This is a genomic window from Demequina litoralis (assembly GCF_030418455.1).
GTDB lineage: Bacteria > Actinomycetota > Actinomycetes > Actinomycetales > Demequinaceae > Demequina > Demequina litoralis.
In genome coordinates this window covers 1-55294 of sequence record NZ_JAUHPW010000012.1, presented here as the reverse complement: position 1 = coordinate 55294, position 55294 = coordinate 1, and the positions used below count along the sequence as shown (strand labels likewise).

The 55294-nt window shown below is 72.9% G+C and carries 56 protein-coding genes and 1 tRNA gene (1 of these 57 cut by a window edge); 29 read left to right on the top strand and 28 right to left on the bottom strand.

The genetic code is table 11. The features are described 5' to 3' along the window. The 6 genes from QQX09_RS13425 to QQX09_RS13400 all read right to left on the bottom strand — a co-directional run. Positions 1-13, bottom strand: the start of a protein-coding gene (locus tag QQX09_RS13425) for a nitroreductase family protein (protein ID WP_301135647.1). It extends 1010 nt beyond the left edge of the window; only the first 13 of its 1023 coding nucleotides appear in the window; its start codon is at positions 11-13; its stop codon lies off the left edge, out of view. Between the two features lie 103 nt (positions 14-116). After that, positions 117-461 carry a type II toxin-antitoxin system PemK/MazF family toxin gene (locus QQX09_RS13420; RefSeq protein ID WP_301135645.1) on the bottom strand — a complete coding sequence of 115 codons (345 nt, stop codon included), beginning with the start codon at positions 459-461 and terminating at the stop codon, positions 117-119. After that, positions 458-703 (bottom strand): CopG family transcriptional regulator, encoded by a 246-nt coding sequence (locus QQX09_RS13415; protein ID WP_301135643.1) that lies wholly within the window; start codon positions 701-703, stop codon positions 458-460. Before QQX09_RS13415 ends, QQX09_RS13420 begins: the two co-directional genes overlap by 4 nt. Before the next feature lie 145 nt (positions 704-848). Continuing rightward, positions 849-1715, bottom strand: a complete 867-nt coding sequence (locus QQX09_RS13410; RefSeq protein ID WP_301135641.1) for a histidine phosphatase family protein — start codon at positions 1713-1715, stop codon at positions 849-851. Next, complete coding sequence (locus QQX09_RS13405) at positions 1712-2449, bottom strand: zinc ribbon domain-containing protein (RefSeq protein ID WP_301135639.1); 738 nt, start codon at positions 2447-2449, stop codon at positions 1712-1714. The genes QQX09_RS13410 and QQX09_RS13405 overlap by 4 nt, the downstream gene beginning before the upstream one ends. 18 nt (positions 2450-2467) lie before the next feature. Further along, positions 2468-3280 carry a Nif3-like dinuclear metal center hexameric protein gene (locus QQX09_RS13400; protein WP_301135637.1) on the bottom strand — a complete coding sequence of 271 codons (813 nt, stop codon included), beginning with the start codon at positions 3278-3280 and terminating at the stop codon, positions 2468-2470. Positions 3281-3342: 62 nt separating this feature from the next. On the opposite strand from QQX09_RS13400, the gene QQX09_RS13395 reads away from it, so the two are divergent. After that, complete coding sequence (locus tag QQX09_RS13395; RefSeq protein ID WP_301135634.1) at positions 3343-4374, top strand: lysylphosphatidylglycerol synthase domain-containing protein; 1032 nt, start codon at positions 3343-3345, stop codon at positions 4372-4374. 9 nt (positions 4375-4383) lie between these two features. Here the strand turns inward: QQX09_RS13395 and QQX09_RS13390 are convergent, their stop codons facing one another. After that, on the bottom strand, positions 4384-5226 hold the full coding sequence (locus QQX09_RS13390; protein WP_301135632.1) for a potassium channel family protein: 843 nt from the start codon (positions 5224-5226) through the stop codon (positions 4384-4386). A 189-nt stretch (positions 5227-5415) separates the two neighbouring features. Here QQX09_RS13390 and QQX09_RS13385 point away from each other — a divergent pair, with 189 nt between their 5' ends. Continuing rightward, positions 5416-6267: a hypothetical protein gene (locus QQX09_RS13385; protein ID WP_301135630.1), complete on the top strand. Its 852-nt coding sequence runs from the start codon at positions 5416-5418 to the stop codon at positions 6265-6267. Then, positions 6264-6770 carry a MarR family transcriptional regulator gene (locus QQX09_RS14280; RefSeq protein WP_367307568.1) on the top strand — a complete coding sequence of 169 codons (507 nt, stop codon included), beginning with the start codon at positions 6264-6266 and terminating at the stop codon, positions 6768-6770. Before QQX09_RS13385 ends, QQX09_RS14280 begins: the two co-directional genes overlap by 4 nt. On the opposite strand, the gene QQX09_RS13380 is transcribed toward QQX09_RS14280, so the two are convergent. Next, positions 6727-6803, bottom strand: a tRNA-Val gene (locus QQX09_RS13380). The two genes, QQX09_RS14280 and QQX09_RS13380, sit on opposite strands and share 44 nt — an antisense overlap. Before the next feature lie 231 nt (positions 6804-7034). Here QQX09_RS13380 and QQX09_RS13375 point away from each other — a divergent pair. Continuing rightward, complete coding sequence (locus QQX09_RS13375) at positions 7035-7442, top strand: hypothetical protein (RefSeq protein ID WP_301135628.1); 408 nt, start codon at positions 7035-7037, stop codon at positions 7440-7442. A gap of 4 nt (positions 7443-7446) precedes the next feature. On the opposite strand, the gene QQX09_RS13370 is transcribed toward QQX09_RS13375, so the two are convergent. The 3 genes from QQX09_RS13370 to QQX09_RS13360 form a co-directional block, all read right to left on the bottom strand. Next, positions 7447-8067, bottom strand: a complete 621-nt coding sequence (locus tag QQX09_RS13370) for a SatD family protein (RefSeq protein ID WP_301135626.1) — start codon at positions 8065-8067, stop codon at positions 7447-7449. Positions 8068-8129: 62 nt separating this feature from the next. Then, positions 8130-8594 (bottom strand): redoxin domain-containing protein, encoded by a 465-nt coding sequence (locus QQX09_RS13365; protein WP_301135624.1) that lies wholly within the window; start codon positions 8592-8594, stop codon positions 8130-8132. Beyond that, on the bottom strand, positions 8591-9019 hold the full coding sequence (locus QQX09_RS13360) for a DUF3052 domain-containing protein (RefSeq protein ID WP_301135622.1): 429 nt from the start codon (positions 9017-9019) through the stop codon (positions 8591-8593). The genes QQX09_RS13365 and QQX09_RS13360 overlap by 4 nt, the downstream gene beginning before the upstream one ends. A gap of 139 nt (positions 9020-9158) precedes the next feature. On the opposite strand from QQX09_RS13360, the gene aceE reads away from it, so the two are divergent. Next, positions 9159-11954 (top strand): pyruvate dehydrogenase (acetyl-transferring), homodimeric type, encoded by a 2796-nt coding sequence (gene aceE, locus QQX09_RS13355; RefSeq protein WP_496111650.1) that lies wholly within the window; start codon positions 9159-9161, stop codon positions 11952-11954. Positions 11955-11963: 9 nt separating this feature from the next. On the opposite strand, the gene QQX09_RS13350 is transcribed toward aceE, so the two are convergent. Beyond that, on the bottom strand, positions 11964-13388 hold the full coding sequence (locus tag QQX09_RS13350; protein WP_301135618.1) for a hypothetical protein: 1425 nt from the start codon (positions 13386-13388) through the stop codon (positions 11964-11966). A 332-nt stretch (positions 13389-13720) separates the two neighbouring features. Between QQX09_RS13350 and QQX09_RS13345 the strand changes: the two genes are divergently transcribed. The 6 genes from QQX09_RS13345 (at position 13721) to QQX09_RS13320 (ending at position 19809) form a co-directional block, all read left to right on the top strand. Then, positions 13721-14890, top strand: a complete 1170-nt coding sequence (locus QQX09_RS13345) for a PucR family transcriptional regulator (RefSeq protein WP_301135616.1) — start codon at positions 13721-13723, stop codon at positions 14888-14890. Positions 14891-14968: 78 nt separating this feature from the next. Next, positions 14969-15883: an ACP S-malonyltransferase gene (locus tag QQX09_RS13340; protein WP_301135614.1), complete on the top strand. Its 915-nt coding sequence runs from the start codon at positions 14969-14971 to the stop codon at positions 15881-15883. After that, the gene (locus tag QQX09_RS13335; RefSeq protein ID WP_301135612.1) at positions 15880-16881 is read left to right on the top strand and encodes a beta-ketoacyl-ACP synthase III; all 1002 of its coding nucleotides are present in this window, start codon (positions 15880-15882) and stop codon (positions 16879-16881) included. The genes QQX09_RS13340 and QQX09_RS13335 overlap by 4 nt, the downstream gene beginning before the upstream one ends. A 76-nt stretch (positions 16882-16957) precedes the next feature. Continuing rightward, positions 16958-17200, top strand: a complete 243-nt coding sequence (locus tag QQX09_RS13330) for an acyl carrier protein (protein WP_062289298.1) — start codon at positions 16958-16960, stop codon at positions 17198-17200. A gap of 52 nt (positions 17201-17252) precedes the next feature. Next, positions 17253-18488 carry a beta-ketoacyl-ACP synthase II gene (gene fabF / locus QQX09_RS13325; protein ID WP_301135609.1) on the top strand — a complete coding sequence of 412 codons (1236 nt, stop codon included), beginning with the start codon at positions 17253-17255 and terminating at the stop codon, positions 18486-18488. 58 nt (positions 18489-18546) lie between these two features. Beyond that, positions 18547-19809, top strand: coding sequence for an arylsulfotransferase family protein (locus tag QQX09_RS13320; RefSeq protein ID WP_301135607.1), 1263 nt, complete (start codon positions 18547-18549; stop codon positions 19807-19809). Positions 19810-19840: 31 nt separating this feature from the next. Here QQX09_RS13320 and QQX09_RS13315 read toward each other — a convergent pair whose 3' ends face one another. Beyond that, entirely contained in the window at positions 19841-20422 is a 582-nt protein-coding gene (locus QQX09_RS13315) for a TetR/AcrR family transcriptional regulator (RefSeq protein WP_301135605.1), read from the bottom strand. A 37-nt stretch (positions 20423-20459) separates the two neighbouring features. Then, a complete protein-coding gene (locus QQX09_RS13310) occupies positions 20460-20957 on the bottom strand; it encodes a DUF3145 domain-containing protein (protein ID WP_301135603.1) in 498 nt (165 codons plus the stop codon). Between the two features lie 149 nt (positions 20958-21106). Between QQX09_RS13310 and QQX09_RS13305 the strand changes: the two genes are divergently transcribed. After that, on the top strand, positions 21107-21796 hold the full coding sequence (locus tag QQX09_RS13305) for an NAD(P)H-hydrate epimerase (RefSeq protein ID WP_301135601.1): 690 nt from the start codon (positions 21107-21109) through the stop codon (positions 21794-21796). On the opposite strand, the gene def is transcribed toward QQX09_RS13305, so the two are convergent. Then, positions 21797-22297 carry a peptide deformylase gene (def, locus tag QQX09_RS13300; protein ID WP_301135599.1) on the bottom strand — a complete coding sequence of 167 codons (501 nt, stop codon included), beginning with the start codon at positions 22295-22297 and terminating at the stop codon, positions 21797-21799. A gap of 44 nt (positions 22298-22341) precedes the next feature. Between def and QQX09_RS13295 the strand changes: the two genes are divergently transcribed. Together QQX09_RS13295 and QQX09_RS13290 are read left to right on the top strand one after the other, a co-directional pair. Next, complete coding sequence (locus tag QQX09_RS13295) at positions 22342-22899, top strand: GNAT family N-acetyltransferase (RefSeq protein ID WP_301135598.1); 558 nt, start codon at positions 22342-22344, stop codon at positions 22897-22899. Continuing rightward, a complete protein-coding gene (locus QQX09_RS13290) occupies positions 22896-23750 on the top strand; it encodes an NAD(P)H-hydrate dehydratase (RefSeq protein WP_301135596.1) in 855 nt (284 codons plus the stop codon). The genes QQX09_RS13295 and QQX09_RS13290 overlap by 4 nt, the downstream gene beginning before the upstream one ends. A gap of 19 nt (positions 23751-23769) precedes the next feature. Here the strand turns inward: QQX09_RS13290 and QQX09_RS13285 are convergent, their stop codons facing one another. From QQX09_RS13285 to QQX09_RS13270, 4 genes are all read right to left on the bottom strand, one after another. Continuing rightward, positions 23770-24345 (bottom strand): hypothetical protein, encoded by a 576-nt coding sequence (locus tag QQX09_RS13285; RefSeq protein WP_301135594.1) that lies wholly within the window; start codon positions 24343-24345, stop codon positions 23770-23772. Positions 24346-24410: 65 nt separating this feature from the next. Next, positions 24411-24998 (bottom strand): hypothetical protein, encoded by a 588-nt coding sequence (locus tag QQX09_RS13280; RefSeq protein WP_301135592.1) that lies wholly within the window; start codon positions 24996-24998, stop codon positions 24411-24413. A 27-nt stretch (positions 24999-25025) separates the two neighbouring features. Next, positions 25026-25325, bottom strand: a complete 300-nt coding sequence (locus QQX09_RS13275; RefSeq protein ID WP_301135590.1) for a DUF1905 domain-containing protein — start codon at positions 25323-25325, stop codon at positions 25026-25028. Beyond that, complete coding sequence (locus tag QQX09_RS13270; protein WP_301135588.1) at positions 25322-25825, bottom strand: gluconokinase; 504 nt, start codon at positions 25823-25825, stop codon at positions 25322-25324. Before QQX09_RS13270 ends, QQX09_RS13275 begins: the two co-directional genes overlap by 4 nt. A gap of 171 nt (positions 25826-25996) precedes the next feature. On the opposite strand from QQX09_RS13270, the gene QQX09_RS13265 reads away from it, so the two are divergent. The 5 genes from QQX09_RS13265 (at position 25997) to QQX09_RS13245 (ending at position 32249) form a co-directional block, all read left to right on the top strand. Beyond that, positions 25997-27676, top strand: a complete 1680-nt coding sequence (locus QQX09_RS13265; RefSeq protein ID WP_301135587.1) for a hypothetical protein — start codon at positions 25997-25999, stop codon at positions 27674-27676. 116 nt (positions 27677-27792) lie between these two features. Next, positions 27793-28386, top strand: a complete 594-nt coding sequence (locus QQX09_RS13260) for a 2-oxoacid:acceptor oxidoreductase family protein (RefSeq protein ID WP_301135585.1) — start codon at positions 27793-27795, stop codon at positions 28384-28386. A 1-nt stretch (position 28387) separates the two neighbouring features. After that, complete coding sequence (locus QQX09_RS13255; RefSeq protein ID WP_301135583.1) at positions 28388-29617, top strand: hypothetical protein; 1230 nt, start codon at positions 28388-28390, stop codon at positions 29615-29617. Further along, positions 29614-30609 (top strand): thiamine pyrophosphate-dependent enzyme, encoded by a 996-nt coding sequence (locus QQX09_RS13250; RefSeq protein ID WP_301135582.1) that lies wholly within the window; start codon positions 29614-29616, stop codon positions 30607-30609. Before QQX09_RS13255 ends, QQX09_RS13250 begins: the two co-directional genes overlap by 4 nt. Continuing rightward, positions 30606-32249 carry an NAD(P)-binding protein gene (locus QQX09_RS13245; protein WP_301135581.1) on the top strand — a complete coding sequence of 548 codons (1644 nt, stop codon included), beginning with the start codon at positions 30606-30608 and terminating at the stop codon, positions 32247-32249. Before QQX09_RS13250 ends, QQX09_RS13245 begins: the two co-directional genes overlap by 4 nt. A gap of 263 nt (positions 32250-32512) precedes the next feature. On the opposite strand, the gene QQX09_RS13240 is transcribed toward QQX09_RS13245, so the two are convergent. Both QQX09_RS13240 and QQX09_RS13235 read right to left on the bottom strand, forming a co-directional pair. Then, positions 32513-32716 (bottom strand): cold-shock protein, encoded by a 204-nt coding sequence (locus QQX09_RS13240; protein WP_062289254.1) that lies wholly within the window; start codon positions 32714-32716, stop codon positions 32513-32515. 293 nt (positions 32717-33009) lie between these two features. Beyond that, positions 33010-33465: a MarR family winged helix-turn-helix transcriptional regulator gene (locus tag QQX09_RS13235; RefSeq protein WP_301135580.1), complete on the bottom strand. Its 456-nt coding sequence runs from the start codon at positions 33463-33465 to the stop codon at positions 33010-33012. 92 nt (positions 33466-33557) lie between these two features. Between QQX09_RS13235 and QQX09_RS13230 the strand changes: the two genes are divergently transcribed. The 4 genes from QQX09_RS13230 (at position 33558) to QQX09_RS13215 (ending at position 37515) form a co-directional block, all read left to right on the top strand. Then, positions 33558-34502 carry an SDR family NAD(P)-dependent oxidoreductase gene (locus QQX09_RS13230; protein WP_301135579.1) on the top strand — a complete coding sequence of 315 codons (945 nt, stop codon included), beginning with the start codon at positions 33558-33560 and terminating at the stop codon, positions 34500-34502. 11 nt (positions 34503-34513) lie between these two features. Then, positions 34514-35398, top strand: coding sequence for an amidohydrolase family protein (locus tag QQX09_RS13225; protein WP_301135578.1), 885 nt, complete (start codon positions 34514-34516; stop codon positions 35396-35398). Positions 35399-35470: 72 nt separating this feature from the next. Further along, a complete protein-coding gene (locus QQX09_RS13220) occupies positions 35471-35926 on the top strand; it encodes a MaoC family dehydratase (RefSeq protein ID WP_301135577.1) in 456 nt (151 codons plus the stop codon). A 41-nt stretch (positions 35927-35967) separates the two neighbouring features. Next, positions 35968-37515 (top strand): acyl-CoA synthetase, encoded by a 1548-nt coding sequence (locus QQX09_RS13215; RefSeq protein ID WP_301135575.1) that lies wholly within the window; start codon positions 35968-35970, stop codon positions 37513-37515. A gap of 90 nt (positions 37516-37605) precedes the next feature. On the opposite strand, the gene QQX09_RS13210 is transcribed toward QQX09_RS13215, so the two are convergent. From QQX09_RS13210 to QQX09_RS13200, 3 genes are all read right to left on the bottom strand, one after another. Next, positions 37606-38460, bottom strand: coding sequence for an aldo/keto reductase (locus QQX09_RS13210; protein ID WP_301135574.1), 855 nt, complete (start codon positions 38458-38460; stop codon positions 37606-37608). Positions 38461-38677: 217 nt separating this feature from the next. Then, positions 38678-39727 carry an NAD(P)-dependent alcohol dehydrogenase gene (locus QQX09_RS13205; protein WP_301135573.1) on the bottom strand — a complete coding sequence of 350 codons (1050 nt, stop codon included), beginning with the start codon at positions 39725-39727 and terminating at the stop codon, positions 38678-38680. Between the two features lie 65 nt (positions 39728-39792). Continuing rightward, positions 39793-40809 carry a LacI family DNA-binding transcriptional regulator gene (locus tag QQX09_RS13200; RefSeq protein ID WP_301135571.1) on the bottom strand — a complete coding sequence of 339 codons (1017 nt, stop codon included), beginning with the start codon at positions 40807-40809 and terminating at the stop codon, positions 39793-39795. Positions 40810-40947: 138 nt separating this feature from the next. On the opposite strand from QQX09_RS13200, the gene QQX09_RS13195 reads away from it, so the two are divergent. Genes QQX09_RS13195 through QQX09_RS13175 form a run of 5 tightly spaced genes read left to right on the top strand, consistent with a single transcriptional unit; the run spans position 40948 to position 47038 of the window. Beyond that, entirely contained in the window at positions 40948-42252 is a 1305-nt protein-coding gene (locus QQX09_RS13195) for an MFS transporter (RefSeq protein WP_301135570.1), read from the top strand. 4 nt (positions 42253-42256) lie between these two features. Continuing rightward, positions 42257-45037 (top strand): alpha-L-rhamnosidase, encoded by a 2781-nt coding sequence (locus tag QQX09_RS13190; RefSeq protein ID WP_301135568.1) that lies wholly within the window; start codon positions 42257-42259, stop codon positions 45035-45037. An 8-nt stretch (positions 45038-45045) separates the two neighbouring features. Continuing rightward, positions 45046-45882: an alpha/beta hydrolase fold domain-containing protein gene (locus tag QQX09_RS13185; RefSeq protein WP_301135565.1), complete on the top strand. Its 837-nt coding sequence runs from the start codon at positions 45046-45048 to the stop codon at positions 45880-45882. Positions 45883-45909: 27 nt separating this feature from the next. After that, on the top strand, positions 45910-46404 hold the full coding sequence (locus QQX09_RS13180; RefSeq protein ID WP_301135562.1) for a phenolic acid decarboxylase: 495 nt from the start codon (positions 45910-45912) through the stop codon (positions 46402-46404). 28 nt (positions 46405-46432) lie between these two features. Further along, entirely contained in the window at positions 46433-47038 is a 606-nt protein-coding gene (locus tag QQX09_RS13175) for a sugar O-acetyltransferase (RefSeq protein WP_301135560.1), read from the top strand. A 7-nt stretch (positions 47039-47045) separates the two neighbouring features. On the opposite strand, the gene QQX09_RS13170 is transcribed toward QQX09_RS13175, so the two are convergent. From QQX09_RS13170 to QQX09_RS13155, 4 genes are all read right to left on the bottom strand, one after another. Beyond that, a complete protein-coding gene (locus QQX09_RS13170; RefSeq protein ID WP_301135558.1) occupies positions 47046-48188 on the bottom strand; it encodes a serine hydrolase domain-containing protein in 1143 nt (380 codons plus the stop codon). Then, complete coding sequence (locus QQX09_RS13165; RefSeq protein WP_301135557.1) at positions 48185-49414, bottom strand: glycoside hydrolase family 1 protein; 1230 nt, start codon at positions 49412-49414, stop codon at positions 48185-48187. The genes QQX09_RS13170 and QQX09_RS13165 overlap by 4 nt, the downstream gene beginning before the upstream one ends. Beyond that, entirely contained in the window at positions 49411-52008 is a 2598-nt protein-coding gene (locus QQX09_RS13160; RefSeq protein ID WP_301135554.1) for an alpha-L-rhamnosidase, read from the bottom strand. Before QQX09_RS13160 ends, QQX09_RS13165 begins: the two co-directional genes overlap by 4 nt. A gap of 87 nt (positions 52009-52095) precedes the next feature. Continuing rightward, entirely contained in the window at positions 52096-52671 is a 576-nt protein-coding gene (locus tag QQX09_RS13155) for a TetR/AcrR family transcriptional regulator (RefSeq protein WP_301135552.1), read from the bottom strand. 82 nt (positions 52672-52753) lie between these two features. On the opposite strand from QQX09_RS13155, the gene QQX09_RS13150 reads away from it, so the two are divergent. Continuing rightward, positions 52754-55210 carry a beta-glucosidase gene (locus QQX09_RS13150; protein ID WP_301135549.1) on the top strand — a complete coding sequence of 819 codons (2457 nt, stop codon included), beginning with the start codon at positions 52754-52756 and terminating at the stop codon, positions 55208-55210. Positions 55211-55294: the final 84 nt, after the last annotated feature.

Here is a 55294-nt window from a genome sequence, read left to right as displayed (position 1 = left end):
ACGATGCGGTCATGGGCGTGAGCGTAGGGGGCGGCACCGCCGACGGGTAGCCCCCATGTGGGGGCTTCACAGAGGGCGTCGGGCCTGGTAGGAGAGGAACGCCAGCGTCTCGGCCGTCACACGTCGAGGGTCAGACGAACCCCTTCGCCAAGCTCGCGCATCAGGTGGATCGGCACATGGCCGACGGGGAACGGGTCGATGAGCTCGCGACCCACGGGGCCGACCTGCGACACCACCGCGACGGCATCGCGGTCGAGACCGCTCGCCTCCTGCGGCACCCGCACGTTGCCCGGGAAGGCCTCGAGCCCGATGTTCGACGTCAGCGGGACCACCAGCACGGTGGCGGCCGCGGTCGCCAGCAGCCAGTCGGCCTGCACGACCACGGCCGGGCGGCGCTTCGCAGGCTCGGAGCCGCGCGGCACCCCGAAGTCGACCCACACGACATCGCCGCGAGCGATCACCAGTCGGAGCCTTCCAGCACGATGCGCTCGGACTCGCTCAGCAAGGGGGTCTCGAGCGCCCTGACGCCCTCACGCTCGAGCACCGAGTTGGCGACGGCCGTCAGCTCCGACCCGCCCTCGAGCTCGTCGGCCAGACGGCCGGCGGCGAGCCGATAGAACTGCGAGCGGCTCATCCCGTGGCGCGCGGCGATGCGCTCGAAACGCTCGAAGTCGCCGTCGGGTAGGGAGATCGCGGTCTTCACACCCAGAAGTATCACTCGTTATACCGACGCCGCGCTGTTCTCGGAATTCCTGAAACAGCGCGGAGCGATCATCGCGTCCGCCGCGACACGCCGCCCGTCCCACCCGGCGCGCCCCGCACGCGCGGCGCCCCGCACATCGTCCCGCCTACTCGACCGGCACGCCCACCGCGAGCACGTGCTGCTCGGCGATCGACCCGTCCTTGCGGGCCCGCACCTGGAGGATCGAGGTCGACGCCGGCGACGGCCAGATCGATCCCCAGTGCGCCGCGGGCATCCCCAGCGCAACGCCCACGATCGACTTGATCGCCACGGCGTGGGACACCAGCGCGACGCCGCGCGGCAGGTCGCGGCCGGACATGCAGCGATGCGCGTGCTCGCGCGCGAGCTCCTCGACGACCGCGTAGCCGCGCGCGCCGACCTCGGCGATGGACTCGCCGCCGGGGGCGGACGTCTCGGCGCGGCGCCACGCATGGATCGCGTCGCCGTCGCGCTCGATGATCTCCGCGACGGTGAGGCCCTCCCACGCGCCGAAGTCGACCTCCTTGATGCGCGCCTCGGTCTCCACGTGCGCGCCGATGCGGCGACCCACCGACGCGGCCGTCTCCTGCGTGCGGACCATCGGCGACGCGAGAAGGCGCGTGACATGCGGCAGGTGCATCCAGGTGCGCCGGCCCATGCCATAGACGAGGTCCGCGGCCTTCGCCGCCTGGATGCGGCCCTGACCGCTGAGCGCGGGCCCGGGCACGCCCGAGCCGGACATCCGCCGCGAGGTGGTCATCTCGGTGACGCCGTGGCGGACCAGGACGAGCGTGAGCGGCGCGACCAGGTCCTCCTCGTCCGGGGAGAAGGGCGACTGGACGCGCGGCGCGGGGGACGATGCGGCGGGCACGTCGGACGGCGCCTCGCCGCCGAGGTCGGTGCCGTCGTCGAAGCGGCGGGCGTGGTGAGGGACGGCGGGCTCGACCTGGGTCTCGCCCGGCTCGCCCTCCCCGCGCATCGTCCCCTCGCTCACTTGGCGGCGCCGCGCACGAGGATGCGGCTGCACTCCTCGCAGCGGACGATCGCGTCCGCGGGCCTCGCCTCGATGTCGCGCAGGTCGCCGGGGTTGAGCACCGTGCGGCAGCCGAGGCACTGGCCCTGCGCGAGCGCGGCCGCGCCGATGCCGCCGTGGCTGGCCCGCAGCTTCTCGTACAGCGCGACCAGCCCGGCGTCGAGCCCGACCGCGGCTGCGGTCCGCTCGTCGGCGAGCGTCGCAAGCTCGGCGTCGAGGTCCTTCCACGCGGCGTCGCGCTCCGCGGCGAGGGTCGCGATCTGCGCCTCGATCGCCTCGACCTGCTCCTTGGCGGAGGCGTGCTCCTTCTCGGCGGCGTCGAGCGCCTCCATGGCCTCGAGCTCGACGTCCTCGAGGGCCTCCTGGCGGCGGCCCAGCACGGCGAGCTCGGCCTGGAGCGCCTGCAGGTCCTTGGGGGTGCCCTGGCCCGCCTCGAGGCGCGCGTTGTCGCGCGCCGCGCGGTCGCGGACCACCTGGACGTCGTCCTCGGCCTTCTGCACGGCGCGGCGCAGGTCGGAGGCCTTGGTCGCGGTCGCGACGCGGGCCTCGTCGAGGTCCGTCACACGGGCCGTGAGCTCGTCGATCTGAGCGAGCACCGGAAGGTGGTCGCGACGGTGGCGGGCCTGCTGGACACGCAGGTCGATGTCCTGCACGTCGAGGAGGCGGATCTGGTCGGCGGCGGGGGCGTTGGGCACGGGTGGTTCTCCTTCGCGCTAGAAGCGCGCGGTCCAGGGGTCGGTGGTGAGGGTCGAGACGAGGGTGTCGATGCCGGTGGCGTCGCCGAGGTACTCGGCGGCCGCCTCCAGCCAGGTCCACTCGGACGCGTAGTGGGCGACATCGACGAGGTAGGGGCGGCCGTCGCCGAGCAGCGCGGCCTCGCGGGCGTCGGACGCCGGGTGGTGGCGCAGGTCCGCGGTGAGGTAGACGTCCGCGCCCGCCTCGCGCGCGGCGGCGAGGAACGAGTCCCCCGAGCCGCCGACGACGGCGATGGTCTGCACGGTGCCGTCGAGGTCGCCCGCGACGCGCACGCCGTGCGAGGTCTCGGGCAGCACGGTCGCGGCACGCTCGGCGAAGGCGCGCAGGGTGATGGGCGTGTCGAGGCGGCCGATGCGCCCGGTCCCCTGCTCCGCATCGTCCCGCAGAGGGATCAGCGGCAGCGCGCCCGAGACGCCGAGCACCTCGGCGAGGGCCTCGGCGACGCCGGTGCCGGCGTGGTCGGCATTCGTGTGGGCGTTGTACAGCGCGATGCCGCTCTCGATGAGCGCGTGGATGACCGCGCCCTTCGGGGTGCCCGCGTGGACCGTCGTGACGCCGCGCAGCAGCAGCGGGTGGTGGGTGACGATGATGTCGCAGCCGGCCTCGACGGCCTCCTGCACCACGGCCATGGTCGGGTCGACCGCGAACAGCGCGCGCGTGGCCTCGGCGTCGGGCCGGCCGACGCACAGACCGTTGACGTCCCAGTCCTCCGCGAGGTCGAGGGGGAAGCGCTTCTCGAGTGCGTCCATCACATCGGCCACGGAGGTCATGGGGCAAGGCTACTCGGCGCACGTCCCGGCCGCGGCGCGCGGCCCGTCGATAGCATGACGAGGTGCCCGCGCCTGCAGACCGCCCCGCGAACGGCCGTGCCCACGTGTGGCGGCGGGTCGTCACGACCGTCGTGGTGGCGGCGGTGCTGTGGGCGCTCTACTCGCTCGGCTCCCAGGTCGACTGGACGGCGGTGGGCGAGGCGCTCGGCACCCTGCCGTGGTGGAGCCCGCCGCTGCTGGTCGCCCTGCTCCTGCTCCGCCAGCTGCTGAGCTCCGCGCCGCTCGCGCGCGTCGTCGAGGGCCTCGGCTGGCGGCGCGCCCTCCACAACGAGATGGCCGCCAACCTCGTGGCGACCCTCGCGCCGCCGCCCTCGGACCTCGTGCTGCGGGTGGGCATGTTCCGCTCGTGGCGCATCGACCCCGTCGACGGGATGGCGGGCGTCACGCTCACGACGGTCGTGTTCTGGGGCGTGCGCTTCCTCGCGCCCGTGCTCGGGCTCGGCGTGCTCGCGATCCGCGGCATCGAGCTCCACGAGTGGTGGTTCGCGATCGCCTCGCTGGGCATCGCGGCCGCGATCCTGGTCGCCCTGACGCTGGTGGTCCGGTCGGAGCGGTGGGCGCACACGCTGGGCCGCCTGGGCGCGCGCATCGTCACGCGCTTCGGCAGGCCGGCGGACGGTGCCGAGTGGGCGGCGGCGGTCGGCGGCTTCCGCGAGCGCGTCTCCGAGTCCTACCGGCGTCACCTCATGCCGTCGATCGCGCTCGGGCTCGGCGGCGTGGTCGCGGAGGGCCTCATCCTGCTGGCGAGCCTCCGGCTCGTGGGCGTCGGGGCGAGCCTGTCCACGGTGGAGATCCTCGGCGTCTTCCTGCTGCTGTACCCGCTGACGATCCTGCCGTTCCTGGGGTTCGGCGTGCTCGACGCGGCGCTCATCGCGGCGTGGCTCACCGACACCCCGGCCGTTCCCGAGGCCACCCTCGTCGCCGGCACGCTCGTGTGGCGGGCCGTCTCGCTCGGCGGCACGCTCGTCATCGGCGCGCTGTCGCTCGCGTGGTGGCGCTGGTCGATGCGGCGCGCGGCCGCGGCGACGGGCTGAGGCCCGCGCTCAGCTCGAGCGCGGGCCCGCGTCGCCGGGCGGCTTGGGCGTGAGGTGCGGCAGACCGGACGCGCCGGGCCCGCCGCGACCCGCGATCTCGTCGAGCTTCGCCTCGAGGTCGCCGATGCGCGACAGGAGCTGCTGGCGGGTGACCTCCTCGCGTGCCTCCTCGCGCGCATCGTCCCGCTGCTCCTCCTCGCCCTGGGTGAGGCTGACGAACCACGCGGCCACGGAGGCCGTGACGATACCGATGAGCGCGATGCCCAGCAGCATGAGGATGGTCGCGATGATGCGTCCCTGGACCGTCACGGGCGCGAGATCGCCGTAGCCGACCGTGGTGACCGTGACCAGCGCCCACCAGATCGCGTCGCCGAAGTTCTCGATCTGAGCGTCCTGGTGCCCGCGCTCGGCCTCGAGGATCGCGACGGATGCGATCCACAGGAGCAGCAGCACCGCGATGAGGACCGCCTGCGTGGACTTCACCACGCCCTTGCGGCTCGCGAGCATCGTGCCCGAGGCGAAGACCGAGAGGACCTTGAGCGGCCGCGCCGCCGGGATGATCACCGCGATCACGTCGAGCGGATGCGTGAGCAGGAACTTGAAGCGCTGCTCGTGGAGCGCGACGCGGATGACGAGGTCCGCGAGGAACACCAGCCAGATCGCGCCCTGGATGGTGAGCAGCGTCGCGCGCACTCCCCCGGGCAGCTCGTCGCGCAGGACGATGCGCGTCGACCACACGATGAGGAAGACGAACGCGAGGACCGCCATGGCGCCGTCCGCGCGCTTGGCGAACGCGTTGTACTTCTCGCCCTTGCGCAGCCCGCCCTCGTGCTCCCCGAGATCGAATGTCACCGCCGGCTCCCCTCCGCATGCCTCCGTCTGCGTCGAGGCTAGCGCGGGAGGCGCATCGTCCCGCCGCACGCCGCCGCGAGGCGCCCAGAAGCGCGGTCGGGACCCACGTCCCGGGCACGCCGCCCTCAAATAGGTAATGTGTTGCATATCGGCGCCGTCCGGCGCCCGCGCCCCCGGGAGGGCCGACCCATGACCACGATCCCCCGCACCCCGCTCGCGATGTCCGTCCCGCTCGCGGTGCTCGCCGCGATCGCCTCCGGCGCCGGCGCGCTCGCCCCGGACCTCTACGCGGGCGACCGCGAGAGCTTCGCGGTCCAGGCGGCGGCCCAGGACTGGGTCACCCTGCTCGTCGCGGTGCCGGCGCTCCTCGCGCTGGCCCTCGCGGCCCGGCGCGGCTCGCGCGCCGCGTGGCTGGCCTGGCACGGCGCCGTCCTCTACCTCGCGTACACGTACGCGGTCGCGTGCTTCATGGTGCAGTTCAACCCGCTGTTCCTCGTCTACACGTCGACGTTCGGGCTCGCGTTCCTCACGCTCGCGACGAGCCTCGCGACCGCGATCCGCGACACCCCCGCCGACGCGTTCGGGCCGCGGTGGTCGCGGCGGACCACCGCCGGCGTGCTGTGGGCCGTCGCCGCCGTGTTCGCGCTCCTGTGGCTGTCCGACATCGCGCCCGCGCTGCTCGCCGGTGCCACACCCGACACCCTCGCCGAGTCCGGCACGCCCACCAACGGGGTCGAGGTCCTCGACCTGTCGATCATGCTGCCCACCCTCGCGCTCACCGGGGCGTGGCTGCTACGGCGGCGGGTCCGGGGCTACGTGCTCGCGACGGCGGCGCTGACGTTCACCGCGCTGCTCGGGCTTGCGCTCGTGGCGATGGTGATCGGGCTGGTGTCCGCCGGGCTGGCGGAGAGCGCAGCGCCCGCGATCGTGTTCGGGCTGCTGGCGGCGGGCGCGGGCGTGCTGGCGGTGCTGGGCGCGCGGGCGACGTCCGACTCGGGACTCGAGTCCGTGCGCACCTCTGAGATCGCGGTCGCCGCATGAGCGGCCGAGACGATGCGGCGCGCACCCTCTTCGCGACGGTGTTCCTGCTGAGCCAGTCGTGGAAGAACCTCCTCGACGACATGCTCGCGCCGGCCGGGCTGTCCGCGAAGCAGTGGATGCTGCTGGTCGCGATCGAGACGTTCGGCGATGAGGCTCCCACGCTGGGCGAGGCCGCGGACCGCTACGGCACCTCCCGGCAGGCGGCCAAGCAGCTCGCGCTCCGTCTCGAGCGCGCGGGATTCCTCGCGATCGAGCCCGATCCGACCGACCGGCGCACGCTGCGGCTGCACCTCACACCGGCGCATCGGGAGTTCTGGGACCGCCGCGCCGCGGCGCACCTCGAGGGCCTGGCCGCGCTGTTCGCGGGGGTGGACGATGTGCCGCTCGCGACGGCCGCGGACGTCGCGACCGCGCTGCTGGCGACCTCGCGCGCCGCCGAGGGGCGCGGCATGGAGGGGTTGGTGGGCCCTGCCGGACTCGAACCGACGACACCTGCGGTGTAAACGCAGTGCTCTAGCCAACTGAGCTAAGGGCCCGCGGACCATTGTGGCAGGACGATGCGGCGGCCGGGTCCACCCCGCCGGGTCGCGCTTCCGCCCCGGCCACATTGGTACCAATCGGTACGAGTACGCCGCGTCGCGTACCGATTGGTACCACTCGGGCGCTCGTCGGGCGCTCGTCGGGCGCTCGTCGGGCACTCGAGGCGGGTCAGGCGGATGCGCTGTCGGACCCCGGCGCGACCATGGAGACGCCGAAGGGGGCCGGACATGGACGAGTTCACGGACGACGGGCTGAGCATCGAGGACGACCTCGACATCTGGCTCGCTATGCAACCGAAGCCGCAGTCACCGGTCGTCTGGGAGGAGGTCGGCTGGCATCGACGGCCGACCAGCAGCCGTCGCAGGCTCGCGATCCAGATCGGGCGCCTCAACGAGTGCTTCGACATGGGGTTCGCACGGCGTCGGAACGCGGCAGTGTGGGCGCGCGTCACCTGGCGCCCGGACGGATACGTGATCGAGGTCCCCTCGGGACCCGACCGCGACGGCCCGCCGCGACGCATCGCCTCCACCGCCGACATGCTCGCACCGCTCGCGACCACGTCCGAGGCCGCGCGCGTCACATGGGCGTGGCTGCGCGGGGAGGTTCCCGACGGCTACGTGCTCGTCGCGGCCTGAGCGCTCACCGCATCGCCGCATCGAGGGTGTCGAGCGCCTCGCGCAGCGCGATCCCGCCGGAACGGTGGGCGGACTGCGATACCGCCGCCTGGCTGATCGATTCGCGCGCCGCGATGACGGACTGCTGGTCGCCCTCGAGCAGGCCGGCCGCGATCCGTCGCTCGCGCGCCTTCATACGGCCGAGGACGTGGTCACGAAGGAGGAGCACCGCCGAGGTCATGACCGCATCGTCTCCCGGGCCACCGACACTCCACCCCCGTACCGCCGGCGCGCCCGCGCCCTCTCGGCGATGCGCCTCGTCGATCGCCTCGCGCGCACGCCACCAGGCGCTGCCGTCGGAGATGTCGCCGTCGACCTCGGTCACCTCGCCCAGGCCGATACCGACACGCACCTCGATCCCTTCGGGCAGCGTGAGAGCGGCGAGCGTGGTGACACGCAGCGCCGCGGCGGAGTCGGCGTAGACGCCCTGGAACTCGTCGCCGACGGTGGCGCCGAGCGGCTTGACCACTCGGGCATCGCGCTCCGCACGCGTGAACGCCTCGAGCACGAAGCGCTGCGCCGCCGTGCGATCGGCGAGCGCGCGCGATCGCACGATGTCGACGATGACAGCAGCGACTCTGTCCATGCTCGCCACATTAACGCTTATACGAGCATCACATAAGCGTTTTAGCGGACCGCCGGCGCGCCTCAGCCGAGCAGCGACTCCACCGCGCCGCGGTACTCCGCGACGTCGCGCGCCTCGCCCTCGGGGTTGACGATCGCCCACCGGACCGTGCCGGCCGCGTCGACCAGGAACGAGCCGCGCGTCGCGAGGCCCTTGCGCGGGTTGAAGACGCCGTACTGGCGCGACACCTCGCCGTGCGGCCAGAAGTCCGACAGCAGGTCGGCCTTGTAGGAATGGGTGTCCGCCCACGCCTTGAGCGTGTAGACCGAGTCGCAGCTCACCACGATGACCTTGAGGCCGTCGCGGGTGAGCAGGTCGTCCGCCGCGCGCAGGTCGATGAGCTCGTTGGTGCACGTGTCCGAGAAGGCGAACGGCACGAACACGAGCAGGTACGCGCTCCCCGCGAGGTCCGCGGACTCGACCGTGCGGCCGTGCGTGTCGGTCATGCTGAACTCGGGGGCCGGCTGGCCCACCAGAGGATGGGTCACTTGGAGCGGCCCTTCTCGACCAGGTAGGTCGCGGTCCAGCGGGTGCCGATGACGAACGTCGAGGTGGCGTGCAGGCCCGCGACCGAGGCGGCCTCCTGCACGTCGCGCGGCTGCACGTGGCCGGGAAGCCCGGCCTTGGGGGTGCACACGCACACCGCGGCGCCGTCGTCGAGCAGCGTCTGGGCGTCCATGAGGAGGTCGGCGAGGTCGTCGTCGCCGTCCCGGAACCAGACGAGCGAGCCGTCCGTCACGTCCCCGTAGTCCTCGTCGACGAGGTCCTCGCCTGTGAGGGCCTCGACGGAGGAACGGAAGTCTGCGTCCGTGTCCTCGTCGTAGCCGAACTCCTGGATGATCTGGCCGGCCTTCAATCCGAGCCTCGCGACCACGGCGTCGACCGCCGCCTGCGCGTCCTCCTGCGTCGCCACGGTGGCGGGACCCCCTTCGTCGGTGACTCACGTGCCGAAACACGTGCCTGGCGTCCACAGTAGAGGTACGTCGCATTCCGGTGCAATCAGCCCGTGCGCGGCAGTCCCCGCGTGACGTTAACCTGTTCTGTGGCAAACAATGTGGGGAACGTGGGCGAATCACGCCCCGCGATCACCCCAGATCATCCGGCGCGCCACCGCGCGCCCGACAGGAAGGTCACCTGTGGCACATCACGGCGAGGTTGACAAGGACCCGAGCGAGACCCAGGAGTGGCTCGAGTCCCTCGATGGGCTCATCGAGTCCGGCGGCGAGAGCCGTGCCGAGTACATCGTGGACCAGCTGGTCGACCACGCGGCGAAGAAGCAGCTGAGCGTGCCGCTCAGCCTCAACACGCCGTACGTCAACACGATCCACGCCGACGACGAGCCCGAGTTCCCCGGCGACGAGGAGATCGAGCGCCGCTACCGCGGCTGGATCCGCTGGAACGCGGCCGTCATGGTGACGCGCGCGCAGGCAGCCGGCAAGGGCGTCGGCGGCCACATCTCCTCGTACGCGTCCGTGGCGACGCTGTACGAGGTGGGCATGAACCACTTCTTCCGCGGCAAGGACCACCCGGGCGGCGGCGACCAGGTCTACTTCCAGGGCCACGCGGCGCCCGGCGTGTACGCGCGCGGCTTCGTCGAGGGCCGCTTCCAGGCCGAGGACCTCGACTCGTTCCGCCAGGAGAAGTCGGGCCCCGGCCGCGGCCTCTCGTCGTACCCGCACCCCCGCCTCATGCCCGACACCTGGGAGTTCCCCACCGTGTCGATGGGCCTCGGCCCCGCCTCGGCGATCTACCAGGCGTGGACCAACCGCTACCTCCACATGCGCGGCATCAAGGACACGTCCGAGCAGCACGTGTGGGCGTTCCTCGGCGACGGCGAGATGGACGAGCCGGAGAGCCGCGGCATGCTGCAGCTGGCCGCCACCCAGAACCTCGACAACCTCACGTTCGTGGTCAACGCGAACCTGCAGCGCCTCGACGGTCCGGTGCGAGGCAACGGCAAGATCATCCAGGAGCTCGAGGCGTACTTCCGCGGTGCCGGCTGGAACGTCATCAAGGTGGTCTGGGGCCGCGGCTGGGACCCGCTGCTCAAGCGCGACAACGACGGCGCGCTCGTCAACCTCATGAACACCGTCCCGGACGGCGACTTCCAGACGTTCCGTGCCGAGTCGGGCGCGTTCATCCGCGACCAGTTCTTCGGCGGCGACCCGCGCGCCAAGGAGCTCGTCAAGGACATGACCGACGACGAGATCTGGGCCCTCAAGCGCGGCGGCCACGACTACCGCAAGCTGTTCGCCGCCTACCAGCGCGCGACCACCATGAAGAACGGCAAGCCCACGGTCATCATCGCGAAGACCATCAAGGGCTACGGCCTGGGCTCGAACTTCGCGGCCCGCAACGCCACGCACCAGATGAAGAAGCTGGCCGCGGCGGACCTCAAGGTCCTGCGCGACACCTTCGACATCCCGTTCTCGGACGAGCAGCTCGACGCGGACCCGTACAACCCGCCGTACTACCACCCCGGCTTCGACGACCCGGCCGTGCAGTACATGCTGGAGCGCCGCCGCGCGCTCGGCGGCTTCGTGCCCGAGCGTCGCGACCCCAAGAAGGAGGTCGCGCTGCCCAACGAGAAGGCCTACGACCTCCTCGCCAAGGGCTCCGGCAAGCAGGAGGTCGCCACCACGATGGCGTTCGTCCGCCTGTTCAAGGACCTGGTGCGCGACAAGGAGTTCGGCCACCGCGTCGTGCCGATCATCCCCGACGAGGCCCGCACGTTCGGCCTCGACTCGATCTTCCCCAGCGCGAAGATCTTCAACACCAACGGCCAGAACTACCTGCCGGTGGACCGCGAGCTCATGCTCTCCTACAAGGAGTCCGAGCAGGGCCAGATCATGCACACGGGCATCAACGAGGCCGGCTCCGCCGCCGCGTTCCAGGCCGTGGGCACGTCCTACGCCACGCACGGCGAGGCGCTCGTGCCGTTCTACATCTTCTACTCGATGTTCGGCTTCCAGCGCACCGGCGACCAGTTCTGGGCCGCGGGCGACCAGCTCACGCGCGGCTTCATCATCGGCGCCACCGCGGGTCGCACCACCCTCACGGGTGAGGGCCTGCAGCACGCCGACGGCCACTCGCCGCTCATCGCCGGCACCAACACCGCGGTCATCCACTACGACCCGGCGTACGGCTACGAGATCCGTCACATCGTCAAGGACGGCCTCCAGCGCATGTACGGCGACGACGCTCGCGACCCGAACGTCATGTACTACCTCACGGTGTACAACGAGCCCTACCAGCAGCCGGCGGAGCCCGAGAACGTGGACGTCGAGGGCATCCTCAAGGGCATCCACAAGGTGTCGGACGCCCCCGAGGGCCACGGCCCCGAGGCGCAGATCCTCGCCTCCGGCGTGGGTGTGCCGTGGGCGTACGAGGCGCAGGAGATGCTGCTCCGCGACTACGGCGTCCGCGCCGCGATCTGGTCGGTGACGTCGTGGAACGAGCTGCGCCGCGAGGCCCTCGAGTGCGAGGAGGCGAACTTCCTCCGCCCCGAGGAGGGCCTGCGCACGCCGTACCTCACGCAGAAGCTGCAGGGCGCCGCCGGTCCGTTCATCGCGACCTCGGACTACGACCACCTCGTGGTCGACCAGATCCGCGCGTGGGTCCCCGGCGAGTACGCGACGCTCGGTGCGGACGGCTTCGGCTTCTCCGACACCCGCGCCGCCGCCCGCCGCTTCTTCCACATCGACGGCGCCTCGACGGCGGTGCGCGTGCTGCAGCAGCTCGAGCGCCGCGGCGAGGTCCAGCCCGGCACCTACGCCGAGGCGATCCGCCGCTACGAGCTGCACGACGTCCGCAAGGGCACGTCGGGCAACGCCGGCGGCGACGCCTGATCTAGCGGTTCACGGCCTGGGGCCGGAGCCCTCGTCCTCGGACGGGGCCTCCGGCCCTTCGTCGTTCCCGGGCTCGGCAGCCTCGTCGGCAGCCTCGTCGGCAGCCTCGTCGGCAGCCTCGTCGGCGGCCTCGTCGGGCTCGTCGCCCGCCGCGTCCTCGCCCTCGGCCTCGGCCTCGGCGGGGACGATGCGCTCCTCGCCGTCGTCCTCCGGCTCGCCGTCCGCAGCGTCGGGCTCCTCCTCAGCTTCCGGCTCGGTCTCGTCCTCGACCTCCGCCTCGGGGGCCTCCTCGTCGACGGGCTCCTCCTCGTCCGCATCGTCCCCGGGCTCCTCCTCGGCCTGGAGCAGGTCGTCGTCGGCTCCCTCGAGCGCGGGCTCGCCCGCGACCCACGCCGCAACGGAGTCGTCGGACGCCGAACCGCCGTTCCCCGAACCCGAACCTGTGCCCTCGTCCTCGTCCTCGCGCGGAGCGAACGCCGAGCGCCGCTGCACGTCCTCCCCGGCGGGCGGCGAGGCGATCTCGTCCGCCGCGGCCGCGGAGCCCGGGGCGTCCGGCGTCCACGCGGGCACGGGGTCGATGTGGTCGACCGGGGCGCCGTCGCCGTTCGATGCCTGCGCGCCCTCACCCGCCGCGAAGCCGGCCGCGGCGGCCTCGAGCGCCCGCGCCTCGTCGTCCTCGGCGCGCACGAACGACCGCCGCACCGCGAACGCCGGCCACGCGACCAGCAGGAGGAGCACACCGAGCGAGATCCACAGGATCTTCAGCGTGCTGGTCGCGAAGACGCCGGCCGCCGCGACCTTGACGTAGCCGTCGAGCTCGCAGCGCACCGAGCCGCCGGACATCGATCCGTACGCGTGGTAGACGCCGGTGGGCTCCAGCACGGCGCGGTCGGTAATCCAGGTGATCGCGCCGGCGACCACCACCTCGCCGGACATCTCCTGCCCCTCGGGCGCTCCCTCCGACGTGACGGTCCGGATGGGGATCTCGAAGCCGCCGATCACGACTCCAGCGATGCGCTCGGTCACCGAGACCGGCGTCTCGGAGGACGCGGTCCACGCCACCACGCCGTCGGCCGGGACGACGAGCGGGGTGAGCGCCGCCGTGCCGGACGGCGTCACGACGGTGTCGCCGACCGTCGCCTCGACGGTGCAGCCGTCCGAGATCGAGCCGGGCCGCACCAGCTCGCCGAGACCGGTGAGCGCGATGCCGCCGAGCACGCCGGCGATCGCGACCACCGCGGTGTACCGGGCGCGCGCCCGCGCCGCGTCCCGGGTGAGGAGGCCGGTGACCAGCAGCATCACGAGGGCCGTCACGCCGAACAGCACCGTGCGGCCGGGATCGATGACGCCGAGCTGCCACAGCAGCCCCACGATCACGAGGCCCAGCAGCAGCCCCAGCACCATCCCCAGCAACGGACGCGGACGTGGCGACATCTCTCCTCCTGGCCTCGAGCCTGGTGCCGACGCTACCTGCGACAAACCCGACAGCCGCGCCGACTCTCGGCAAAGTCCCCAATCTGGACACGCCCCGGTCATCCCTCCACGCGCCTGGGGCACTCCCCCACCAGAACGCCCGATGTGAGCGGTCGACATGCCCGGATCAGGCGCCGCACGCATGGTCGTGCGTGGAGAGGGCCACACGGGGAGCGCGGTTGTGGGGCACCACAGCAACGGGACGATGCGGCGGCGGGCCTCCCGCACGCGGCCGCCACCGCGCCTCGTGCGGCGTTGTGCCGTTCCCACAACCGGCCGCTACGCTTGCCCGCATGGTCACCACGGACATGCGCGCCGAGACGCTGCGCCGCCTCCGTGCCGGCACCGGGCGCCTCGCGACGATCGCGCTGAAGAAGCTCGACGCCGACTACCCGTGGTTCCGAGAGCTGCCCGCCCAGGAGCGCTCGTGGGTCGGCTCGGTCGCGCAGGCCGGCATCGCGTCGTTCGTCGCCTACTTCGCGGACCCGCACGCCGGCCATCGCGGCACGCTCGAGATGTTCGCCTCCGCGCCGCCCGAGCTCACCCGCACCATCTCGCTCCAGCACACGCTGACCATCGTCCGCACGTTCGTGTCGGTGGTGGAGGACCACTCCGACGAGTTCGCCGCCGTGGGCGCCGAGGCGCACCTGCGCGAGGCGATCCTGCGCTACTCGCGCGAGATCGCGTTCTCGGCCGCCGAGGTCTACGCGCGCGCCGCCGAGTCGCGCGGCGCATGGGACGCCCGCCTCGAGGCCCTCGTGGTCGACGCGCTCGTGCGCGGCGAGGTGGACGACGACCTGCCGTCGCGCGCGGCCGCGCTCGGGTGGAAGCCCGGGCCCACCCTCGTGATGGTGGGCCACACGGACGGCCCCCTCGGCGAGCTGCAGTCCGCCGAGCTCCGCCGCACCATCCGGCGCGCCGCGCACGGCGCGCTCGTCGGCATCCACGGCGAGGACCTCGTGGTGATCGCGCGCGTCGACGCCGACATGGACGAGCTCAACGCCACGCTGCTCCCCTGCTTCGGGCCGGGCCCGGTGGTGGTGGGCCCGCCCGCCGTCACGCTCGTCGAGGTGGCCCGCTCGACGCGGGCCGCGATCCACGGCGCGACCGCGGCGCCCGCGTGGGCGCTCGCCCCACGGCCCGTCAACGCGGACGACCTCCTGCCGGAGCGCGTGCTCGTCGGGGACGCGGCGGCCGCGGACCGGCTCATCGCCGTCGCGTACGACCCGATCGCGTCCGCCGGCGGCTCTCTCAAGGAGACCGTCGCGACCTTCCTCGACTGCGGGCGCTCCCTCGAGCTCGCGAGCCGGACGATGTTCGTGCACGCCAACACGGTCCGCTACCGGCTGCGCAAGGTCGCCGAGCTGACCGGCTGGGACGTGCTCTCGACGCGGGACGCGCACGTCCTGCAGATCGCCTTCGCGCTCGGCCGTCTGCGAGACGCCGCCACGAGCACCTTGTAGGTTTCCCACAAGAACTCGGGCCCGAATCCGTACCCTGATGCCGCAGAGGGCCCCCGGATGTGAGGCAGGCTATAACCCGTGATCGCCATTCTCTGTCCCGGCCAGGGCGCCCAGACCCCCGGGATGCTGTCCCCGTGGCTCGAGCTGCCCGAGGTCGCCGAGTCCCTCGCCGGCCTCTCCGAGGCCGCCGGCGTCGACATCGTCCGCCACGGCACCGCGTCCGACGCCGACACCATCCGTGACACCGCCGTCGCCCAGCCACTGCTGGTCGCCACCGCGATCGCGACCGGTCGCGCGCTGCTCGGCGACGCCGCGCCCGCGCTCGCCGCCGGCCACTCGGTGGGCGAGCTCGGGGCCGCCGCCCTCGCGGGCGTCCTCACCGACGCCGACGCGATGCGTCTCGTCGCCGTCCGCGGCGCCGCGATGGCCCGCGCCGCCGCATCGTCCGAGGCGACCTCGATGGCCGCGGTCCTGGGCGGCGACGCCGCCGAGGTGGCGTCGGCCCTCGAAAAGCACGGCCTCACCCCCGCCAACGTCAACGGCGGCGGCCAGGTGGTCGCCGCGGGCGCCAAGGCCGCGATCGACGCGCTCCTCGCGGAGCCCCCGGCCCGCGCCCGCGTCATCGAGCTGCAGGTCGCCGGCGCGTTCCACACCACCTACATGATCCCCGCGGTCGCGGACCTCGACGCCGCCGCCGCGCAGGTCTCCCCCGGCGAGCCCGCCGGCGTGCTGCTGTCCAACGCCGACGGCGCCCAGGTGGCCGACGGCGCCGACGCCCTCGCGCGCATCGTGCGCCAGGTCGCCAACCCGGTCCGCTGGGACCTCTGCATGGAGACGATGCTGTCGCTCGGTGTGACCGGCATCGTCGAGGTCGCCCCCGGCGGCGTCCTCACCGGCCTGGCCAAGCGCGCGATGAAGGGTGTCCCGTCCGTCGCGCTCAAGACCCCCGACGACCTTGCCGCCGCCCGCGAGCTTCTGGAGACCGCCGCATGACCACCCTCAACGTCCGCCGCGGTCCCGAGTTCACCCGCATCCTCGGCCTCGGTGTCGCCCGCGGCGAGAACGCGGTGCCCAACGACGACCTCATCGAGCCGATCAACTCGTCCGACGAGTGGATCCGCAAGATGACCGGCATCGTGACGCGCGTCCGCGCGAACGAGGACACCTCGGTCATCGACCTGTCGGAGAGGGCCGCGCGCGACGCGATCGCGCAGGCCGGCATCGACGCGTCCGAGATCGACGCCGTCATCCTCTCGACCATCTCGTACCCGCGCATCACGCCCGGCGGCGCGCCCGTGCTGGCGGACCGCATCGGCGCGACCCCCGCGGCCGCGTTCGACATCTCCGCGGCCTGCGCCGGCTACTGCTACGGCATCGGCCAGGCCGATGCGCTGGTGCGATCGGGCGCCGCGCGCCACGTCCTCGTCGTGGGAGCCGAGAAGCTGAGCGACTTCGTCGACCCGGCCGACCGGTCGATCTCCTACCTGCTCGGCGACGCCGCGGGCGCGGTCGTCATCGGCGGCTCGGACACGGCCGGGATCGGCCCCACCGTCTGGGGCTCGGACGGTGCCGCGTCGGAGCTCATCAAGCAGGACCACACCTGGCTGGAGATCCGCGAGGACCGCGACCTGCCGTTCCCGACGCTGCGCCAGGAGGGCCCGAGCGTCTTCAAGTGGGCGTCGTTCAAGATGGCCCCGGTGGCGCTGCAGGCGATCGAGGCCGCGGGCCTCACGCCGGACGACATCGACGTGTTCATCCCCCACCAGGCGAACCTGCGCATCATCGACCAGATGGTCAAGCAGATCGGCCTGCCCGCGAGCGTCGTCGTCGCGAAGGACATCGTCGACTCCGGCAACACGTCGGCGGCGTCGATCCCGCTCGCGACCGAGCGCGTGCTGCGCGACGGCGTCGCGAAGAGCGGCGACGTCGCCCTGCAGATCGGCTTCGGCGCGGGCCTGGTCTACGCCGCCCAGGTGGTCGTCCTCCCCTGACGGAGGGCCCCACGGTAAGTTCACACACGTTCGCAACGAACATGGCGCCCCGGCGCCACGACACGAAGGAGCAGCAATGGCACTGTCCAAGGATGAGGTCCTCGCCGGTCTGGCCGAGATCGTCTCGGAGGAGACGGACATCGACACCGCCGAGGTGACCCTCGAGAAGTCGTTCACCGACGACCTCGACATCGACTCGCTGTCGATGATGACGATCGTCACCCTCGCGGAGGAGAAGTTCGACGTCCGCATCCCCGACGAGAAGGTCAAGGACCTCGTCACCGTCGGCGACGCCGTCGACTTCATCGCCGCGGCCTAAGACCCGCAGCACCACCGTCCCCACGCACCCCCACCCTCTCGGAGGATCGCCCATGAACGTCGTCGTCACCGGACTCGGCACCACCTCGCCGCTCGGCGGGGACGTCGCCAGCACCTGGGAGGCCGCGCTCGCCGGCCGCTCCGGCGTCCGCACGCTGGAGAACGACTGGGCGGAGAAGTACGGCGTGCCGGTGACCTTCGCGGGTCAGCTGGTCGTGCCGCCCTCCGAGGTGCTGTCGCGCCCCGAGACCAAGCGCATGGACCCGTCCGCCCAGATGGCGATCGTGGCCGCGCGCGAGGCGTGGGCGGACGCCGGGCTCGCCGAGACCGAGGTGGACCCCGATCGCCTGGGGAGCGTCGTCTCCTCCGGCATCGGCGGCGTGTGGACGATGCTGACGGCATGGGACACGGTGAGGGACCGCGGCGCGTCGCGCGTCCTGCCCCTCACCGTGCCCATGCTGATGCCCAACTCCCCCACCGCGTACGTCTCGCTCGAGTTCAAGGCGCGGGCCGGCTCGCACTCGCCCGTCTCGGCCTGCGCCTCGGGCGCCGAGGCCATCGGCATGGGCTTCGAGATGATCCAGTCGGGCCGTGCGGACGTGGTGATCTGCGGCGGCACCGAGGCGGCGATCCACCCGCTGCCGCTGTCGGCCTTCGCCGCGATGCAGGCGCTGTCCAAGCGCAACGACGACCCGCAGGGCGCCTCACGACCGTACGACGTCAGCCGCGACGGCTTCGTCATGGGCGAGGGCGCCGGCGTGGTGGTCCTCGAGTCCGAGGAGCACGCCAAGGCCCGCGGCGCCCGCGTCTACGCGAGCGTGCTCGGCCTCGGCATGACCGCCGACGCGCACCACATCGCCGCGCCGGAGCCCAACGGCGCCGGCCAGACCAAGGCCATGGAGCTCGCGCTCGAGCGCGCCGACCTCACCACGGCAGACATCGCGCACGTCAACGCGCACGCGACCTCCACCCCGGTCGGCGACATGATCGAGGCGCGCGGCATCCGCTCGCTGCTCGGCGCGCACGCGGACCAGGTGCTGCTGTCCGCGACGAAGTCGATGACCGGCCACCTCCTCGGCGGCGCCGGCGCGCTCGAGTCCGTCTTCACCATCAAGGCGCTCGAGACCCGCACCGCTCCCCCGACCATCAACGTCACGGAGCCGGACCCGGAGCTCGAGGTCGACCTCGTCCGCGACACCCCTCGCGCCCTCCCCGAGGGCCAGATCGCGGCGATCAACAACTCGTTCGGCTTCGGCGGCCACAACGTCGCCCTGGTCTTCGGCGTCTGACCTGGGTTAACGTCGGGGCGTGAGGCGCCCCGTACGTGCGGTTCTGTCCCTTCTGGGAGTGCTCGCCGTCGCGGGCTGCGTGGGCGGCGACACGGACTCGTCGCCCAGCAACGCGCCGCCCGTGTCCGAGTCGGCCGGCGGCGTCGAGGGCCTGCTCGCGCCCTACGCGCTCACCTACGAGGTGGTCGACGAGGGCCTCGCGGCGCAGGCGGCGGAGCTCGACACCTCGGTCTACGTCGCCGCTCCCCTGCTCACGACCGGCACCCAGGCGGTGCTCGAGCTGCGCGGGGACCTCGCACCGCTCACCCTGCTCGACGCCTCCGGCTCGACGCTGGCGGCGCTCACCGCTACAGACGACTCCCTCGTCGGGCTGAGCCGCGCCTGCCTGTCGGACAGCGGCGGCTACGCGTTCTGCGCCCGCATCGCCACGTTCGAGGGCGGCGGCGTCGCGATCGACGAGGCCACCGAGTCCCTCGATCTCGACCACCACGCGGTGGAGCCGGACGCCGACGGTGCGGGCTTCTGGGCGGACCGGTACGTGCCCGTCGAGTGCGGGGACGACGTCTACCCGTGCGGGCTGGGCGACGAGCCGCTGGAGCGCATCTACGACTGCGAGGTCGTGCACGTCCGCGACGGCGAGGCGGTCTGGGAGTGGTCCGCGCTCGAGCACTTCACCGACGCGATGCTCGACACCGCCGCCACCACCGCCGTGTACGCCCCCGTCGACCCCTTCCACTGCAACTCGGTCCAGCCGTCCGACGACGGCGCCACCGTCTACGTGTCGATGCGCCACCCGAGCACGGTCATGGCGATCGACGTCGCCACGGGCGACATCCTGTGGACGTTCGGCCACGACGACAGCGCCCTCGCGCTCGCCGTCGACGACCCCGCGGACCTGCTGGGCGACCGTCCGGTGCTGAACGGGCAGCACGACTTCCGTTGGCTGGGCGGCGACCGCTTCTCCGTGTTCGACAACGGCTCGGGAGGCGTGGGCACCGCGCGGTTCGTGGTGCTCAGCGTCACCGACGGCACCGCGACCATCGAGAACGTGGTCGAGGACCCCTCCGGCCGGGAGTCACGATGCACGGGCTCGGCCCGCCCGATGGACGCGGACGAGACGTTCTGGGCCGTGTCGTGGGGCTGCAGCGAGTCGGGGGTCTCGGTCGTCACCGCCGACGGCCGCGAGGTCGCGCGTCTCACGGTGGACCTCGACGCCGGCATCGAGCAGGAGATCCTCACCGACGTCGCGGCCGAGCAGCCGGAGCTGGGCCACACCGTCGGCTACCAGGCCGTGGTGGGACGTCCGGGGCTGCTGGGCTGACGCACCGTCCGTCGCGGGCCGACGCCGTTCGTCAGGAGATGCCGCGCTCGAGGCTGGCGAGCGCGCGGTCGAGCACCTCGACGATGGGCTCGTCGGAGTGGCTCGCCCACCACACGGCCGAGGCGAGGATGCAGCCCGTGATCGCCTGGCCCGCCGCCCGTGCCTCGAGGCTGTCGACGTCGATGTGCTCCGCCTTGGCGACCTGCCGGGACAGGCCCTCCGTCATGTCGCCCAGGCCGCGGACGCCGGCGGCGAAGACCTCCGACGACGCGCCGATGATCCGCAGGCGGACCCGCGTGATCTCCTCCTCCTCGCCGGGCACCTCGAGCGTCTCGCGCATGGCGGCGCGCAGGCCGGCCATGCCCGGCTCGGTCGCGGGGTCCACGAGCCGCTCGGCGAGGCGACGGTACGTCGCGAAGAAGTCGCGCCACACCAGGTCGGCCTTGTTCTCGAAGTGCCGGAACAGCGTCCGGCGCGAGACACCGGAGCGCTCCGCGATGTCGTCCATCGACACGGCGGCGTAGCCGCGCTCCGCGAACAGGGTCGCGGCGATGCGCGCGATCTGGTCGGGATCCGCGATCTGGGGACGGCCGGGACGGCGGTGCTCGCTCACGTGCTCACCCTAACCCGCCTGGTCCGCGCCCACACGGTCAGCCCACGCGGTGCAGCCACCGGACCGGCGCGCCGTGGCCGGCGTAGCGGAACGGCTCGAGCTCCTGATCCCACGCGGTGCCGAGCGCGAGGTCCATCGCCCGCTGGAAGTCGCCCATCGTGGCGCCGTTGTCGAGCGCGGCACGGATGCGGTCCTCCGGGACCACCGTGTTGCCGTGGACGTCGATCACGGCGTGGAAGATGCCCAGCGACGGGGTGTGCGACCAGCGGCCGCCGTCGGCGCCGAACGACGGCTCCTCGGTCACCTCGTAGCGCACGTGCTCCCAGCCGCGCAGCGCGGACGCGAGCGTCGCGCCGGTGCCCTGCTGACCCTGCCACGCTACCTCGGCGCGCAGCAGACCCGAGCCCGCGGGCTGATCCGTCCAGTCGAAGGAGGCGCGCGAACCCAGCACTCCCTGCGCCGCCCATTCGATGTGCGGAGTCATCGCTCGGGTCGCGGAGTGCACGAAAAGGACACCACGGGTGATTGCTGCCATGACCCTTTCCTTCCTCTGAGGTGCGTCTTCCCCTACGACCTCGAAAGAAACAGCCGGTGGCACCGGGTGTGGCTCGATTGTGCCTCACCCGGGCCGGATGCGCCAGCGGCGCGCCCCGCATGTCGGAGGGTCGTGCGAGGGTGGACCTCATGGCGACCAGCGAGAACATCGTCACCGTGGCCCAGATCCGGGCGGCCGAGGCGCGCACCATGCGCGACGTCCCCGAGGACGTGCTCATGGACAGGGCCGCGGAGGCGGTGGCCGATGCGGCGGCGGGCCTCGCGGCGGAGCGCGGGCTCGCGCTCGACGGGCTCCCCGTCTGCGTGGTCGCAGGGCCCGGCAACAACGGCGGCGACGCGCTCCTCGCGGGGGCGCTGCTCGCCCGGCGCGGCGCGCGCGTGGTCGCGGTGATCGCCGCTGACCGCGCGCACGAGCGCGGCGTGCGGGCGCTCGAGGACGCCGCGGGCGAGGGATCCGTGTCGGGCGTCGCGTTCCCGCTGGGCCGCGAGCGCGTCCTCGACTCGCAGCTGGTGATCGACGGATTCTCCGGGATCGGCGGCAGGCCGGGGCTGCCGGAGGACGCGTGGTCGCTGCTCGGCCGCGCGGTGGCGGCGGGCCTCCCCATCGTCGCCGTGGACGTGCCGTCGGGGCTCGCGGCGGACTCGGCGGAGCTCCCCGCACCGGACCCGGGCGCCCGCCCCGACGTCCCGCCCCGCTACGTGGTCGCGGACGTCACGGTCACCTTCACCGCGCCCAAGCGCTGCCTCGTCGAGCAGCCCGCGGCTGCGGCGGCGGGCCGGGTGATCGTCGCCGACGTCGGGATCGACCTGCCGGGCTGATCAGCCCTGCTGCTCGAGCGACTCGCGCATCTCCCGCATCGCCTTGCGACGCACGTCCTTGCGCAGGCGGTCGAGGTAGAGCTTGCCGTCGAGGTGGTCGCACTCGTGGTTGATGAGGCGGGCCCAGATCTCCTCGCCCTCGATCTCCACCTTGTCTCCGGCGAGGTCGGTGCCGACGGCACGCGCGTAGGCCGGCCGCTCGCACGGGTACCAGAGGCCGGGCACCGAGAGGCAGCCCTCCTCGCCGAGCTCCTGGAAGTCGTCGCTGACCTCGACGATCTCGGGGTTGAGGATGTAGCCGATGTCGCCGTCGATGTTCCACGAGAACGCCCGCAGCGACACGCCGATCTGGTTCGCGGCAAGGCCGGCGCGACCCTCGTGGTCGACCGTCTCGACCAGGTCCTCGACGAGCTGCCGCACGCGGTCGTCGATCGCGGTGATCGGCTCGCAGGGGGTACGGAGGACGGGGTCGCCGATCACTCGGATGTCACGCATTGCCATGGCGGTATCCTCCCATGCCCCGGACGTGGGCGTATCGTCGGGATATGACGCTCGAGACCGCGAGACTCCTGCTACGGCCGTTCAGCGCCGACGACGCCGCAGATGTCCACGTGTACGCCTCGGATCCCGCGGTGTGCCGTTTCACCGAGTGGGGCCCCAACAGCGAGGACGACACGCAGGCGTGGGTCTCGGCCGCCGCGGACGCCGGGATCCCTGCTCACTGGGCGATCACGCTGAGGGACGATGCGGTGGGCGCGGCGGGCCGGATCCCCGCCGGGACGGTCGTGGGCGGGGTCGGCGTGTACGGCGAGGGACGCGGCCCGATGGAGTCGACGCCCGAGGTCCGCGAGCTCGGCTGGGTGGTGCGCCGCGACCTGTGGGGCCGGGGCATCGCGACCGAGGCGGTGCGCGCCGTCATCGACGCGCTCCTCGAGGAGGACGGGCTCGAGCAGCTGCACGCACGGTGCCGCCCCGAGCACAAGGCCTCCGCGAAGGTCATGGCGCACCTGGGGCTGTCGCTCGTCCGGCGGATCGAGAACGACATCGAGCGCGACGGCCAGTGGATGCACTCCGACCTGTACGCGCTGTCCCTGCCCCGGTGACGCCCGTGCGGCGGTGGGAGCGCGCCGACGTCGCGGCCGCGTGGCCCGTGCCGGGCGCGGCCGACGACAAGTACTCGCGCGGCGTGGTCGGCGTCATCGCCGGCTCCGAGGCCTACCCCGGCGCGGCGGCGCTCGTGGTGTCGGGCGCGGTCCGCGCGGGGGCGGGCATGGTGCGCTACGTCGGCCCCGAGCGCGCGCAGGACCTCGTGCTCGCGCATCGTCCCGAGGCGGTCATCCACCACCCCGTCGACGTCGCGGAGCGGCTCCCGAGGGCGCAGGCCTGGGTGGTCGGACCGGGGGTGTCCGACTATCCCGAGCAGGACGCCGCGATCGGCGCGGTCGTCGCCGAGTCCGCCCCCATGGTGGTCGACGCCGGCGCGCTCGAGACCGTGGCGCGCGCCCGTGCCGCCGGCGTGCGGGCGGTGGGCGCCGAGCGCGTGCTGCTCACGCCCCACGCGGGCGAGCTGGTGCGCACCCTCGAGGCGCTGCGCCACGACGTGACCGCCGCAGACGTCGAGCGGGACCGCGTGGGCCACGCGCGGCTCCTCGCCGAGACGGCTCGCGCGACGGTGCTGCTCAAGGGCGCGGTGACGCTCATCGTTTCTCCCGGCGGCGCCACCATCGAGCTGCCCGAGGCGCCCGCGTGGCTCGCGACCGCGGGCGCGGGCGACGTGCTCGCGGGGATCGCGGGGGCGCTGCTCGCGGCGGACCTCACCGCCGACGTCGCGGGCGCATGCGCCGCCTGGGTGCATGCGCGCGCCGCCGAGCGCGCGTCGGGCGGCGGGCCGGTCGCGGCCCTCGACGTGGCCGGTGCGGCACCCGCCGTGGTCGCCGCGCTGCTGCGCTCCTGAGGCGGGTTCCGGCCGACGGTCACACGGAGAAGCCGAACAGCACCACGGTCGACCAGTACGCCACACCGAGCACTCCGGCCCCGCCCGCGGCGGCCGCCAGGCCGCGGCGGACGGGCGTCGCGGCCACCCACGGCATCAGCGCGCGCGTCAGCCCCGCGGTCACGCCGCACGGGACGCCCACCGCGAGCGCGGCGTACAGCCCACCCACGGCGTGCAGCGGCTGGGCGTAGGCGATGAAGACCACCAGCGGCGCGGCAAGCAGGGCGCCCATCACCACGAAGCCTCGCGCCGCGGCGCGGTCGGGGGCCCGCGAGGTGCGCGAGAACATCACGCGCCCGAGGGTGTGCGCCACCACGGGGATGCCCACGAGCGCGACGGCCACGTTCGTCACCGCGACGCCGAGGAACATGCCGAGGTCCTCGACCGTGTTCCGGTCGGGCGCAAGCGCCCGCGCCAAGGGCGCGGCCGCCGAGGCGAGCGCGAGCGCGACGACGGCGTAGAGCGGGATGCCGATCGCGGTCGCGAGCCACGCGGCGAGCGCGCCGCGCACGGGCGTCGTCGGCGGCGGGGCGAGCGGGGCGTCGGTGCTGGACATGGTGGCCCTCCCATCGGGCACCGGCGCCGGTGCCGTCGGGATCAGTGTGCGCCCGCGGGCGCCGATCAGCCGCGCGCCGTGCCGAGGGGCCACGTGGCCCACGTCGCGGCGAGCAGGGTGACCGCCACGAGGGTGAACAGCGCGGCGAGCACCGCGACCGCGGCGATCGCGACCGTCGACGAGGCGACGAGCGGCACCACCACCCGCGCGAGGGCGGCGGTCACGGCGCACGGCAGCACGAGCCCCAGCAGCACGAACACCGCCGACGCCGGGTCGTCGCTGCCGATCACGATCGCCAGCGCGGGGGCGAGCGCGAGCGCGCCGCCGAGCATCGCGAACGAGCCGACCGCGCGCGAGGTCGGCTGGTCCGCGGTGCGCTCGTGGAGCCAGCGGCCCGCCGTGTGGGCGGTGACGACGATCCCGACCGCGACGATCAGAGCGGTCGCGAGGAACACCGCGACCTCGGTCTGGTCGAGACGCAGCCGCACGCCCGCGCCGCCTCCCGTGAGAGACTCCCACACCATCGCACCGGTGAACGCGCACGCGCTGCCCAGCACCGCGTACAGCGGGATGGTCACCGCCGCGGCCACCCACGCGGCCGCCTCGGGGCTCTCGAGGGCCGGGGCGGGGACGGGATCGATCGCGTGCGCCATCACCCCAGGTTCGCACGCACCGCGCCGCTAGGTGAGAGGAGTGAGCGTGAACCGCGGCGTGTCGCCAGGTGCGAGCGACTCCGCGGTGAGGACGGCCCGCTTGACCGGCAGCACGAAGGTGCGCCGCTCCTTGGACGGGAAGATGCTCGTGCGCCACGTGGTGGCGCCGATCGTGACCTCCACCTTCACGGCCCCGAAGCCGCGGCGCGGCCCGTGCTGGGCGTCCTCGATCTCGTCGGCGACGTCGAACGGCACGTCCGCGAAGATCCACGTGTCGGTGCGCGCGTCCCACGCGTAGAGGGTCGCCTCGAAGGTGTAGCCGGTCACCTCAGCGACGCTAGCGCCGACCCCACGATCTCCGCCACGGGGGCGGTCGCGTCGACGCGCACGCCGCGCTCGCCCGACGCGAGCGGCTCGAGCGTCGCGAACTGCGACGCGACGAGCGCGGGCGGCATGAAGTGGTCGGCGCGGGCGGAGGAACGTCGGAGCGCCTCCTCCTCGGTGATCGCGAGCTCGACGAAGCGCGCCGCGGGCGCCGCGGCGACGATGCGGTCGCGGTAGGCACGCTTGAGCGCGCTGCAGGCGACCACCGCACCCCCGGCCGCCGCCGCATCGTCCAGCGTCGCGCCGATCCGGTCGAGCCAGGGCCACCGGTCCGCGTCCTCGAGCGGGACGCCCGCCGCCATCTTCGCGACGTTCGCCTCGGGGTGGAGATCGTCGCCGTCGACGAACGGCACCCCCAGCGCGGCGGCGAGGGCCGTCCCGACCGTGGACTTCCCGGTCGCGGACGGCCCCATCACCACGAGCAGCGGCGTCTCCCTCACCATGCCGACCCCTTCCGCGACGTTGCCACGAGGATAGGGCGTCCGGCCTGGTGTTTCGCGCGGGTTAATTCTTCGTATTCCGGACAAACCCCTACATGTTTCGGCGCTACCCTGCCCCCAGGACAGACGGTCCCGCAAGGACGCGGACCGCGCTGCGAGGGGGAGGAACCGCGCATGGCCGCACGCGCCTGGCGGGCTTCGAGGCGGGACCGCGCGCTGCGTGCGACGGCCCTCGTCGCCGCGACCCTGGGGCTCGCGCTCGGGTGCCTGATGCTCGCGGCCTCCGCGAGCGCCGCTCCCCCATCGACCGAGGACGGGGACGATGCGCTCGCCGCCTATCCGGCGCCCCCACCCGTCGCCCCCGAGCCCGAGCCCGCACCCGAGCAGGCGCCCGCCTACGCGCCGATCGTGCCCGCGCTCGCGCCGGCCGCGCCGGCGGTCCTACCGGAGAGGAAGCGCCGCGCGAGGCCCGCGCAGCCGGACCCGGCGCCTGCCGTCGTGGCGGTCGCGCCGGCCGCCGCCGCCACGCTCGTGTGGTCCTTCGACCTCGAGGGCGAGGACGGGATCGCCCTCGAGGGTCGGGAGCTGCGCCCCGGCGACAGGATCCGCATCCGCGCGAGCGGCCTGCCGGCCGCCGCGGAGATCACGGTCGCGCTCCACTCCACGCCGCTCGCGATGGGCTCCGGCAGCGCGACCGCCGCGGGCGACCTCGACCTCACGGCGACCGTTCCGGACGAGGCGGAGCCGGGCGACCACCGCGTGGTCGCGACGCTCACCGCGCCGGGCTACGCGCCGTCCACCGCATCGTCCGCCGTCACGGTCGCCGCGCCGTACCCGTGGCTGTCGCCGACGGTGCCCACGCTCGGCGACCTCCGCCTCACCCCGCTCAAGGTCGCCGCGACGGCCACGCTCGCCTCCGCGTTCCTGCTGCTCGCGGCCATCCCGGCGGAGCTGCTGCAGTCGACGCTCACCGAGAACTACGGGCGCGCGTTCGGCTGGGCGCGCCGCCGGCACCCGCGCCGGCGGCTGCTTCCGCCGGCGCTGCGGCGCCCATGGCTCACCAGCGGCGCCACCGTGGTGCTGGCGACCGCGATCCTGGGGCTCGGGCAGACCGGCTGGCACCTGAGCGCCGAGGCGGTCATCAGCTACCTCAGCCTGTTCCTGTCCCTCACCGTGCTCAACCTCGGCCTCAACGCGGGCCGCCTCCTCGCGGCGCGCAGGCGCCTGCGCGCGCCGGGCCGCCTCATGCCGATGCCGGGCGCGCTGCTCGTCGTCGCGGTGTCGGTCGCGATCTCGCAGGTGCTCCACATCGAGCCCGCGCTGCTGTTCGGCGCCGTGGTGACCGTCCAGTACGGGCGGGCGATGTCACGGCGCAACGAGGGCAGGCTCGCGCTGCTGGGCGTCGCCACCGCCTTCGGCATCGGGCTCGCCTCGTGGATCCTGCTGAGCCTGCTCGAGGGGATCGGCGCGGGCTCGGAGGGCGTCGCGCTGGTGCTCGTCGAGGAGACCCTCGCGGGCGTCGTCCTCGAGACCCTCGCCGCGCTCGTCGTCGGCCTCCTCCCCTTCACCTACCTCGACGGCAAGGCCATCCACGACTGGCACCGCCGCGCGTGGGCGGGCGCCTACTTCGTCGCGGCCGCGGCCTTCGTCCTCATCGCGGTGCCCACCGGCGAGGACTGGCAGGAGTCCCGCACCCCGCTCCTCACGTGGCTGCTCATCGTCGCGGGCTTCGGGGCGATCTCCCTCACGGCATGGGCCGTGTTCCGGTACCTGCCGGAGCGCGCACGCACCGTGCCCGGCGATCCCGAGGACCCGCGCGACGACGCCCGCGAGCGCGTCGCGGCGGACGCCTGAGCCCCGCCCGCGACCGGGACCTCGGTCCCACGCGGCGCAACCCCTCCGGCCTACCGTGAAGAGGTGGGTCGTCAACGGCGACGGCCCACGGCACGACGCCGTGCGGAGGCGATGTCATGAGGCAGGTCAGGGTCCACGGGCGGGGCGGCCAAGGGGTCGTCACGGCCGCAGAGATGCTCGCCCGCGCGGGGTTCCTCGCGGGCCACGAGGCGCAGGCCATCCCGTCGTTCGGGTCCGAGCGCACGGGCGCGCCGGTGGTCTCCTACTGCCGCTTCGCGGACGTGCCGCTGCGCACGCGCGAACCCGTGCTCGCCCCCGACGTGGTGCTCGTCCAGGACCCCACGTTGCTCGCCTCGGACCGGCCGTTCGCCGGGCTCGCGCCCGGCGGCCTCGTCATCGTCAACACCACCGCGGACGCGGGCGCCGTGCGCGCGGAGGCCGGCGCGCAGGAGGCCGATGCGACGGTCCTCACCGTGCCCGCCATGCAGATCACCCTCACGCACCTGGGCAGGCCGAAGCCTGCCGCCGCGATGCTCGCGGCGTACGCCGCCGCATCCGACGACATCACCCTCGACGCCGTCCAGCAGGTGTTCCGCGAGCGCTTCCCCGGAGCCGTGGGCGAGGCGAACGCCGCCGCGGCCGCCGAGGCCTTCGCCTACGTGCGGGACGAACTCGCCGAGGTGGCCGCGGCCGCCGGATCGGAGGCATGACATGCGCGAGGTGCTCGAGGGCTCCCAAGCGGTGGCCCGCACGGTCGCACGCTGCCGGCCGGGCGTGGTCTGCGCCTACCCCATCTCCCCGCAGACCCACATCGTGGAGGCGCTGTCCGTGATGGCCCGCACCGGCGAGCTCGCGGACTGCGAGTACGTCAACGTGGAGTCCGAGTTCTCGGCGATGTCGGTGTCGATCGGGGCGTCCGCGGGCGGGTCCCGCGCCTATACCGCGACCGCCTCGCAGGGGCTGCTCTACATGGCCGAGGCGGTGTACAACGCCGCGGGGATGGGCCTGCCGATCGTCATGACCGTCGCCAACCGCGCCGTGGGCGCGCCCATCAACATCTGGAACGACCACTCCGATGCGATGGCGATGCGCGACTCCGGGTGGCTGCAGCTCTTCGCGGCGGACAACCAGGAGGCCGCCGACCTCCATGTCATCGCCTTCGCGGTCGCGGAGGAGCTGGGCATCCCGGCGATGGTGTGCATGGACGGCTTCGTGCTCACGCACGCGTCCGACGTGGTCGAGCTGCCCACCGCCGCGCAGGTCGACGCCTTCCTGCCGCCCTACCGGCCCACGCAGGTGCTCGACATCCGCCACCCCACCACCATCGGCACGATGGCCGGCCCCGAGTCCTTCACCGAGACCAAGTACCTCCAGCACCTGCGCTTCCTCGACGCGACCGGCGTCATCGAGTCGTGGTCGGAACGCTTCCGCGAGGCCTTCGGGCGCGAGGCGGGCGGGCTCGTCGCCCGCTACGACCCCGACACGCTGGACCGCGACCGCCTGGCACCGCCCGCATCGTCCGACGACCTCGTGGTGGTGGCGATGGGCTCGGTGATCGGCACGCTGCAGGCGGCCCTCGCGCCGATGCGCGCCGCGGGCATCCCCGTCCGGCTGGTGGGGGTGTCCTCGTTCCGCCCGTTCCCTGGCGATGCGCTCCGCGAGGCGGTCGGCGCGTCGCGGCACGTCATGGTGATCGACCGGGCGCTCGAGCTGGGCTCGGGCGGCGTGCTCACCGGCTGCGTGGGGCGCGCGCTCGCCGGCACCCGGTCGCGGCTGCACTCCGTGGTCGCGGGGCTGGGCGGGCGGCCCATCCTCGAGGCCTCGCTACAGGAGGCCGTGCGGATGGCGCTCGACGGCGAGCTCGGGCGCCTCGAGTTCCTCGACCTCAGGGAAGGCGGCGTGCCCACGCCGACCGCGGGTGCGACGGAGGTGGCGCGATGACCACGGTGCACATCCCGTTCCTGCAGACCGGCACGCTCGCGGTCGGCGGGCGGCTGCTGGACGATGCGGAGCGCTCGGTCCAGTCGCACGCGGACCGGCCGTCCTCGCTCACCAAGGGGCACCGCGCGTGCCAGGGATGCGCCGAGGCGCTCGCGGCGCGGTGGGTGATGGACACCGCGGTCGAGGCCTCGGACGGCAAGCTCGTCGTCGCCAACGCGACCGGCTGCCTCGAGGTGTTCTCGACCCTGTACCCGGAGAGCGCGTGGAAGCCGCCGTGGATCCACTCGCTGTTCGCCAACGCGGCCGCGGTCGCGACCGGCATCGCCGCCTCGCTCCACGCGCAGGGCCGCGACGACGTGCGCGTCCTGGCACAGGGCGGGGACGGCGGGACCGTGGACATCGGCCTCGCGGCCGTGTCTGGCATGTTCGAGCGCAACGACGACGTGCTGTACGTCTGCTACGACAACCAGGGCTACATGAACACGGGCGTGCAGCGGTCCTCGGCGACCCCGGCCGCGGCCCGCACCGCGACCACCCCGGCGGTGGGGCGCAGCCCGGGCCAGGCCTTCGGGCAGGGCAAGTCGATGGTGAAGATCGCGATGGCCCATGAGATCCCGTACGTCGCCTCCGCGACGCCGGCGGACCTGCGCGACCTCGAGCACAAGGTGCGCACCGCGATGTCGATCCGCGGCGCCCGCTACCTCCACGTGCTGGTGCCGTGCCCCGTCGGATGGGGCTCGGCCTCGTCGCAGTCGATCGCGCTGGCGCGGGCCGCCGTGCAGTCGGGCATCTTCCCCGTGGTCGAGGCGCGGGCGGGCGAGCTCACCGACGTGCAGCGCATCCGCGAGCGCGCCGACGTCGAGGAGTACCTGCGTCCGCAGGCGCGCTTCGCGCACCTGTTCAAGCCCGGCGGCGAGGACGCGCTGGCGCGGTGGCGCGCGCTGGCCGACGCCAACATCCGCCGCTACGACCTCCTGGGAGAGCGCTCATGACCAGCCACGACGCCCCTCCGACCCTCGGCCTGTCGACCGGGCCGGCCACGTCGCTCGCCTATCACACGGGCACGTGGCGCACCGAGCGTCCGGTCTACGTCGAGCTCGCGCCGCCCTGCTCGCTCGGGTGCCCGTCGGGCGAGGACATCCGCGGCTGGCTCGGCTCCACGCAGGAGGGCGAGGAGGGCTTCGAGACCGCGTGGCGGCGGCTGGTGGCCGCGAACCCGTTCCCCGCGGTCATGGGTCGCATCTGCTACCACCCGTGCCAGACGGCCTGCAACCGCACGGACGTCGACGAGGAGGTCGGCATCAACGCGGTCGAGCGCTTCCTGGGCGACACCGCGCTCGAGCGGGGCTGGGCGCTGCCGGCGCCCGCCGCATCGTCCGGCCGTCGCGTGCTGGTGGTGGGATCGGGGCCGGCCGGGATGTCCGCGGCCTACCACCTGCGCCGGCTGGGACACGAGGTGGTGGTCCGCGAGGCCGCCGCCGAGCCGGGCGGGATGATGCGCTACGGCATCCCGGCGTACCGGCTGCCGCGCGAGGTGCTCGCGGCGGAGATCCGCCGCATCGAGGACACGGGCGTGCGGATCGAGTGCTCCACGCCGGTCACCTCGCTGGACGAGGCGCAGGCGGAGTTCGACGCCGTGGTGCTCACCGTGGGCGCGGGCGTGGCGCACCACGTCGACATCCCGGCGGGGGCGGCGTCGAAGATCGTCGACGCGATCGACGTGCTCAGGGACGTCGCCTCGGGGCACGCGCCGCTGCTCGGGCGCCGCGTGGCGGTCTACGGCGGCGGCAACACCGCGATGGACGCGGCCCGCACCGCGCGGCGGCTCGGGGCCTCCGAGGCGGTCGTGGTCTACCGGCGCACGCGCGAGCAGATGCCGGCCCACCCGACCGAGCTGGAGGACGCCGTCGGCGAGGGCGTGCGGGTGCAGTGGCTGTCGACGATCTCCCAGGTCGAGGGGCAGACCATCACGATCGAGCGGATGGAGCTCGACGAGGACGGGCGGCCGCACGGGACAGGGGTGTTCGAGGAGCTCGACGCGGACACCGTGATGCTCGCGGTCGGGCAGGACGCAGACCTCACGCTGCTGTCGGACGTGCCCGAGGTGGTCGTCGCCGACGGCGTGGTGCAGGTCGATCCCACCACGCTCATGACGGGGCGCGACGGGGTGTTCGCGGCGGGCGACGTCTCCCCCGGCTCGCGCACGGCGACGTATGCGATCGGGCGCGGCGCACGGGCCGCGAAGGCCGTGGACGCGTGGCTGGCGTCGCGGGTGCTGCCCGCGGAGCCGGTGCAGCGCGAGGCGACCGCGGAGCGGCTGCAGCCCTGGTACTACTCCGACGCGCCGAAGCAGCACCGCGCGGAGCTCGAGGCGGCGCGCCGGGTGACCGGCTTCGAGGAGGTGCTGGCGGGGCTGGACGCGGAGCACGCGGTGTTCGAGGCGCGGCGGTGCATGTCGTGCGGCTCGTGCTTCGAGTGCGACAACTGCTTCGGGATGTGCCCCGACGACGCGATCAAGAAGCTGGGCCCGGGCATGCGGTACGAGATCGACTACGACTACTGCAAGGGCTGCGGCATCTGCGCCGAAGAGTGCCCGTGCGGCGCGATCGACATGATCCCCGAGGTCAGGTAGGCGGGTCGCGGGGCGCCCTGGTGGCGCCGATCACGCTGGTGGCGGCAATCGCACGGGTGGCGCCGATCGCGCTGGTGGCGCTAATCGCGCCGGTGGCGCCAACCGCCCTGGTGGTACCAATCCAGACGTTTCGGCCCCGAAGCGTCCGGATTGGTACCACCGGGACGCGCGGGACGCGCGGGCACGCGCCCCAGGCACGGCGAAGGCCCGCCCCGGCGATCCCGTGAGGGACGCCAGGACGGGCCTTGCGAGTCCGCTGAAGCTTAGAGCGGGCGGATGTTCGCGGCCTGCATGCCCTTGGGGCCACGCTCGGCGTCGAACTCGACGCGCTGGTTCTCCTCGAGGGTGCGGAAGCCCTGGGTGTTGATCGCGCTGAAGTGCGCGAAGACGTCGGCCGAGCCGTCGTCCGGGGCGATGAAGCCGAAGCCCTTGTCCGGGTTGAACCACTTGACGGTACCGGTAGCCATGTTGCTGTCCTTCGTATTGCTGACCGCGGAGCGGTCGGTGTTGCTGCGCCGGCGGCGCCGACGTGCGTGGATGACCGGCGGCGGATGCCGACGGACGCTTATGTGATGGGCCACGATGCGGTGCTCGCCCTGGTCGGGCGGCGGGGCCGATGCGCGGTCCTGGCGGAGATATACACGCCTGGGCGCTAACGAGGCTCGGAACCCGGGTCCGCCGGGCTCGACGAGCACGCGAGCGGCTGCTCGCTTGTACGAGTGTACGGCATGGGCGCGACGGCGGGCGGAGAGCCGGGCCGTCAGCGCGGCTCGCCGAACGCGACCCGCCGCAGCATGGCCCGGAGCGCCTCGATCTCGGGCGCCGAGTGCGGCGCCCACAGGTCGCGTTGCGCATCCTCGATTCGCGCCCGCGCCTGTCCGAACAGTGCAGCCCCGGCCGGCGTCGCGGCCACGATGCGCGCCCGGCGGTCGGACGGGTCCTGGCGGCGCTCGAGAAGGCCCCGTGCCTCGAGCTCGTCGACCAGCGCGACGATCTGGCTCGGGTCGAGCCGGAGCCGCTCGGCCAGCTCGCGCTGCGACGGTTCGACCTCGACCGCGAGCGCGAGTACCGAGTAGGTCCGCACCTTGAGCCCGAGATCCGCGACCGCGCGATTGCCCACCGCCGACGCCATCGCGCTGGCGCGCGCGAGCAGGAAGCTCGTGTCGGCGTCGAGCGTCGGCGAGCTGTACCGAGCCGCGCCCTGGTCGGTTTCCATGCCCTCATCCTGCCACGCTTCGTGATGAAGTCAATCATTGACATTCTCAACGACCTCTGATGTGCTGACGTCCAGAACAAGGGAGTTCTCGCATGTCACCAGACCACACCTCGCTCGCCGGCAAGGTCGCGATCGTCACCGGATCCGGGCGCGGCCTCGGCCTCGCCTACGCCCTCGAGCTTGCGCGCCAGGGCGCCTCGATCGTCGTCAACGACGTCGACGAGGAGGCGACGAGCGCGGCCATCGAGCAGATCGCCAGGGCGGGCGGGAACGCCGTCGCGGTCGTCGCACCCGTCGGTCCCACCGCTAACGCCGACGCCCTCGTCGCCGCGGCGCTCGAGAGCTTCGGACGGCTCGACATCCTCGTCACCAACGCCGGGGTGCTGCGCGACACCGTGCTGTGGAAGATGACCGACGACGACTTCGACACGGTGATCGGGGTCCACCTGCGCGGCACCTTCACGTGCGTGCGGGCCGCGGCGACCCACTTCCGCGAGAACGGCGTGCCGGGCCGGATCATCTGCATCGGATCCCCCACCGGGCAGCGGGGAAACTTCGGCCAGACCAACTACGCGGCCGCCAAGTCGGGCATCGTCGGCATGGTGCGCACGTGGGCGCTCGAGCTCAAGCGCGCCGGTATCGCGGTGAACGCCGTGATCCCGGTAGCCGCGACCGCGATGACCGCGACGGTGCCGTACTTCGCGGCCGCCGTCGAGGCGGACGCCGCGGGTGAGCCGATGCCCGACTTCTACCGTCACGACCTCGGCTTCGGCACCGCGGACGACGTCGCGGGGCTGGTCGCGTACCTCGCCTCCGACGCGGCGGAGATCTCCGGGCAGGCGATCGGCATCGGCGGCGATCGCGTGCAGCTGTGGTCGCACCCGGAGCCCGTGGTCACGGGCTATCGCGAGGGCGGCTGGTCGTACGAGGCCCTCGCCGACGAGCTGCCGACGTTGCTGGAGGGCGGCCTCCAGTCGGTGGGCGAGTCGTTCCCGCCGCTGCCCGAGGCGCTCCAGCGCCCCCGTCCGAGCGCCTGAGCGGCACCGTCATGGCCCGCTACGAGCCGGCGATCGACCTCGCGGCGATCGAAGCTATCGACGTGCACGTGCACATCGAGGTGGACGATCATGGGCACGCGTCCCTGCCGCCCGACCTCGTCGAGGCCGCCTCACGCTACTTCCGGACGGACGGCCCGCGGCCCGAGCTCGCGGCGATCGCCTCGTACTACCGCGAGCGCCGCATGGCCGCGGTGGTCTTCACCGTCGACGCGGAGATCCAGCTCGGTCATCCCACCCTCGACAGCGCCGAGATCGCGTCGCAGGCGGTCGACCACGCCGACGTCCTCATCCCGTTCGGGTCGGTCGACCCGCATCGTCCCGACGCGGTCGAGCGCATCGCGCGCCTCGTCGAGGACCACGGCGTGCGCGGGTTCAAGCTGCATCCGACGGTGCAGGGCTTCGATCCCTCGGACGAACGCTGGTACCCGATGTACGCCGCAATTCAGGACGCCGGCGTCCCCGCGCTGTTCCACACCGGCCAGACCGGGATCGGCGCCGGGCTGCCCGGCGGGCGCGGGCTGCGCCTCGCGCTGTCGAACCCCATGCTGCTCGACGGTGTCGCCGCCGACTTCCCCGACCTGCAGATCATCATGGCCCACCCCAGCGTGCCGTGGCAGGACGAGGCCCTCGCCGTCGCCACCCACAAGCACAACACCTGGATCGACCTGTCCGGCTGGAGCCCGCGGTACTTCCCCGAGTCGCTCGTGCGCGCCGCAAACTCCTACCTCAAGGACCGTGTGCTGTTCGGCACCGACTTCCCGCTCCTCACCCCCGACCGCTGGCTTGACGACGTCCAGCGGACCGCCCTCAAGCCCGAACGGCTCGGCGCGATCCTCAAGGACAACGCCGTCCGCCTGCTCGGCCTGGCCACCTGACCGCGTCCGCCTGACCGCGGCCCCGACCACCGCATCGTCCCATCCCCCGACCCCGACCCGAAGGGCATCCCCATGACCACCACCGTCACCTACGCCGAGGTTCCGTCGCTCGAGGGCCGCGATCTCGGCTGGTCCGACTGGCTCGAGGTCACGCAGGACCGCGTGGACCTGTTCGCCGACGCGGTCGACGACCACCAGTGGATCCACACCGACCCCGAGCGGGCGCGGGCGGAGAGCCCGTTCGGCGGGCCCATCGCGCACGGCTTCCTGTCGCTGTCGCTCGCCACCAGGTTCTGGACCGAGCTTCTCGAGGTCGACGGCGTCACCACCAAGGTGAACTACGGCCTCGACAAGGTGCGCTTCATCTCGCCCGTGCGGGTGGGCGCGCGGGTCCGCATGAACGCCGTGGTCGCGGAGGTCGCCGAGATCCCCGGCGGGTTCCAGCTCACCGTCGACCAGACCATCGCGATCGAGGGCGGCGCCAAGCCCGCCGTCGCGGCACGCGGGCTCTACCGCTTCTACGCCTGACCCGACGGCACCCTCTCCCCTACGGCATCAGCGAGGATGACATGAAGAACCAGGGGCTCGGCGACTGGATCGCCCGGCGGCGCATCAAGTCGGCCGGCGACACGGCGCTCATCTGGCCCGGCGGCACGTACACCTACGACGAGTTCGCGGACCGCGTGGCGCGGCTCACCCGGGTGCTCGCCGACCGCGGGCTCGCCAAGCGCGACCGGCTGGTGTACCTGGGCAACAACCACCCGGACTTCCTCACCACGTTCTTCGCGTGCGGCGCGCTCGGCGCGATCTTCGTGCCCCTCAACACCCGGCTCGCCCCGCGCGAGCTCGAGTACATGATCGAGGATTCGGGCGCCGTGTTCCTCGTCACGCACGACTCCGTGCGCGCCCTCGCCCGCGCGGCAGCCTGGTCGAGCGGGATCCGCAAGCGCCTCGTGGTCGACGGCGAGGCGGACCTGCCGGCCGTGGAGAGCCTCGACGAGGCGATCGCGTCGACGGAGCCGGCCACGCTCGACGCCGAGGTGTCCCTCGAGGACCCCGCGATGATCCTCTACACGTCGGGCACCACGGGCCGCCCGAAAGGCGCGGTGCTCACCCACGGCAACCTCACCTGGAACGTCCTCAACGCGATCGTCGACTACGACGTCACCCGCGACGAGGTCGCGATGATGATGTCGCCGATGTTCCACGTCGCGGCGCTCAGCATGGGGGCGCTGCCGACGCTGCTCAAGGGCGGCGCCGTGGTGCTGCACGAGCGCTTCGACGGCGGAGACGTCCTGCGCGCGGTCGAGGAGCACGGCGTCACCAGCCTGTCGGGAGTCCCCACCACCTTCCAGTTCCTGTCCGAGCACCCCGCATGGGAGTCGACGGACCTGTCGAGCATCCGCAAGCTCACGTGCGGAGGATCCGCCATGCCGCTGCGCGTGATCGAGGCCTACGAGGCCCGCGGGCTCGCCTTCTCGAGCGGCTACGGCATGACCGAGGCCTCGCCCGGCGCGACCTCGCTGCCGGTGAGCAAGGCGCGCGATCACGTGGGCACCTCGGGCCTCGCGCACTTCTTCACCGACGTGCGCATCGTGGGCCCCGAGGGTGACGTGCTGCCGCCCGGCGAGGCCGGCGAGATCCAGATCAGCGGGCCGAACGTCATCCGCGAGTACTGGCGCCGTCCCGAGGCGACGGCCGAGGCGCGCGACGGCGACTGGCTGCGCACCGGCGACGTCGGCCGCCTGGACGACGAGGGCTACCTCACCGTCACCGACAGGCTCAAGGACATGATCATCTCCGGCGGCGAGAACGTGTACCCCGCCGAGATCGAGCAGCTCGTGATGGAGATGCCCGAGGTGCGCTCGGTCGCGGTGATCGGCGTCCCCGACGACCGCTGGGGCGAGGTGCCGCTCGCGATCGTGGCGCTGCATGAGGGCGCACAGGTCACCCCCGACGACGTCATCGGGCATGTGCGCGGCCGCGTCGCGAAGTACAAGCTGCCGCGCGCGGCGATCCTGGTCGACGACCTCCCGCGCACCGCGAGCGGCAAGGTCCGCAAGGTCGAGCTGCGCGAGCGCTTCCCCGACCTGCCTGGCATCGACGTCGCCCGCTGACAGCGCGCGGGCACGATGCGCGCCGTCCGGAGCGCGCACGGCTGCCCCCGACGCGCGTCGCGTCGGGGGCCGCCGTGCCTCTCGAGGCGCCTACTTGCCCGAGTACACCGGGAAGAAGCTGACGTCGCCGTAGTCCTTCGCCTCGAGCTCGATGAGGGACTTCATGTCCTCATCGGAGATCTCGAAGTCCACTTGGGCGTTGGCCTTCATGTGCTCGGGGTTCGCGGTCTTCGGCAACGCGACGGTGCCGAGCTGGATCACGTAGCGGATCGCGAGCTGCGGGACCGAGACGCCGTACTTCTCAGCAAGGGCGCCGATGGTCTCGTTGCCGAGGATCTCGCCGTGACCCATCGGCGAGTAGCCCTGGATCTGGATGTTCTTCTCCGCCGAGTAGGCGAGGATGTCCTGCGGCGTGTTGCCCGCGTGCACCAGCACCTGGTTGACGTGGGGGACGACGGTGGCGCCGGCGACCAGCGCATCGACGTCCTCGTTCTTGAAGTTGGAGACGCCGATCGCGCGGACCTTGCCCGCGGCGAGCGCCTCCTCCATGGCCTTCCACGCGGCACGGTTGCCGTCGGTGTAGTCGCCACCGCGGAAGTCGGCCCACGGCTGCGGCGCGTGGATGAGGAACAGGTCGATGTAGTCCAGGCCCATGGTCTCGAGCGAGCCGTCGATCGCGGCCACAGCCTCGTCGTAGGTCTTGATCTCGGCGTGCAGCTTGGTCGAGACGAAGATCTCAGAGCGCGGGACGCTCGCGGTACGCACGCCCTCGCCGACGCCGCGCTCGTTGCCGTAGGCCTGCGCGGTGTCGATGTTGCGGTAGCCGATCTCGACGGCGTCGCGCACGGCCTGGGCCGCGTCGGCGTCGTCGATGAACCAGGTGCCGAGGCCGAGCTTGGGGATCTCGACGCCGTTGGACAGGGTGTAGGTCTCGTTGAGAATCATGAGGTGCTCCTTGTGATCGTCGGCCCGTGGGTGGATCGTCGACGGGGGCTCTGCGGTGACGTCTCGTCTCGGCTTCGCTCCCGCCGTCTCCCCGACGGGGTCGACATCAACCTTCGCCGCGTCGCGACGGCGCTGGAAGTTGCTGCGCAAGGGGGTTCCCGCAGTACCCGCCACCGGGCCACCGCCCACGCGGCGCACGCGGCGCACGCGGCAGGCGTCAGCCCTGCGCGAGCGTGGAGATGTCGATGACGTACCGGTAGCGCACGTCGCCCGCGACGACCTTCTCCCAGGCCTTGTTGATCTGGTCGGCCGCGATGACCTCGACCTCGGGCACGACGCCGTGCTCGGCACAGAAGTCGAGCATCTCCTGGGTCTCGCGGATGCCGCCGATGCTCGAACCCGCGAAGCGTCGCCGGTTGGTGAAGAGCGTGAACAGCGTGACCGAGGCAGGCTCGGGCGGGGCGCCCACGCTCACGAACGTGCCGTCGAGGGCAAGGAGCCCGAGGTAGTCGTCGAGGACCAGCGGCGCGCTGACCGTGTTGAGGATGAGGTCGAAGCTCCGCGCGAGCGTCGTGAACGTCGCGGGGTCGCTCGTCGCGTAGAAATGATCGGCGCCGAACGCGAGGCCGTCGTCGCGCTTGCGCAGGCTCTGCGAGAGGACGGTCACCTCGGCGCCCATCGCATGCGCGATCTTCACGGCGAGGTGGCCGAGGCCGCCCATCCCGACGACCGCCACGCGCATGCCCGGTCCCACGTTCCAGTGGCGCAGCGGCGAGAAGGTGGTGATACCAGCGCACAGCAGCGGAGCGACCTTGTCGAACGGAAGCGCATCGGGGATGCGCAGCACGAAGTCCTCGGCGACCACGACGTGGGTCGCGTACCCGCCCTGCGTCACGGTGCCATCCTCGTCGACGCCGGCGTAGGTGGCGACGAAGCCTCGCTCGCAGTACTGCTCCTGACCAGCACGGCAGTTGTCGCACTCGCGGCACGACCCGACCATGCATCCCACACCCACGCGGTCACCCACGGCATGGGACGTCACCTCGTCACCCACCGCGGTGACGATGCCGGCGATCTCGTGGCCGACGGCGAGCGGGTACTGCACCGGCCCCCAGTCGCCGCGCACGGTGTGGATGTCGGAGTGGCAGACGCCCGACCACACGATCTCGATGAGGACGTCCCGCGGGCCGGGATCGCGCCGGATGACGGTGCCCACGGTGAGCGGTCCCGTGGGGTCGGTGGCGACGATCGCCTTGACGGCAGGCATGGGGGCTCCTTCGGCTCGGCACGCGGCGCCTCCGCGGGATCGGGACGCCCGCCTCACAATACCGGTCAACGACTGGTCTGATCCACCGACCCGGATCGCGGCGCCCCGCTCGTCCCGCGCACCACGAGGGCCACGTCGCGGCCCTCGCCGATCACATCGACGTCGCGCGAGCGCGCGTCGCCCGCGAGGGCGGCGGCGATCGCGGTCGCGAGCGCGGGGAGGTCGACACGGACGGTCGTGAGCGTGGGAGACAGCCAGGCCCCGAGAGGCTCGTCATCGACGCCGACGACGGCGAGGTCGTGCGGCACGGACAGCCCGGCGCGCTCGGCGGCCGCACAGGTGATGGCGGCGAACAGGTCGTTGTAGCAGGCGACCGCGGTCACGGGATCCGGACCCCGCGTCCACTCGCGCAGCGACTCCGCGAGCACGTCCGCAGCCGCTGCACCGGCCTCGCCCATCACCGCCACCGGCGGCGCGGCGAGACCGTGGCGGCGCAGCGCATCCGCCGCGGACGCGCGGCGCGCGCGAGCGAAGACCTCGACGCGCGGCTCGTCGACGGTCACGACCCCGACGCGGCGATGCCCGAGCCCCGCGAGGTGGTCGACCTGGGCGGCACCGACGTGCGACTCGAGGTCCAGGAGCGCGTCGATCGCCGACAGCACGGGCACGCCCGAGCCGGCGGCCGTCGCGCGGTCCTCGTCGCCGAACGGCATGAGCTCGACGATCACGCGCGGTGTGAGGTCCCGCAGCACGTCGGCGAGCGCACTCCCCTCCCGCGCGGCCCACGTCACCAGGGACCGCCCCTGCGCGGCGACCACGGCGGTGAGCTCGTCGAGCAGCCGCCCCAGCGCGGTGCCGTGAGGCATGTCGTGGAGCACCGCGAGCACCACATCCGAGCGGCCGCGGCGCAAGGAGCTCGCCGCCGCGTTCGGCGTGTAGTTGAGGCGCGCGGCGGCCTCGAGGACACGCGCCACTGTCGACTCGGGGAACCGCACCCGATCGGACCCGTTGAGGACGTAGCTCACGGTCGACCGTGACACCCCGGCCGCGGCTGCCACGTCGGCGGCGGTCACCCTGTTCATTCCTGATCCCTCCATCGCGATCCCGTCGACGCCTCGACTTGACACCAATCATTGACTGGTTTAGCGTCCTTGGCAACGTCACTCACACGTGTGACTGTAGCCTCTACGGAGGCGGTTCAAAGAAGAACGGAGCAAGAGATGTCGGAGCTGACAGCTTCTCGCCGCACCCCCAACGAGTGGTGGGTGGGCATCGTCGCAGGTATGGCGTCCTATATCGACGCCGCGGCAATCGTGGCCAGCGGCATCGCCCTGGCGATCTACATGGGGACCATCGGGCTGTCGCCCGACCACTACGGCTACCTTCAGAGCGCGCTCGGCTTCTCGGTGGCGATCGGTGCCGTGGTCGGCGGGCGTCTGGGCGACACGTTCGGTCGCCGCAAGGTATTCCTCACCACGATGGCGATGATCATCGCCGGCACGGCGCTCGCGATCTTCGGCGCCACCTTCCCGGTGCTGCTCGTCGCCATCGTGCTCATCGGCCTGGGCGTCGGCGCGGACCTCCCCGTGTCGCTCGCGACCATCTCCGAGGCGGCCACGGACAAGAACCGGGGCAAGATCATCCTGCTGTCGAACCTGCTGTGGCTCGCCGGCATCATCTCGGTGATCGTCCTCGCCTCCTTCGCCGGTGACCTCGGCCGGATCAGCGGCCAGATCATGTTCGGCCTCGTCGGCGTCATGGCCGTGCTCGTCTTCATCGGCCGTGTGACCATCCCCGAGTCGACGACGTGGCTCGCCGCCCGCGACGAGCGTCGCGCGGGCGTCCAGACCGCCCGTGCGCAGAGCACCAGCGTCAAGGACCTTCTCACCGGCCCCTACGCCAAGCCGTTCATCGTGCTGCTCGCGTTCTACGGCCTCACCAACCTGTACATGAACACGAACGGCCAGTTCAACACGTTCATCGCCACGCAGATCGCCGGGTCGACCGTCGAGGAGTTCAACCGGTGGGCGCTCATCTCGATGGTGGTCGGCGGCCTCATCGGTCTCATCGCCATGCGCGTCATCGACACCAGGTACCGCATGCCGTTCTACGTCCTCGGCGGCGTCTTCCTGGTCGCTGCACCGCTCATCATGGTCGTTGGCGGCCTCACGCTCACCACCCTGGTCGCCTCGCTGTTCGTGTCGACCGTCGGCGGCGCGTTCGCGTTCGAGGGGATCATGAAGGTCTGGACGCAGGAGTCCTTCCCGACCATGCTGCGCTCCACCGCGCAGGGCAGCATCGTCGCCTTTGCCCGCCTCGCCGCCTCGGCGCTCGCGGCCTTCACCCCGGCGCTGCTGCTCAACAGCGGCCAGGCGTTCTACGGCGTGCTCGCCCTCGGCGTCGCCACGGGCCTGATCGTTGCGTACGTGTTCTTCTCGAAGAACACCGTGACCACCTTCGCCAGCGAGGGCGAGGTCGCCGTCGACGGCGCCACCGCCCCGGTTCCCGCCCTCCAGGAGTCCTGATCGCATGACCCGCACGACGCCCTCCCCCGCTCTCACCCACCTCCGGGTGGACCACCTCGACTCGCCGCTCGCCCTGTCCCGGAACTCACCGGGCTTCGCGTGGAGGATCGAGGCGGGAGCGAGGGAGGGCGTCGCGCAATCCAGCTACCGCATCGTCCTCACCGACCTCGACGGCGCCGTCGCCGCGGACACCGGCACGGTCGCGTCCGACGCCTGCGTCGCCGTCGAGGTCCCAGGCTTCGCGGGCCGCCGCGGCGCCGCCTACTCCTGGTCCGTCGAGGCCACCCTCACGGACGGCACCGTCCTGACCGCCGCATCGTCCTTCGGCATCGCCCACGACGGATGGAAGGCTCCGTGGATCGAGCCCGCGCAGGAGCGCGTGGTGGCCGAGGGCCCCACCAACCCCCGCCCCGACCTGGTGGCCGCCTCCGTCGAGAAGGTCGCAGGCGTCCCCCTCGCCGAGCGCCTGCACCCGCCGCGCCGCCTGCGCCACGCTTTCACTCTTCCCCGCGCGCCGCGGCGCGCGATCCTCCGCATCACTTCCCAGGGCATCCACCAGGCCTCGCTCAACGGCGCGCGCGTGGACGATGCGCTGTTCGGCCCGGGCTACGAGAGCTACGAGCTGTCGATGCCCGTGGTGTCGCACGACGTCACGGCGCTGCTGCGGGAGGGCGACAACGTCCTGGGCGTCGAGCTGGCCGATGGTTGGTGGGCGGGACGCATCTCGTTCCTCGGCCGCAGCGCCCAGTACGGCGACACGCTTCGCGCGAGCTGGCAGCTCGAGCTCGAGCACGCCGACGGCACCAACACCACCCTGATCCCCGACGCCGCCGAGGTCGCCTCCGCGCGCGGCCCGATCGACTGGTCCGACCTCTTCATCGGCGAGCGCCGGGACGCGCGCCTCGACGAGCCTGGCTGGGACGCCCCCGGCTTCTCCCCCGCCGTCGCCGACGCCTGGACGCCCTGCACGGCGGTCGCCTTCGACTCCCCGATCCACCCGTTCCACGGCGAGCCCGTCCGCCGCGCCATGGAGGTCCCCGCCCAGCGCGTGTGGACCGCGCCGAACGGCGACCTGCTCGTCGACTTCGGCCAGGTGCTCGCCGGCCGCGTCCGGTTCCGCGTCGAGGGCGAGCGCGGCACCACGGTGCGGCTCGAGCACGCCGAGGTGCTCGGCCCCGACGGCAACCTGGTGCTCAACGTCACCGGCTTCGCCAAGGACCAGGCCGACGAGTACGTGCTCGCCGGCGTCCCCGGCGGCGAGTCATGGGAGCCCGACTACACGTTCCACGGCTTCCGCTACGTCCGGCTGATCGGCTGGCCCGGCACGCCGGCGCCCGCGGACCTCACGGCCGTGGTGATCGCGAGCGACCTCGAGCAGACCGCAGCGCTGGAGACCTCGGACCCCCGGCTGGACCAGCTGTTCCGCAACACGGTGTGGTCGCAGCGCTCGAACTTCCTCGCGGTGCCCACCGACTGCCCGCAGCGCGAGCGCGCGGGCTACACGGGCGACCTCCAGATCTTCGCCGAGACGGCCTCGACGCTCATGGGCGTCGCCGCCTTCCTCGAGCGGTGGCTCGCCGACGTGCGCCGCGACCAGGACCGCCGCGACGGCGGCGTGTCCGCCATCGTCCCCGAGCCCCCGGCCATGGGCGGCGACTTCGGCGCCGGCACCATCTTCGGCGAGATCCGCACCCCCGCCGGCTGGGCCGACGCGATCACGATCGCCCCGTGGGCCCTCTACCGCCACTACGGCGACCCCCGCTTCCTCGCCGACAACCTCGACGCGATGCGCACGTGGGTCGAGTTCCAGACCGCGCAGGCCGCGTCGATCCAGCCCGCCTGGCTCGCGGACGCAGCCCCCACCCCCGAGCGCGAGGCGCGCCACGCACTGCTGTGGAACGGCTCGCTCCACTTCGGCGACTGGCTCACCCCGTCCACCATGGTGGGCTTCGACGAGCACCCCGGCGACGCGATCCTCCGCGCACCCGTGCAGACCTCGGAGATCGTCGGCCCCGTCTTCCAGGTGTGCTCGCTGCAGCTGCTCGCGCGCGCCGAGGCCGAGCTGGGCAACCACGAGCGTGCCGCCGCGCTCGAGGCGCGTCTCGCCGCGGTGCGTGCGGCCTTCGCCGCGGAGTACATCGGGCCCGACGGCGAGATGACGCCCGATCTCCAGGGCATGTACGTGCTCGCGCTCGCCTTCGACATGGCGCCCGAGGCGCTGCGTCCGCGGTTGGTCGAGCGGCTCGTGACCCTCGTCCACGGGGCTGGCGACCACCTCGACACCGGCTTCCTGTCCGTCCCCTACCTGCTCGACGTGCTGTGGGACCACGGCGAGCGCGACCTCGCGCGCCGCCTGCTGGTCCAGGACACCGTCCCCTCGTGGCTCTACGAGGTGGAGATGGGCGCGACCACCATCTGGGAGGCATGGCGCGCGGTCCACGAGGACGGCACGGTCGAGGAGATGTCCATGAACCACTACGCCTTCGGGTGCGTGGTCGACTGGATCATCCGCCGCCAGGCCGGCATCGAGCTGATCGCGCCCGGCTACCGGCGCTCACGCATCGCCCCCGACCTCGACGGCGACCTCACCCGCTCGCGCGCGCACGTCGACACCCCGTACGGCCGCCTCGCGGTCGCGTGGGAGAGGGACGATGCGCGGTCCACCGTGACCGTCGAGGTCCCGGTGGGGGTCACGGCCGAGGTCGAGCTCCCCCCGACGTGGCGCACCGACGCGCCCACCGCCCTGCGGCACGGCACGCATGTGCTCACCGCCACCCACGCATAAGGAGAGTCATGAACGTCGACATCCGCGACATCACCGTCCCCGGACCCCACGGCGAGGTGCCGTTGCGCCTGTACGTCCCCGAGACCCCGAACGGTGACGCGCTGCTGTGGATCCACGGCGGCGGCTTCATGATCGGCGACCTCGACATGCCCGAGGCGCACGAGGCGAGCCTCGCGCTCGCCGCGACCGGCCTCACCGTCGCATCCGTGGGCTACCGCCTCGCGGTGGACGGCGTCCTCTTCCCCGTGCCCGGCGACGACGTCGACGCCGCCTGGAGGTGGGCCACCGAGGACGATGCGCTAGGCGTCCCCGCGGCGCGCTGGCACATCGGCGGCGCGAGCGCGGGCGGCAACCTCGCCGCGGCGGCGTCGCTCCGCATCCGCGACACCGGGCTGCCCGTCGCGGCGTCCATGCTGCTCATCTACCCCGTGCTGCACGACGAGCTGCCGAAGCCGTCGGCCGAGCTCGCGGCGAGGCTCGCCGAGCTGCCGGAGGAGGCGCGCTTCCCCGTCGACCGCTGCGTCGAGCTGAACCTCAACTACGTGGGCGAGCCCGAGCTGCTCCACCACCCGTACGCGTTCCCCGCCCATGGCGATCTCTCCGGCCTGCCGTCCGCGCTCGTGCTCAACGCCGACGTCGACGACCTCCGCCCGTCCGGCGAGGCCTTCGCCGCGGACCTCGCGGCCGCCGGGGTGGACGTCACCGTCGCGCACGAGCCGGGCACGTGGCACGGCTACCTCAACGAGTTCGACCAGCCGGGCGCGGCCCGCACCGTGGACCGCATGTCCGCGTGGATCGCCGCGCACGCGCCGGCCGCAGTCCCCACCAGCCCCGCGGTCGCCTGACCGCTCCCCTCATCCGCCAGGAGAACCATGTCCGCCACAAGCATCGTCGGCCACCGCTTCCTCTACACCTACGACAACGGGTGGACGTACGAGCTGTACGTCAAGAACGCCACCACCATCGACTACCGCATCCACTCCGGCATGGTCGGCGGACGCTGGGTCAAGGACCAGACGGTCGACCTCACCGAGATCGCCCCGGGCGTGCACAAGATCTCCTGGACCGAGCCCACCGGCACCTCCGTCGTGGTCACGTTCGTCCCCGATGCCGGCTCGATCCACGGCACGATCTTCTTCCCACGCTGGGTCCACGAGCACCCCGAACGCACCGTGCTGTTCCAGAACGACCACATAGACCAGATGCTCGCGTACCGCGCCGAGGGCCCCATCTACCCCCTGCACGTGGTGGTCGAGGGCGCGACGATCCTGCGCATCGACGAGGTCGGCGCCGACGACGACTCCGTGATCGCGTGCGCCCCGTCCGAGCTCCCCGCGGACTTCCTCGCGGATCCGGTGCCCGCCTGACGCCGCGCATCCGACCTAGGATCCAAGCATGAACGAGGTCCCGCAGCACGGCACAGGCCCGACGGTGCGGGACCTCGTCGCGCATCTCGACACAGGCGCGGTGCTCACGGCCGGATCGCCGCTCCACGAGGTCATGCACCACGCGGCGCAGCACGCGCTGCGCGTCACCGCCGAGCTCAACTCGGGGTACCGCACGCCGGACGAGGTGCGCGACCTGCTCGCCGACCTGACCGGCGAACCCGTGGAGGCGAGCGTGACGCTCTTCCCGCCCTTCCACTGCGAGTTCGGCCGCAACCTCCACCTCGGCGCGCGGGTGTTCATCAACATGGGCTGCCGCTTCCAGGACGCCGGCGGCATCACCATCGGCGACGACACCCTGATCGGCCACGGCACGACCCTCACGACGCTCAACCACGCCGAGGACCCGGCGCGTCGCGGCGACATGATCCCCGCGCCGGTGACCATCGGCCGCAAGGTCTGGATCGGGGCCTCCGTCACCGTGGTGCCCGGCGTCACCATCGGCGACGGCGCGATCGTGGGCGCCGGTGCCGTGGTCACCCGCGACGTGCCGCCGGACACGATCGTCGCGGGCGTGCCAGCACGGGTGATCCGCGCGACCGGCTACCGCGCGTAGCCGGTCCTCACGCGGACGCGAGCGCGCGCACCTCGCGCGCGATCGCGACCGCGCGAGGGTCCGCTCCCCCGGGGTACTGCATCGGTACCGGGATGTAGCCGAACGCGACGCCGGTCTCGGGATCCGCGAAGGCGAGGGCGCCGCCACCGCCGTCGTGGCCGAACGCCCGGTGGCTGCCGAAGGGCTGACGGGGCTGCGGCACCATGAACACCGTGCCGAACGCGTTGGGCACGCCGAGCGTGCGGTCGATGCCCCACGAGCGCATCTGCCGCATCGCGGCGAAGGTCTCCTGCGAGGCGATGGGTCGCTCCGCTCCGGGCAGCGCATCCGAGTAGAGGCGCGCGAGGCCGCGCGCGGAGCCCACGCCGCCGATCCCGGCGGGGCCGGCGCGGCGCACGTCGGGGTTGTTGGTGCTGACCCCCGACTCCGACCACTCGTCCCCCGCCTCGAAGTTGGCGAACATGCGCGTGAGGACGGGATCGCCCTGGGGGCGGCTCGCGAGCTCGGCCGCCTGCTCCTCCGTGGGCCGCATGGGGCGCACATCGACGTAGCGGTGGTCCTCGGAGGCGGGGAGCCCGATGAAGAAATCCGCGTCGCGCGGCGCGCGGATCTCCGCCTCGTGCGCGTCGCGCAGCTCGCGCCCCTCGACGCGTCGCACCAGCTCCTCGATCAGGATGCCGATGGTGATGCCGTGGTACCCGAAGGCGGTCCCCGGCACCCACAGCGGCAGCTGGGCGGCGAGCCGCGCCGCTGCCGGCGCCGAGGAGGTCAGCTCGTCGAGGGGCACGACGTCGTCGAGGATCGGCAGGCCCGCGCGGTGCGACAGGAGGTCCCCGACGGTCACGCGGTCCTTGCCCGCATCGGCGAACTCGGGCCAGTGCTCGGCCACCGGGGCGTCGAGCGCCAGCGCGCGGGAGTCGAGCAGGCGCGCGATGGTGAGCGCGGCGATGCCCTTCGTGGCGGAGTAGACGCCCGTGACCGAGTCGTGGTCGAGCGACTCGCCGCCGACCAGGTCGATCACGCGCTCGCCGCGGACGTGGACGCACAGCTGGGCGCTGAGCGACGGGTCCCGAACGAGGAAGCCGTCGAGCATCTCGCGGATCGGGGCGAAGCGCGGGTCGACGTGCCCGTGCATCCGGGTGGCGCTCATGCGGTGGTCTCCTCATCGGTGTCGCGGAGCGCCGCCAGGCGCCCGGTGCGGGCTACCCGAGCGAAGGCGTGGGCGCTCGGCTTGGGGGTGCGGGTGAAGCCATGCGCGCGATCCACCGCGATCAGGCCGAACAGGGGCCGGTAGCCCTCGGACCACTCGAAGTTGTCGAAGGCGGACCAGTGCAGGTAGCCCCGCACGTCGAGGCCCTCCCCGATCACCCGGGCGACGGCGCCCAGGTGGGACTCGAGGTAGTCGACGCGCTCCTCGTCGTCGGCCGTGGCGATCCCGTTCTCGGTGACGTACAGCGGCAGCCCCGTCGCGGAGGCCCGGCGCAGCATCGCCGCGAGGCCCTCCGGGTGGACCGCCCAGCCCATCTGGGTGACGGGCGTGCCGGGCGGCGGCGGGGCGAAGTACGTCGGCAGGACGGGGTCGACCCAGTTCTTGCGGTAGTACTGCACGCCGAGCCAGTCCCCGCCGTCCCCGGGACGGAGGCCGTCGAGGTACAGGTCCACGATCTCCGCGGTCATCTCGTCGCAGAACGCCCGCGTCACCGCATCGTCCCGGGCGGGCGCGAGCAGGGGCAGCTGGACCACGAGCCCGACCGGTGCGTCCGAGGCCGCATGCACCTCGCGCACCGCACGGTGATGCGCCTCGAGCAGGGTGCGGCCCACGCGCTTCCAGAGGGTGGGGTTCGTGACGCCCGGCGGGTGGTACCCCTCGAGGTAGCCGTGGAGCGCCACCATCTGCGGCTCGTTGACCGTGCAGACCATGTCCGCCACGTCGCCGAGCGCCCGCATCACCACCGCGCAGTAGCGCGCGAACAGGTCGAGAGCGTCGTGCGCCGTCCAGCCGCCGCGCTCGGCGAACCACCGCGGCAGCGTGAAGTGGTAAAGAGTCACGAACGAGGTGAGGCCACGCTCGCGCAGCGCGAGCAGGACCTCGCGGTAGTGCGAGAGCTCAAGCTGTGAGAACTCCCCCGGCGCCGGCTCGATGCGCGCCCATTCGACCGACAGCCGGTGGGCGTTGTGCCCCAGCGACGCGAGCAGGTCGAAGTCCTCGCGGAACCTGCGGCGGTGGTCGATCCCGTCGCCCGAGCTCTCGCGCGCCGCGGAGAACGCGGCGTGCTCGAAGGCCCACCAGTCGGAGTTGACGTTCTGGCCCTCGACCTGGTGCGCCGCGGTGGCCGCGCCCCAGAGGAAGCCCTCGGGGAAGTCGCGAGCGCTCATCCGGCCGGGGGCCACGCGACCGAGGCGCGGTGCGTGCCATGCCCGAGCTCCCGCTCGCCGTCGCCCATGTCGAGCAACGCCGTCGCGCCGACCGGCACCGTGACGTCCACCGCGAGCGTGCCGTCGGACAGCTCCCACGAGATCGACGCCTCGCCGTAGGGCGTGAGGTGGCGTGCCGCCGCGTGCGTGAGCGATCCGCCGGGACGCGGCGCGAACCGGATCCGGTGCCACCCGGGCTCGACCGCCTCGATGCCGGCGACCACGCGGTGCATCCAGTCCGCGATCGCGCCCAGCGCGTAGTGGTTGAACGAGGTCATGTCGCCGGCGTTGACGGTGCCGTCCGGCCGGAGGCTGTCCCAGCGCTCCCAGATGGTGGTGCCGCCGTTGAGCACGGCGTACAGCCACGAGGGGGCCTCCTGGCACTCGAGCATCCGGTACGCAGCCTCGAGGTGGCCCGAGCCGGACAGGGCGTCGGTGACGAGCGGCGTGCCCGCGAAGCCGGTCGACACCCGGCCGTCGGCCGCGTCGACGAGCTCCGCCATCCGCGCCGTCCCGCGCTCGCGCGTGGCCTCGTCGGGCCACAGCCCGAAGGCCTCGGTGAGCGCGTAGGCCGTCTGGCTGTCGTCCTGGACGCGGCCGTCGGGCGTGATGTACCGCGCCGCGTACGCCTCGGTCACCTCGTCCGCGAGCGCGTCGTAGCGCGCCGCATCGTCCGGGCGGTCCAGGTGCTCGGCCGTGCGCGCGAGGCGCCGCGCGGACCACGCGAAGTAGGCGGTCGCGACCAGGTAGCGGTCGGTCATCGCGCGCGTCGGGTCCTCCGGCGGCGCATTCGGGTCGAGCCAGTCGCCCAGCTGCTCGGTGCCGGCGCAGATCCGGTCCGGCCCCGCCCCCGCCTCCACCGAGGCGAGCCAGGCCTGCGCGCTCGCGTACTGGCGCTCGAGCAGGCCGCGGTCGCCCGTGCGCTCGAACAGCGCCAGGGGCGTGAGCAGCGCGACGTCGCCCCACACGGCCATCGGGTCGCGGGGCAGCTTGTCGAAGGGTGGGATCTCGAGGTAGGGCACGTACGGCGGCACCCAGTCGTACTCGATCTGCTCCGCCGCAAGGTCCTGGAGCCACGAGCCGAGCAGCCCGGTCACGTCGTAGAGGAACGATGCGGTGGGCGCGAAGGCCTGGATGTCGCCGGTCCAGCCCAGGCGCTCGTCGCGCTGCGGGCAGTCGGTGGGGATGTCGACGAAATTGCCGCGCAGGCTCCACACCACGTTCTCGTGCAGGCGGTCTACCAGCGGGTCCGAGGACTCGAACCAGCCGAGACGCTCCATGTCGGAGTGGATGACCTCGGAGACGACGTCGCCCGGCGCGAGGTCGCCCGGCCAGCCGGACACCTCGGCGTACCGGTAGCCGTGGATCGTGAACCGCGGCGTCCACTCGGTGGATCCGCCGGCGAGGGTGAGCTCGTCGGTGACCTCGGCGGTGCGCAGCGGCTCGGTGCACAGCTCGCCGTCGACGAGCACCTCGGCGTGGCGCAGCCGGATCAGCGTGCCCTCCGGGCCGTCCGCCCGGAGACGCAGCCTCCCGGAGTGGTTCTGGCCGAAGTCGAGGATGTACCGCCCCTCGCCCTTCGCCTCCACGGCGACGGGATCGAGGGTCTCGACCACCCGCAGCGGCGGGCCGGTCGGCGCGACCAGCGCGGCGCCCCCGTCGTCGCGGATGGTGACGGGCGCCCAGCCCTCCGCCGCGTAGCCCGGCAGGGTCCAGCCGTCGCCCTCCTCGCGGGCGTCGTACCGCTCGCCGTCGTAGAGGTCGCTCATCAGGATGGGACCCGGCCCGGCGGACCAGGAGTCGTCCGTCACGATGCGCGCGACGGTGCCGTCCTCGGCCTCCACCTCGAGCTGCACGATCGCGGCGAGCCGGTCGCCGTAGACGTCCTTGAGGCCGCCGCCGAAGCCCAGGCGTCCGCGCCACCATCCATCGCCGAGCCAGGCGCCGATCGCGTTGTCGCCCGCGCGCAGCAGGTCGGTGACGTCGAAGGTCGCGTAACGCAGGCGGTGGCGGTACGAGGTCCAGCCGGGGGTGAGGATCTCGTCGCCCACCCGCTGCCCGTTGATCTCGAGCTCGATGACGCCGTGCGCGGTGACGTAGGCGCGGGCCCGGCGGATCCCGGCCGGAAGGGCGAACTCCCGTCGAAGGCGCTCGGGTCGCCGATGCGGCCCGGCGCCCGGATCGCCGGCCGCGCCCACGGGTCGCGCGCTCCAGTCGTCGGCGCGCAGCAGGCCCACCTCGGCGACGGTCGCATCGCTCCACGCGCTCCACGCCCCCGCGTCGCGGACGCGCACGGCGACCTCGAACGCCTCGCGCGAGCGCAGGTCCTCGCCGGGCCAGGGGACCAGCACCTGATCGGGCCCCTCGAGCGCGATCACACCGGTGACGGGCGACTCCCCCGGCATCGTCCGGGACAGGCGCACCTCCACCTCGCGCTGAACGAAGCCGGGCTCCGCGCCCGCGATCTGCCAGGACAGGCGTGGCCTTGTCTCGCCGATGCCGATCCTCCCGGGCGCGTGGTGCTCGATGCGGACGCGCGTCACCTCAAGGGCCATGACTCTCCTTCGAATCCGGACTCACGGAGTCCCGTTCATTGAACGGTATTGCATGGCGCGCGGGAGGGCAAACGCCCTCGCGGGATGTCAGGACTCGAAGGCGGCGACGAGCGCGCGCATGCGCTCGGTCATGTCGACGCCCTCGGGATCCAGGAGCCACTGGATCTGGAGGCCGTCGGCCGCGGCCACCAGGAGCGAGGCGATCTCGCGGGCGGTGAGGCGGCTGATCATCTGCCCCTCGCGCTGCATGCGCTCGACGTCGGCGGCGATATCGTCGAGCACCCACGCGTAGCGGCCGCGGAAGAACTCGCGCGCCAGGCCCTCGGTGTGCGCGCTCTCGGCCGACATCACGACGTACAGCCCGACGAGCCCCGCCTGCGAGCTGTTCCGCTCGACGGCGTCGATCAGGCCGTGCACCGAGTGCACACCGCGCTCCTCGTTGCCCGACACGGACTGCTCGTCGCGACGCCGCAGCACCTCGAGGAAGAGCGACTCCTTGTTCGGGAAGTGGTGGAGCAGCCCCGCCTGGCTCAGCCCGACGGCCCTCGCGATCTCGCGCACGGACGTGCGGTCGTAGCCCTTGTCGACGAAGCACTCCAGCGCGGCGTCGAGGATCTCCTCGCGCTTCGCGAGCCCCTTTGCGTACGAACCCCTCGGCTGCATAAGCGCATCGTACAGACGACGGGCCCAATCATTGATTGGTTTTGCGTTACGATCGGGTCATCTGCCGAACAAGGAGGTTCACATGGCCACGGCGCACGAGCCGTTGATCGAGGCGGCGCTCTCCCGCCTCTCCGTCGAGGAGAAGGTCCTGCTCCTCACCGGCCGGGACAGCTGGTCGCTGCACGGCATCGAGTCCATCGGATTGCGACCCATGGTGATGTCGGACGGGCCGGCCGGCGTCCGGGGCGACACGTGGGACGAGCGCAGCCCCTCCGTGAACCTCCCCTCGCCGACGGCCATCGCCGCATCGTGGGACCCCGAGCTCGTCCGCGAGGTCGGCAACGGCCTGGGCGCCGAGGCTCGCCGCAAGAACGTCGACGTGGTGCTCGCCCCGACGATCAACATCCAACGCTCGCCCTACGGCGGCCGCCACTTCGAGGCCTTCAGCGAGGATCCGCTGCTCACCTCGACGATCGCGACCGCCTACGTGGCCGGCATCCAGGACCATGGGGTCGGCGCGACGGCCAAGCACTACGTCGCCAACGACGCCGAGACCGAGCGCTTCACCGCATCGTCCGACGTCGACGAGCGCACGCTCCGAGAGGTCTACCTCGCCGCGTTCGAGGGACCGGTCACCGAGGGCGGCGCCTGGCTCGTCATGAGCGCCTACAACGCGATCAACGGCACGACGGCGAGCGAGCACGAGCTGCTGCGCACGCCCCTCAAGGACGAGTGGGGCTTCGACGGCGTCGTGGTCTCCGACTGGACCGCCGTGCGGTCGCTCGACAGCGCGCGCGCCGCACAGGACCTCGCGATGCCCGGACCCGCGTCGCCCTGGGGAGACGCGCTCGTCGCCGCGGTGCGCCGCGGCGACATCGCCGAGGAGATCGTCGACGACAAGGTGAGGCGCATCCTGCGCCTGGCCACGAGGGTCGGCGCCCTCGAGGGCGCGCCGGAGCCCGCGCGGATCGCCGCGCCCGCGGCGGAGGCGACGGTGGCGACCGCCCGCGAGGCGTCCGAGGCCGGCATGGTCCTGCTGAGCAACGACGGCATCCTGCCGCTCGACACGCCGCGGTCCATCGCCGTGATCGGCGAGGGAGCGCGCGACGCCCGCACCCAGGGCGGAGGGAGCGCGACGGTGATCCCCGCGACCGTGTCGAGCCCGCTCGACGGGATCGCCGCGCGATGGCCGGAGGCCGCGGTGTCATGGTCGCGGGGCGCGGTCGTGCAGTCGGGCCTCGCGGACATCCCCGTCGACCGCCTCCGCACGCCGTCCGGCGAGCCGGGCATGCGCGTCCGCTACCTCGACGGGGACGGCGGCGTGCTCGACGAGGAGACGCGCACGGCCTCCCGCGTCGTGTCGTTCGACGCGGAGTCGAAGGCGCTGCGCGCCGCGACCGTCGAGCTCGCCTTCACCTACTCGCCCGAGGTTCCCGGCGACACGGTGCCGTTCGGCGTCGCGGGGCTCTCGGACTACCGCGTGCTCGTGAACGGCGCCGAGGCGGCGCGAGGCTCGCTCCGCACCCGCCCGGGGGACGACCCCGCGACGGCGGTACTCAACCCCCCGTTCGAGGAGATAGAGCTGCCCGCGAACGGCGGGCCCCTCGAGATCGTGGTCAAGATCACGCCGGTGGAGGGCGGCATCCCGGACTCGATCGCGCTCGGCGTCGGACTGCCCCCCGTGCGCGCCGCGGCACGCGAGCTCATCGCGGAGGCCGCCCGCGCGGCGGCCGCCGCCGACGTCGCGGTCGTCGTGGTGTCGACGTCCAGCGAGGTCGAGTCCGAGGGCTTCGACCGCACATCGCTCGCCCTGCCGGGCGCACAGGACGCGCTCGTCGCCGCGGTGACAGCCGCGAACCCGCGGACGGTGGTCGTGGTCAACTCGGGCTCTCCGGTCCTGCTCCCCTGGCGCGACTCCGCCGCCGCGGCCATCGCGGCATGGTTCCCGGGTCAGGAGTTCGGCACCGCGCTGGCGGCGGTGCTCGGCGGGGACGCGGAGCCGGGAGGCCGCCTCCCCGTGACCTGGCCCGCGGACGAGGCCTCGGTGCCGGTCGCGCAGGTCGCGCCCGTCGACGGCCACCTCGCGTACACCGAGGGCGTGCACGTGGGCCACCGCGCGTGGCTCCGGTCCGGGGCACGCCCCGCGTTCCCCTTCGGCCACGGCCTCGGCTACACCTCCTGGGAGGTGGACGAGGTGACCGTCGCAGGCGACGCCCTCGCGGGCGACGCCACCGCACGCGTGCGCGTGCGCAACACGGGCGACCGGCGCGGCAAGGTGGTGGTGCAGCTCTACCTCGAGGCCCCCGCCGACGCCGACGACATGCCCATGCGCTGGCACGCCGGCTTCGCCGTCGCGCGCCTCGACGGAGGCGAGGAGGCGCAGCTGTCCGTGCCGCTCCCGGCGCGCCGGTTCCAGCGCTGGCACGACGGCTGGTCCGCGGTGCCGGGCACCTTCCGGCTCCACGCCGGACTCAGCGCGGAGGACCTGCGGGCGGGCGCGGACGTCACCGTGCCGGTCGACGTCGTCGAGACCGTGTAGCGCTCGGTCGACGCGGGCCCAGGGGGCGGGGCCCCCCAGGGGGGGCCGCCCCCCATCCCCCGGTGGCCGCGCGGCCGGGGGGCG

What these genes read in the sequence shown, in the direction of transcription:
- QQX09_RS13230 (WP_301135579.1), top strand. Translation starts at nt 33,558, where the DNA reads ATGTCACCAGACCACACCTCGCTCGCCGGCAAGGTCGCGATCGTCACC.
- QQX09_RS13370 (WP_301135626.1), bottom strand. Translation starts at nt 8,067, where the DNA reads ATGGACAGAGTCGCTGCTGTCATCGTCGACATCGTGCGATCGCGCGCG.
- QQX09_RS13150 (WP_301135549.1), top strand. Translation starts at nt 52,754, where the DNA reads ATGGCCACGGCGCACGAGCCGTTGATCGAGGCGGCGCTCTCCCGCCTC.
- QQX09_RS13350 (WP_301135618.1), bottom strand. Translation starts at nt 13,388, where the DNA reads ATGTCGCCACGTCCGCGTCCGTTGCTGGGGATGGTGCTGGGGCTGCTG.
- QQX09_RS13375 (WP_301135628.1), top strand. Translation starts at nt 7,035, where the DNA reads ATGGACGAGTTCACGGACGACGGGCTGAGCATCGAGGACGACCTCGAC.
- QQX09_RS13195 (WP_301135570.1), top strand. Translation starts at nt 40,948, where the DNA reads ATGTCGGAGCTGACAGCTTCTCGCCGCACCCCCAACGAGTGGTGGGTG.
- QQX09_RS13250 (WP_301135582.1), top strand. Translation starts at nt 29,614, where the DNA reads ATGACCACGGTGCACATCCCGTTCCTGCAGACCGGCACGCTCGCGGTC.
- def (WP_301135599.1), bottom strand. Translation starts at nt 22,297, where the DNA reads ATGGCAATGCGTGACATCCGAGTGATCGGCGACCCCGTCCTCCGTACC.
- QQX09_RS13160 (WP_301135554.1), bottom strand. Translation starts at nt 52,008, where the DNA reads ATGGCCCTTGAGGTGACGCGCGTCCGCATCGAGCACCACGCGCCCGGG.
- QQX09_RS13295 (WP_301135598.1), top strand. Translation starts at nt 22,342, where the DNA reads ATGACGCTCGAGACCGCGAGACTCCTGCTACGGCCGTTCAGCGCCGAC.
- QQX09_RS13330 (WP_062289298.1), top strand. Translation starts at nt 16,958, where the DNA reads ATGGCACTGTCCAAGGATGAGGTCCTCGCCGGTCTGGCCGAGATCGTC.
- QQX09_RS13310 (WP_301135603.1), bottom strand. Translation starts at nt 20,957, where the DNA reads ATGGCAGCAATCACCCGTGGTGTCCTTTTCGTGCACTCCGCGACCCGA.
- QQX09_RS13400 (WP_301135637.1), bottom strand. Translation starts at nt 3,280, where the DNA reads ATGACCTCCGTGGCCGATGTGATGGACGCACTCGAGAAGCGCTTCCCC.
- QQX09_RS13270 (WP_301135588.1), bottom strand. Translation starts at nt 25,825, where the DNA reads ATGGTGAGGGAGACGCCGCTGCTCGTGGTGATGGGGCCGTCCGCGACC.
- QQX09_RS13240 (WP_062289254.1), bottom strand. Translation starts at nt 32,716, where the DNA reads ATGGCTACCGGTACCGTCAAGTGGTTCAACCCGGACAAGGGCTTCGGC.
- QQX09_RS13180 (WP_301135562.1), top strand. Translation starts at nt 45,910, where the DNA reads ATGTCCGCCACAAGCATCGTCGGCCACCGCTTCCTCTACACCTACGAC.
- QQX09_RS13260 (WP_301135585.1), top strand. Translation starts at nt 27,793, where the DNA reads ATGAGGCAGGTCAGGGTCCACGGGCGGGGCGGCCAAGGGGTCGTCACG.
- QQX09_RS13265 (WP_301135587.1), top strand. Translation starts at nt 25,997, where the DNA reads ATGGCCGCACGCGCCTGGCGGGCTTCGAGGCGGGACCGCGCGCTGCGT.
- QQX09_RS13190 (WP_301135568.1), top strand. Translation starts at nt 42,257, where the DNA reads ATGACCCGCACGACGCCCTCCCCCGCTCTCACCCACCTCCGGGTGGAC.
- QQX09_RS13210 (WP_301135574.1), bottom strand. Translation starts at nt 38,460, where the DNA reads ATGATTCTCAACGAGACCTACACCCTGTCCAACGGCGTCGAGATCCCC.
- QQX09_RS14280 (WP_367307568.1), top strand. Translation starts at nt 6,264, where the DNA reads ATGAGCGGCCGAGACGATGCGGCGCGCACCCTCTTCGCGACGGTGTTC.
- QQX09_RS13345 (WP_301135616.1), top strand. Translation starts at nt 13,721, where the DNA reads ATGGTCACCACGGACATGCGCGCCGAGACGCTGCGCCGCCTCCGTGCC.
- QQX09_RS13205 (WP_301135573.1), bottom strand. Translation starts at nt 39,727, where the DNA reads ATGCCTGCCGTCAAGGCGATCGTCGCCACCGACCCCACGGGACCGCTC.
- QQX09_RS13385 (WP_301135630.1), top strand. Translation starts at nt 5,416, where the DNA reads ATGACCACGATCCCCCGCACCCCGCTCGCGATGTCCGTCCCGCTCGCG.
- aceE (WP_496111650.1), top strand. Translation starts at nt 9,159, where the DNA reads ATGTGGGGAACGTGGGCGAATCACGCCCCGCGATCACCCCAGATCATC.
- QQX09_RS13235 (WP_301135580.1), bottom strand. Translation starts at nt 33,465, where the DNA reads ATGGAAACCGACCAGGGCGCGGCTCGGTACAGCTCGCCGACGCTCGAC.
- QQX09_RS13255 (WP_301135583.1), top strand. Translation starts at nt 28,388, where the DNA reads ATGCGCGAGGTGCTCGAGGGCTCCCAAGCGGTGGCCCGCACGGTCGCA.
- QQX09_RS13200 (WP_301135571.1), bottom strand. Translation starts at nt 40,809, where the DNA reads ATGAACAGGGTGACCGCCGCCGACGTGGCAGCCGCGGCCGGGGTGTCA.
- QQX09_RS13280 (WP_301135592.1), bottom strand. Translation starts at nt 24,998, where the DNA reads ATGGCGCACGCGATCGATCCCGTCCCCGCCCCGGCCCTCGAGAGCCCC.
- fabF (WP_301135609.1), top strand. Translation starts at nt 17,253, where the DNA reads ATGAACGTCGTCGTCACCGGACTCGGCACCACCTCGCCGCTCGGCGGG.
- QQX09_RS13305 (WP_301135601.1), top strand. Translation starts at nt 21,107, where the DNA reads ATGGCGACCAGCGAGAACATCGTCACCGTGGCCCAGATCCGGGCGGCC.
- QQX09_RS13165 (WP_301135557.1), bottom strand. Translation starts at nt 49,414, where the DNA reads ATGAGCGCTCGCGACTTCCCCGAGGGCTTCCTCTGGGGCGCGGCCACC.
- QQX09_RS13225 (WP_301135578.1), top strand. Translation starts at nt 34,514, where the DNA reads ATGGCCCGCTACGAGCCGGCGATCGACCTCGCGGCGATCGAAGCTATC.
- QQX09_RS13175 (WP_301135560.1), top strand. Translation starts at nt 46,433, where the DNA reads ATGAACGAGGTCCCGCAGCACGGCACAGGCCCGACGGTGCGGGACCTC.
- QQX09_RS13335 (WP_301135612.1), top strand. Translation starts at nt 15,880, where the DNA reads ATGACCACCCTCAACGTCCGCCGCGGTCCCGAGTTCACCCGCATCCTC.
- QQX09_RS13215 (WP_301135575.1), top strand. Translation starts at nt 35,968, where the DNA reads ATGAAGAACCAGGGGCTCGGCGACTGGATCGCCCGGCGGCGCATCAAG.
- QQX09_RS13155 (WP_301135552.1), bottom strand. Translation starts at nt 52,671, where the DNA reads ATGCAGCCGAGGGGTTCGTACGCAAAGGGGCTCGCGAAGCGCGAGGAG.
- QQX09_RS13185 (WP_301135565.1), top strand. Translation starts at nt 45,046, where the DNA reads ATGAACGTCGACATCCGCGACATCACCGTCCCCGGACCCCACGGCGAG.
- QQX09_RS13285 (WP_301135594.1), bottom strand. Translation starts at nt 24,345, where the DNA reads ATGTCCAGCACCGACGCCCCGCTCGCCCCGCCGCCGACGACGCCCGTG.
- QQX09_RS13245 (WP_301135581.1), top strand. Translation starts at nt 30,606, where the DNA reads ATGACCAGCCACGACGCCCCTCCGACCCTCGGCCTGTCGACCGGGCCG.
- QQX09_RS13220 (WP_301135577.1), top strand. Translation starts at nt 35,471, where the DNA reads ATGACCACCACCGTCACCTACGCCGAGGTTCCGTCGCTCGAGGGCCGC.
- QQX09_RS13170 (WP_301135558.1), bottom strand. Translation starts at nt 48,188, where the DNA reads ATGAGCGCCACCCGGATGCACGGGCACGTCGACCCGCGCTTCGCCCCG.